The sequence below is a fragment of the Shewanella gaetbuli genome (assembly GCF_023284065.1).
Classification (GTDB): Bacteria; Pseudomonadota; Gammaproteobacteria; order Enterobacterales; family Shewanellaceae; genus Shewanella; species Shewanella gaetbuli.
The window spans coordinates 57,672-109,181 of the sequence record NZ_JAKIKP010000012.1 but is presented as its reverse complement, the minus strand read 5'-3'; the positions used below and the strand labels follow the sequence as shown (position 1 = coordinate 109,181).

Below are 51,510 nucleotides of genomic sequence, written 5' to 3'. Positions count from 1 at the left end.
TCGCCGTTGATTTGAGAGGTTATTTACCGTTCAAATCAAGCTGTCTGGCTTGCTGCATACACCTTGTGTTTGCTGCTGTGCCGTGTCAGTGGATGCGCATTATAGGGAGCTTAGATTTTTGCGCAACCCCTTTTTTGAAGTTTTTTGTATTTTTTAACGTGTTTGTCGACAAATTAACCTGACTAGCTAGTTTTTAGGCATTATACTGTCAAAAAACGCCATTTTTAAGGATATTTATGACTACAAACTTACGATCTTACCAAGGCATTCACCCTGAATTTGCTAATAATGTCTATGTAGATAGCAGCGCTGTGCTTGTTGGAGACATCAAATTAGATGAAGATGCGAGTATTTGGCCTTTGGTTGCTGCACGTGGTGATGTCAATATTATTAGAATAGGCAAGCGGTCAAATGTTCAAGACGGTTCTGTATTACATGTGACTCGAAAATCTGACAGTAACCCTGATGGTTTTCCATTACTTATTGGTGATGATGTCACAATCGGTCACAAAGCAATGCTTCATGGTTGCAGTGTTGGTAACAGAGTTTTAGTGGGTATGGGAGCTATTTTATTAGATGGTGCCATCGTTGAAGATGATGTCATTATTGGTGCTGGAAGTTTAGTCCCGCCTAATAAAGTGCTCAAGAGTGGTTATTTATATGTGGGAAGCCCATGTAAACAAGTGCGTGAGCTCACTGCCGCTGAAAAAGCTTTTTTGCCTAAGTCGTCTGAGAATTATGTAATATTGAAGAATGAATATTTAGTTGAAGTTCAGCAGGAAGTCAGTTACTAATCGTTTATGTGATAGTGTGTGTGGCATCGGTTTGCCACACACTTTATTTCTATCATTGTTTGGTAGTGCAATTATAACAATAACTCGTTATCTTCATGACACTGGTTCTTTATCGCTTTTTCCGCGATGTCTTCTATATCAAATCTAGCTCGTTCAAAAAGGGCTTCTGCATTCTCAGGGGTTACCGCTTCACCTGTTAATTGGTTTAATTTGTTAAAACTGAGGGAACAGTTAATTTTCATCCCTTGGCTAAGTGCATAAAAGCCTACAGTCTCATGACTTATAGTTAATTCATCACCAATAATCACACTTTGATTCATACTCTGCTCTCTATCAAACTTGATAAACCTACATGTGGTAACTTTTACCTTATACCATTTGTTGGCGTAAGGTTCGCATAATGGTTTCTGTTTGTGGGTACACTCCACGCCAAATACTGAAGCTTTTAGCCGCTTGCCCCACAAGCATGCCTAAACCATCGGCAACCTTATTTGCCCCGACTGATGATGCCCATTGATTAAATACCGTAACGTCTTTGCTATAGGTCATGTCATAACATGCTGTATGTTGACTGATTATCTCTTTTGGCAAACTGATGAGCCCACCCGCTAAGCCAGCCGAAGTTGAATTGATTACGATATCGAAAGGATGGTTTAACGCTTCAATAGCCTTTGCGGTGATATTGCCATAGGGTTTAAAAATAGAGGCAAGATTTTCAGCTTTACTATAGGTACGATTACAAATCACTAGCTCGGCGATTTGCGCTTGCAACAACGGTAATATACATCCCCTTGCCGCTCCGCCAGCACCAACCAGTAATACTCGCTTGCCTTTTATTGCACCCAGCTGTGTTTGCAGATCACTGACTAAACCGACACCGTCGGTATTGTCTCCTAGAATTTTACCCTCAGCAGTAAAGGATAAAGTGTTAACCGCACCGGCAAGTTGTGCTAATTCACTCAGCTCATCACACATTGCGAATGCTTGCTCTTTAAATGGTGCGGTAACATTGGCACCTTTTGCTCCTTGAGCAATAAAGGCTTGTAGAGTCTGTTTAAATTGATCAACCGGAGCCAGTATGCTTTGGTATTGCATGTTTTGCTGTGTTTGTTTAGCAAACTCACCGTGTATGTAAGGTGATTTACTTTGCGCAATCGGGTTTCCAAATACGGCATACTGCTCGGTCATCAATATTCTCTCTTTATTACTTTGTATACGCTCTAGGTAAATCTGAAGGCGTAGTATAACGTTGGCGCAGTTTATCATGACGACTTTCAGTGCTTTGTTGTTCGCCATTAATAAACATTGTCAACACTTGGCTGCTATATTCAAATGGATCACCAGACCAAATCACAATATCAGCGACTTTGCCTTTGGCAATTTGGCCACTATTGATATTGAAGGTTTCAGCGACGTTGACAGTCATTGCCTCTAATGCGGCATTATAATCCATACCATTTGCCACTGCGGTACCGGCACTATAACGTAAACTATAAACATTATGACTATCACCTAAACTCGATAAAATAACTTTTACCCCTGCAGCATCTAACTTAGCGGCATTTGTTAAGTGATTATGTAATGAGTCAAAATTTTCTGGCAAATTGCGCATTGCATCAATAATCACAGGAACTTCGGCTTTAGCAATTTCATCGGCAACGAGTACGGCATCTGCCGCGCCAACTAGCACTACATTCAAATCATACTGTTGCTTAAGTTTAAGTACGATAAGAATATCACTAGCGCGTTCAACCGCAACGACCAAGGGCTTTTTGTCTTGGAGTATTTGATTCAGAATTTTATCTGCAGCTTCTGGTTCATCTGCTTCTTTATCTTTACTGTCTTTGGTTAACGCTTTGTGGGCTTTTTCTAATTCATTCACAAGCTGCTGAGTATAAATCACTCGAGAACCTTCATGGTTGGCACCCAATTCAACCACCACAGCATTATTGGCTTGGGTGATGCTATCCCAATCACCTGATAAATCAGCAACAAAGGTTTGTCCTGCAAAAATATCCTCGCCACCCGCTGGCGTAACAACATTACGGGTAATGCCGCCTTTTCGAGTGTAGGCAATGCTACTTGCTTTAGGGTTGTAGCCATAGCTAGCGTCGAAAGTAATATCCGCTTTTTTATCTCTAGCGTCACTTGAATCAGCTACTGCACTGACTTCGACTAACCCAAGAATATTCATTGAGCTTATCAGACCCGGCGTGACTATTTTCCCTTGGGCGTCAATAACAGAGTCAACCTCAAATGAAGTGAGTTTATCTGTGGCTGCAACATTAGTAATAACACCATCATTGACAATAATTACCGCATTGTCGATGACGCCTTGTTCGGTTGAGGTATGCACTTTTGCATTGGTAATTGCGAACGACTCTGCGTTAGCAACACCTACAGTAGTAAACATTGCACTTGCCACTGATAAGGCGAGTAAAGATTGCGTTAATTTTTTCATCACTGGCACCTTATTGTTGTCCTAATAGAAAGTCACTTTGAGCTTGGTAGCGTTCATCATTAGCATCAAATACTTTTGCGCCGTCAATAAACACTTGCTCTGCTTTGGCATAAACGCTGAATGGGTTTTGATTCCACATCACTACATCTGCATTTTTGCCCACTTCTAATGAACCGGTTTTATCTGCAATGCCTAGTGATTTAGCCGCATTTGAAGTAATCCAACTTATAGCGTGCTCTTCTTTATAGTCAAAGCCATTAGCATTAGCACTGTGCATGATTTTGGCGCTTTCTTGGTTTAGGCGCTGTATGGTCACTGATGAGTCTGAATGCACTACCGCACAAGAGTTTTTAACGGAATCAACAATCGCAACATTTTCCAGCACCATGTCATAGGCTTCCATTTTGAAGCCCCACCAGTCTGGCCACATTGCGGCACAGTTACCATTTTCAGCAAGTTTATCGGCAATTTTGTAGGCTTCAATGGCGTGGTGGAATGTGCCTGAGTGATAATTAAACTCTTTGCCTAAATCGATCATCATCGCCATTTCTTCAGCTTTATAACAATGATTATGGATTAGGATTTCACCCTCTAACACCCCTTTTAATGTATCTAACATGAGGTCTCGTTTAGGCGCTTGAACATTTTTACCCGCATTATAGTCGGCTTCATATTTATCCCAGGCCCTTTTGTATTCTGTCGCCTCAATAAACGCTTGGCGATAGCCTGCCATATTCCCCATACGTGTCATTGGCAGTTGGTTTCGGCTACCGTATAAACCTTTAGGATTTTCGCCACACGCCATTTTTAAACCATAAGGCGCTTGAGGAAACTTCATCCCTTGCATAGTTTCTGATGGCACATTTTTAAGTGTGACACCGCGTCCACCGATCAAGTTAGCCGATCCGGGTAGAATTTGTAATGTGGTTATACCGCCTTCTCGGGCACGGTTAAAGCCGGGATCTTGTGGCCAAACACTGTGCTCAGACCAAACTTCGGCAGTATTAGGATTAGTCATTTCATTGCCATCTTCATGCGACTCTGCATGAGGGCTTGGGTACACGCCTAAATGAGAATGTACATCAATGATACCAGGTGTGAGCCACTTCCCTGTTGCGTCAACAACCGACGCACCATCTTCAGCAAGGTTTTGACCTACTGCAATAATTTTACCGTCTAGCATTACAACATCTGCATTCAAAAGCTTTTCACCCACTCCCGTGAGTACCGTAGCGTTTTTTAAAATTGTTTTTTGACGCGGCAACACTTGGTAAGTACTTGGATAAGGGTTTTTATTAATGGTGACTTTAGGGTCTTGCGCTTCAGCTTGAGTACAACCCATAAGGGTTGCAGTGACAGCTATCATCACCAAAGATGGCATCATCTTAGTCATTATTATTCTCCTGTTTATTTGTGGCCAATCTAACAACTTAACCCCAAAAACAAAACGAAAAAATTAACTAAATCGTTTCAAAACATTAACCACATTGTTAGCGCGACAATGATTAACGACAAACGTTTGCTAATACGTATAATGCAAGACGAAATTTGTGAGGGAAAGAAATGAACTGGTTTAAAAAGGTAGTACAAAAAATGAGCCCGACGAAAGACAGTCCCCCAAAGCAATCGAATGCTTATGACCTGATTGGTGGCGATAAAGTGATTAAAGCTATCGCACATGAATTTTACCAACAAATGCAAACAAGAGCGGATACTCAGCCTCTTCTGGCTTTACATCGTGCACCTATTGCAGATTCTGAAGTAAAATTATATGAGTTTCTTAGTGGTTGGTTAGGTGGGCCGCAGTTATATCAACAAAAATATGGTCACCCTGCATTAAGAGCAAGACACATGCCCTTTGCTATTGATGAGTCTATGCGAGACCAGTGGCTTTTGTGTATGCAAGCGGCCTTAGATAAGTGTGTAAAAAAGCCTGAACATCGACAAGCGATCATTCAGGCTCTTTCTACATTAGCGGACCATATGCGCAACCAATAAAGTGGCGTGAGAATAAATTATTTATTTAACCCTAACCAGTCTTGCGGTTTAAGATAATAATCATATAACTCAGCTTCTGGCGTGTCTTCTTCAGGAGTAAAACCATATTCCCATCGTACAAGTGGCGGCATAGACATTAAAATGGATTCTGTGCGGCCACCCGTTTGCAGACCAAATAATGTCCCACGGTCATAAACCAAGTTGAATTCCACATAACGACCACGTCGGTAAAGTTGAAATTGACGTTCTTCGTCTTGATATTCAAGCGCTTTATTTCGTTCAACAATGGGTTCATAGGCTTCTATAAACCCATTACCTACCGCTTGCATAAAGGCAAAACTTTGCTCAAAACCTGGCGCATTTAAATCATCAAAAAACAATCCACCCACACCACGGGTTTCATTACGATGAGGTAAAAAGAAATAATCATCACACCATTTTTTATATTTAGGGTAGACATCTGCACCGAAGGGGGCACAAATGTCATAGGCGGTTTGATGCCAGCTAATCACATCTTCTTCAAAAGGATAATAAGGTGTTAAATCAAATCCACCGCCAAACCACCAAACAGGGTCAGCCCCTTCTTTACGGGCAATAAAAAACCGTACATTTGCATGAGTTGTTGGAACATAAGGGTTATTGGGGTGAATCACTAACGAAACGCCCATAGCTTCAAAGCTGCGACCAGCAAGTTCAGGGCGATGCGCTGTGGCAGACGCAGGCATAGATGCACCCATCACATGTGAAAAGTTAACCCCTGCTTGTTCAAAAACGCTACCTTTTGTCAGTACCATACTGGTACCGCCACCGCCTTCTTCTCGGGTCCACGATTCAGCGTTAAATGTGGCTTTACCGTCTAACGCTTCTAAACGTCGGCAGATATTTTTTTGCAGAGATAATAAATAGCTTTTTACTTGATCAGCGTTAGGTAAACTCGCCTCTGAGCTTGTTTGCATAAAATTAGTTTCCATTGCGTAAGATTTGCCCTGTTCGTGCATCAATAATGGTCGACGGTTGGCGTTGCTCGCCTAACTCTCCTTGCACAAGTGCCGCTATTTTACCCTCAAAATCAGCTAAAATTTGCTGACCACTGAGTGCTGGAGGCTCACCCGCTAAATTTGCACTGGTTGATACTAACGGTTTATTTAGCGTGTCGCAAAGTGTTCGAATAACAGGATGGTCTGACACTCTTACTGCAATAGAATCAAACTGACCACACAGCATTTGTGACACATGCGGTTTAATCGGCATAACAAACGTGAATGGCCCAGGCCACTTTGAAAAGGCAAGCTCAAGTTGTTGCTCAGTTAGCTGTTGTTGATCAATATAATCGGTTAATTGTGCAAAATCACTCGCCACCAAAATTAAGCCTTTTTGCCAAGGACGTTGCTTAACCGCCAACAACTTTGTTATCGCTTCATCGTTGTCAGGATCACAACCCAGCCCATAAACGGCTTCAGTAGGGTAAGCAATAACTCCCCCATCATTAATAACATCAACAACCTCGTGTGGCTGCAATTGCAACATGATCTGTCCTTAAATTATATTGTTTTAGATAGGGCGTTTAAATTTGCAGGCTTTTTGAGGGCACTCAAGGCGTTGTCCTGCGGCGCCTTTACGCAATACTAGTATACCAAAACCACAGTCAGGGCAAGGCTCGTTGACCGGCTGATAATTAACAATGTATTTGCATTTTGGATAGTGATTACAGGCATAAAATGTTTTGCCATAACGGCTGGTTCTTGACTCTAACATGCCAGCTTTACAATGCGGACAAGTAATAGACTCTTGTTCATCGTTATGATCATGTTTTTCAATATGATGGCATTGGGGATAATTAGTACAGCCAATAAAAATACCAAACCGACCTGACTTAACAGCCAGTTCACCGCCACACTCAGGGCAAGCCGAGCCTTCGATGACTTGAGTTTCAATCGATTCATGCTGAACCAATGGCCTAGTATAATCACAAGTCGGATAATTATTGCAGCCGACAAAACTGCCATGTTTACTATGCTTGACCGACAGTTCGCAACCACACTTTGGACAAAGCTCAAACTCTTTCTCCAAAGCATGTTCATGGGCACTAAATAATTGCTGATCAATTTTCGACATAGGACTTCTAGTTTGCTTCCAACGTGGTAAGGGTAAATATTTTTGCTTAAAGCTTGCTGAAATTAGTTTACTTTATGTTCACAAGATCAAAAAAGGAGGCCACGCCTCCTTTCATTTACTCAATAATTTATGAATGTAACCGACCATCAGGTTGTTCAAAAATTAAATCTTCCATTTGCTCATATGCAGATTCATTTCCGGGCACATTAAATAGCACCATCAACACAACCCATTTTAAGTCTTCTAACACTAAACTGGGTTCGTCTAACTCCATCACTCGGTCAATAACCATTTCACGGGTTTCAACGCTGAGGACTTGAATTTGCTCTAAAAACAGTAAAAAGCCTCTTGATTGCACATCTAACTTAGCCATTTCTGCTTTAGTGTAAATACGAAAAGATTGCTGTGCATGATTACATAAATACGGTTGATCACTTTCTTGCAAATCGGCTAGATGCTCAAGCCATGACAATGCTTTAATAATGTCGACCTGATGAAAACCTGCACGAGTCAGTTCTTTGGTTAACTCATCTTCATCAACCAATAACTCAATTTCACTATGAACATAGTTCTCAAATAAATACATGAGGATATCAAACATGGCTAACTCCTCTTTAGTCTGACGTAACCACCGGGCACTACTGCAACCCACCCTTGTAACTCAAGTTCAAGCAATTGTACTAACACCAGATCTAGCGGTTCTCCACTGTGCTCAACGACTGCATCAATTGTTGTCGTTTCATACCCAACACTTTTTAACAGACTAGCTAACTGTGGAGAAAATGGCAAATTACTCATTTCACTTTGTTCAATATGGTGACGCTGATGTAATTGATCAAGGTGAAATTGAGATAAACTTGATAATTCTTCTATTATATCGGCAGCATCCTCAACAAGTTTGACTCCATTTTTAATTAAATCATGACAACCTTGATGGTATTGACCCACAATAGACCCTGGAACAGCAAACACTTCTCGGTTTTGTTCCATTGCTAAACGAGCCGTAATTAATGAACCGCTCTTACGCGCAGCCTCAACCACTAACGTCCCAATGCTTAGTCCACTGACAATACGATTACGTTTGGGAAAATGACTAGCAATAGGGCTCACCTGCGGCCATAGCTCACTGACAATACAACCATCATGTTGAATATCTATGTAAAGTTGTTTATGCCGCTTAGGATAAACCACATCAATACCACAGCCTAAAACCGCAATGGTGACACCTTGGCACTTCACCACAGCCTGGTGTGCTGCTCCATCGATGCCAGCAGCCAAACCGCTGGTTATTGAAAACCCTTTAAGGCTGAGGTCTTGAGCAATTTTAGCCGTGGTATTGGCACCATGAAGAGACATGTTTCTGCTGCCCACAATGGCAATTGAGGGTGGCAATAAAGCATTGATATTGCCTTTAATAAATAACACGGTCGGAGGGTCATAAATTTGCTGTAAAAGCGATGGGTAAAGCGGATCAAACAAACCAATAATATAATGATTATCGGCCTGTTCAAGCCATTTAAGTGCGCTATCGACTTTATTGAAGTCAATTGCGCCTATTTTGGAAGAAAGAGGTAAAGATTCAGGTTCATACTGCAACCTTTGCCTCAACTCCTCGACATCCATGTGAGCTAATAATTGTTTTACCCGAGCAGGTCCTAGCCCAGATACAGAGGAAACAACTAGCCAGTCGACCAGAGAATCAGTGATTACTCACCAAGTTCTATCAAAGAATCAGGTGTAATCAGTTTATCTTTCACCCGAACGGCACGATCACTTTGCATAATTAGCCCTAAGCTTGTTTTATCAAACACCTTAAATACCATTAAGTTTCCATGGTACACATCTGGTACTTTAAAGACTTTATCATCAGAAATATGCGCAACTAATTTGTCATATGTTGAGCGATCAACAGGTCTAACAGGCGTGCCTGAATTATCTAGAACAACTTCTTCACCATCACGATAAATAGCAAATACATGGCCGGGCTGTACCCCAGCAGCTAATCCCTTATCTAAATAAACGACTTCAAGTTTACCTGCTTCGCGATTTTGGCTTGCTGTTGCTAACACGTGTGCTGGTACATCTAGCTCCGCGGCAGTAGGTAAAAAGTAAGCTGACATTAATGCATCATCCTCAACAGGAACGACCGCATAACCTATTTTAGTTTCACGTAAGTTACTTAATAACTCTACTTTCGACACATCACCATTTGCGGTAACTCTGCCGCTGGCCGTTAAAATGACTTCTCGACCTAAATCTTCACCGGTTTCAGTATCTGAAAACTCGCGACCAGGTTGATAAATTGCCACCTTCTGCCCTACAGGCATATCCGCATTCACATACACAACATCACCTAAAATATGATGTTTAGATGGGCTTTCACCACTTAACACCATCGGTTGCTCATCAAGCCACTCTTGGGCAACAACACGGTTTTGCACTAGGTAAGGTTGAATAAGTGCTAAATCAATTGCCGGTATGGCACCATCTTTAGGTACAATACGTCCTTCAACACCCTTTTTGATATGCTGTTTTTTGACCAATCTAGGTTGGCCATCAATAAAGACTAATGTTAGACGGTCGCCAGGATAAATTAGATGAGGATTCGCAATTTGTGGGTTTACCCCCCACAATTTAGGCCAACGCCATGGATCTTTTAAAAAATAGCCAGATATATCCCAGAGTGTATCGCCTTTTTTAACAATATAAGTATCTGGATGCCCAGCTTTTAATGTTAATGTGTCAGCATTCAACCCGAAAATATTCAATGTTACAAATGCAAGTAATATTATCCGTTTCATGGTGTTGTCCATGTTTTAAAGCTCTTTAATTGAGCTTTTTACTGTTATTGGAAGTCCGTTAGGATTAAAATTATCCTATTTTTTATCGTCAGTATAGCTAACTAGCTAAAAATTGTCAGACTTGTTAAGAGTTTATATATGTCATTATTAAATGTTTTACGTTTCCCAGATGAGCGTTTGCGCACGGTAGCCAAGCCTGTAACCGACTTCGGCCCTGTTTTGCAAACACAAATTGATAACATGTTAGAAACAATGTACCACGAAAAAGGCATTGGTTTAGCAGCAACACAAGTAGATTTTCACCAACAATTAATTGTGATGGATCTACAAGATGATGTTGAGCGTCCTACCATTTTCATCAACCCACAAATTATTGCCGCTGAAGGCGACTTTGCAAATGAAGAAGGCTGTTTATCTGTGCCGGGTATCTACGCGAAGGTTGATCGTAAAGAACGTGTCACCCTAAAAGCGCTAGACCGCAATGGCGAAGAATTTACAGTTGAAGCCGATGAGCTTTTTGCTATCTGTATTCAACACGAAATGGACCACCTTCAAGGTAAATTATTCGTTGACTATTTATCTCCGCTGAAACGCCAACGCATTAAAACTAAACTTGAAAAAGAAGCCCGTTTAGCAGCAAAAGAAGCATAGGAATAAATTTGAAACCGTTAAATATTATATTTGCAGGCACACCTGACTTTGCCGCGCGCCATTTACAGGCATTAATCAATTCAGAACATAATGTATGTGCGGTATACACCCAACCAGACAGGCCAGCAGGTAGAGGGAAAAAGCTCACACCAAGCCCAGTAAAGCAACTAGCTCAAGAGCATAATATTACGGTACTTCAACCAGCTTCTTTACGTACTGAAGAAGCTCAACTAGAGTTAGCCTCGTTAAATGCAGACATAATGGTCGTTGTGGCTTATGGGTTAATTCTTCCTCAAGTCGTGTTAGACACCCCAAGGCTTGGTTGCATAAATGTACATGGTTCGATATTACCTCGTTGGCGAGGCGCCGCACCTATTCAACGAGCCTTATGGGCAGGTGATACTGAAACAGGTGTGACTATCATGCAAATGGATATCGGCTTAGACACTGGTGATATGCTACTCAAAACGTCGCTGAAAATTGAAGACACTGATACGTCAGCAACCCTTTATGAAAAACTCGCCATACAAGGGCCTGAGGCACTAATTGATGCTTTAGCACAATTAAGCGAAGGCACGTTAGCAGCCATCAAACAAGATGAGTCTGACGCTAACTACGCGCAAAAGCTGTCAAAAGAAGAAGCTAAGTTAGATTGGAACAAGCCTGCAAAACAATTATGGCAAGAAGTTCGTGCCTTTAACCCTTGGCCTGTTAGCTTTTTTGAGCACCAACAAAGCAGCATCAAGGTATGGAAAGTTAGCTACAATGATACGGTTACCGAAGCAAGTCCAGGCACTATCACTGAAGCTGATAAAAATGGCATTGTTGTTGCGACCGCACAAGGCTGCTTGGTGATTGAAACCATGCAATTGCCAAACAAAAAGCCGCTGCCTGTTGGCGATATTTTAAATTCTCGCGCCGACTGGTTTGCCGTTGGCACTCAACTTAGCCAAGAGGCAAACTAACATGAATGTGCGAGCACTAGCCGCTAAAGCCATTTTTGATGTGTTAGAAAAAGGCGTGTCACTGTCAGTAGCACTGCCAAACCAACAACAATCTTTAGAAAATAGTAAAGATAAAGCACTTTTAGCTGAGATTTGTTACGGCGTCATGCGCCAACTTCCTCAACTCGATAAATGTGTCAGTGATTGCTTAGCAAAACCTTTTAAAGGTAAGCAACGCATAGTGTATCAACTGCTATTAGTCGGTTGCTACCAACTATACTTTACCCGTATACCCGCCCATGCGGCGATTTCTGAAACAGCTGAAGCCTGCCGACAACTTAAGTTTGATGGTTTAGTCAAAGTGGTTAATGGTGTATTACGAAATATACAACGTAACAATGCCCCATTAAATACTGACTCAGATACCTTAAAATATAATACCCCAGCGTGGTTTATTAAGCGTATTCAACAAGCTTACCCAGACCACTGGCAAGACATTATTGAACAAAGCCATCAAAGACCGCCTATGTGGTTGCGAAATAATCAATTGTCGCAATCTCGCGCAGAGTACTTACAAGCCTTAACAGAGCAAGAGCTAGGCGCGAGTGCAGGCTCAAGCCCAGACGCTATATTGCTAGATAGCCCAAAAGATGTGAATGTATTGCCACACTTTGCAGATGGCGCAGCATCAGTTCAAGATGGCGCGGCACAATGGGCGGCAACATTATTAGCCCCGCAAAACGGTGAATTAATTTTAGATGCCTGCGCTGCACCGGGGGGTAAAACCTGTCATTTATTAGAAATTGCGCCAGAAATCGAGCTGGTTGCGGTAGATTTTGATGAAAGTCGTTTAGCCAGAGTACAACAGAATCTAGACAGATTGAATTTAAAAGCGCAAGTTATTCATGGAGATGCCGCAGACATCCCCGCTTGGTGGCAAGGCAAACAGTTTGATCGTATTTTATTAGATGCCCCTTGTTCAGCGACGGGTGTCATCAGACGTCACCCTGATATTAAGTGGCTGCGTAAAAACAAAGATATTGAAGAGCTAGCGCAACTTCAACAGCAAATATTTGATCATTGCTGGACATGGTTAAAGCCAGGCGGCACATTGTTATACGCCACTTGTTCAATTTTGCCTGAAGAAAACCGCCAGCAAGTGGAACATTTTTTAGCACGAACACCTGACGCTAAATTAGTCACCATTGAACAACAACCCAATGCGCATGACATTGGCTGGCAAATTTTGCCCGGCCAAGACAATATGGACGGATTTTACTACGCTCGTTTAGTAAAAGCAGTGTAAGGACAGTAACAAGTATATGAAAATTATCATCTTGGGCGCAGGACAAGTTGGCGGCACACTCGCAGAAAACTTAGTAGGCGAAAATAACGACATTACCTTGATTGATAATGACCGCAGCCGATTACGGATTCTACAAGATAAGTTTGATTTGCGGGTTGTCGTTGGCCACGGTGCGCATCCAAACGTGCTAAAAGAAGCCGGCGCAGAAGATGCTGACATGCTGATTGCCGTCACTAACAGTGATGAATGTAATATGGCTGCTTGCCAAATCGCCTATTCATTGTTTGGCACGCCCACCAAAATTGCTCGAATTCGTTCAGAGCCATACCTTGATTTAAGAGAAAAGCTGTTTATTGATTCAGAAGTAAAAGGCAGTGACGCGAAACCTCGCGGTGGCTTTATTATTGATGAATTGATTGCACCTGAACAATTAGTCACCGCATACATCCATCGATTGGTAGAGTATCCAGGCGCCTTACAAGTTTTAGAATTTGCTGACGGTAAATTAAGCTTAGTGGCTGTTAAAGCTTATTATGGTGGTCCACTTGTAGGCAATGCGTTAGCCACCTTGCGGGAGCATATGCCTAATATTGATACCAGAGTCGCGGCTATTTTCCGCCAAGGTAAAGCTATTATGCCTAGGGGAACAACCATTATTGAAGCCGATGATGAAGTATTTTTTGTCGCCGACAGCCGCCACATTCGTGCCGTCATGAGTGAAATGCAAAAGCTTGATAACTCTTACCGAAACATCATGATTGCCGGTGGCGGTAACATTGGTTTCGGTTTAGCTAAGCGTTTGCAAAAAAATCACTCTGTTAAGCTTATAGACCATCGCCAAGAACGAGCAGAAATGCTGTCAGAAAAACTTGATAAAACAACAGTATTTTGTGGCGACGCCTCTGATCAAGAATTGCTCAACGAAGAGCACATTGACCAAACAGATGTATTTATTGCCGTCACCAATGACGATGAAGCAAATATTATGGCGGCCTTGTTAGCGAAACGGTTAGGAGCCAAAAAGGTCATGGTGCTGATTCAACGCGAAGCCTATGTCGATATTGTTCAAGAAGCCAATATTGATATTGCAATTTCACCACAGCAAACCACTATTTCAGCGCTGTTAACTCATATTCGCCAAGGTGATATCTGCAATGTTTACTCATTGCGTCGTGGGGCGGCAGAGGCTATTGAGGCCATTGCTCATGGTGATTCGAACACTTCAAAAGTGGTGGGTAAACAAATTAGCGAAATAAAACTGCCACCAGGAACCACCATTGGTGCCATTGTTCGTCAAGATGAAGTGCTAATGGGGCATGATAGAACGGTTATAGAACAAGGAGATCATGTTATTTTATTCTTAGTAAACAAGAAGTTTATCGGTGATGTCGAAAAACTCTTTCAACCGAGCGCGTTTTTCTTTTAATTAACATGATTAACGTTAAGCAGCTTGTTTTTGTGATAGGTATTTTCCTGTCCATTTTAACTGGCTTCATGCTTATTCCGATGGTGTTTGCCTTTATTTATAACGAAGAAACCATCGGCGACTTCATCCTATCCGCACTCCTTACAGGCAGTATTGCCATTTTTTGTATTCAATCTGGCCGCTTACGCAATATCAGCTTAAATATCCGCGACATGTTTGTACTCACCAGTGCCACGTGGTTAGCGGTTAGCTTTTGTGCTGCCTTACCGTTCACGCTTTATCATGGTATTAGTTATACCGACGCCTTTTTTGAAACCATGTCGGGTATCACCACAACGGGGTCAACCGTGTTGTCAGGGCTTGATTCAATGGATCACAGCATTTTGATATGGCGTTCATTATTACAATGGCTTGGTGGTATTGGCTTTATTGTTATGGCTGTGGCGGTATTACCGTTTTTAAATGTTGGTGGTATGCGGTTATTTAGAACGGAATCATCTGATTGGAGTGAAAAATCCACCCCTAGAACTCAACATATGGCGAAGTATTTATTCTGGGTATATTGCGGCTTAACTTTATTATGTACCTTGTCGTACCGCCTTGCGGGAATGAATTGGTTTGAAGCAATTAACCATGCCATGACCACATTATCCACCGGCGGGTACTCAACTTCAGATAGCTCAATGGCGCACTTCTCAAATGCATCACACTGGGTAGGCGTGGTATTTATGCTGGCAGGTGGCTTACCTTTATTAATGTTTGTGCAATCCATTCAACAACGTAATATAAGTATTTGGAACGATCAGCAAGTAAAAGGTTTTCTACTATTCATATTTTCGGTGTCCTTTGCTATTGCAATATGGCTTTGGCTACACCAGTCAGTCTTGTTTATTGATGCATTGCGGCTAGCTAGTTTTAATGTTATTTCAGTGGTTACTACAACGGGATTCGGCTTAACAGATTATCAAGCATGGGGAGCGTTTGCGGGGACTGCATTTTTGTTTTTAATGTTAATCGGCAGCTGTTCAGGCTCAACATCTGGCGGTATAAAAATATTCCGATTTCAGATCTCTATGGCCATTATGCGCCAACAAATCAAACAGCAGTTTCATCCTAACGGTATTTTCAAAGAAACTTATAACGGCCATACCGTTAGAGAAGATATTGTCCGCTCATTGATTACTTTTTTTATGCTGTTTTTCATCGTTATTTTAACGTTATCGATGGCCTTAGTATTAACTGGCTTAGATACCGTCACCAGCTTTACCGGGGCAATTACAGCTGTGGCGAATGTAGGCCCCGGATTAGGACCCATTATTGGGCCAGCAGGTAACTTTGCCAGCATACCAGACTTGGCTAAATGGACTCTTGCAATTGGTATGCTACTTGGTCGATTAGAAATTCTCACCGTGGCGGTTTTGTTCCACCCTCAATTTTGGCGTTACTAAGCCTGCGTAGACTCTTGAGCGAGTGACAAAATGTGTTCGCCATAACACGCTACATCTTGCCAGTCAGTATAATCAATAATGGCTTTAGGATCGGTTGGTCCATCGGTCATTTTCATAATTAATCGAATCATCAAACTGTCGTACCAACGCCATGACGGATAATCGACTAAACCGGCAATAATTTTCACATCTTGTGGTTTCCAAGGTGACAACAATAAAAACTTTTGCAGGTATTTATTGTTTTCTGGCACTCTTTTTTCTGGTTTTCTAGCCACCACATTGACACAAAAGAAGCTGTTTGGAATGGCGGCTAGCTGTGCCTGATATTGCTCTACAAAACGAAAAACTGACTTATGATATGAGCCATATAACACACACGCGCCTAGTGCTACGGCATGATATTTTGACCATTCAAGATTGTTTTTTACATCATGAATATTCACCACATCACATTCTGCACCACTAGCCATGATTTGCTGAGCTATTGCACGACTAATTTGAGCAGTATGTCCGCCACGAGAATAGTACAGCACCAAAACTTTGGTCATAAGGCTTCCTTAAAAGAAATAAGAATGAGTGTGGCAAAATTTATCAAACGATACCGATGAAACGATCACAAATTAGAATTAGCTCATATAATTTATGGTCAAATTTGAGATCTAGATGTGGCAAGCGTATTATTCGAAAATAAATTTGAGGTTGAGGAAAGTCGAATGCAGCAAGATATTGATGTTACAACCATGCTAGAAAATGCAGAAACAGCTGCCAAATGGCTAAAGGCAATTGCAAACCCTTATAGATTAATGATTTTATGCTTATTACTTGAAAAAGAAATGAGTGTTACAGAGCTTAATGAAACCGTACCGTTAAGTCAGTCTGCATTATCACAGCACCTTGCGGTATTACGCACCGAAGATTTAGTGGCGACTCGCAAAAGCTCGCAGATTGTCTATTACACCTTAAAGAATGAACAGGTGACTGAAGTTATGTCTATTTTGCATCGCCGCTATTGCGCATAAGCCATTCTGTTCTAACTATGGCGTATGCTTGTTTAGCTCAACTGCTTTACAATGTTAGCGGCATACGCATCAACCTTATCCCAATCGGTAAACTCAAACGTTCCAGAGGTATCTGTTGGCCCTTTGGTTATCCACATTATTAATCGAATCATAAATTTGTCAAAAAAACCGTATTTAGGATAGTCAATTTTGCCTGCAAACACCCCTAATAGCTTAGGCTTCCATAAGGTAAGCTGTAAAAACTTAATCATATAAGGGTTAGTCTCTGGGGTGTTTTTTAACGGTTTTCTAGCAACAACATTCACCGTAAAAAAGCTATTAGGTTTTTGTTCAATTGCCGCTAAATGAGTCGCAATAAACTTAAATAATTCGGGCCGGTGCTTACCATATCGAATACTGGCACCTATTATCACCTGTTCACAATTAGCTATATCAGTTTGTGTCACTTGGTTTATTTCAATTAGCTTTACGCTTCTACCCGCTTGTAATAAATGCTGTTCTATTCGCTGACATATAGCCAAGGTTTGGCCATCAACAGTAGAATATATAATCAAGCTTTGCATTAGTTTTTCCAAAATGTTGGGGTAAACAATACCAATAAGGTAAAGACTTCTAAGCGACCAAATAGCATCGCAATAACCAATACCCATTTAGCGCCGTCGGTAATATCAGCATAATTACTTGCCACATCGCCTAAGCCTGGGCCAAGGTTGTTTAAGCTTGCGGCGGTAGCACTAAATGCTGTTATGGCATCCATTTCCAATGACATCAGAATCACCATACAAATGACAAAGACTAACGCATAAGCAGAAAAGAACCCCCAAACAGCATCGATAATTCTGTCTGGTAACGCGGTAGAGCCAATACGAATGGAATACATAGCCTTAGGATGTACAAGCCGTTTAAGCTCACGAGAGCCTTGCAAAATAAGTAACACGAAACGGATGACTTTCATTCCGCCACCAGTAGAGCCTGCACAGCCACCAATAAAGCTAGAAAATATTAGCAATATGGGTAAAAACAGTGGCCAAGAGTGAAAGCTTTCGGTGCCAAAACCCGCGGTTGTCGATATGGACACAACCTGAAAGAACGCATAATCCAACGTTTGCTCAGCAGAATCGTAAATACCTGATTGATAAAGAGTCAAAAAACAAATTAGCGTTAACACAATCTGTATTGCAATTAACGCTTTAAATTCAGCATCTTTAAAGTAAATTTTAAAGTTGATGCCTCTACGAGTAAACGCCGCAAAATGCAGACTAAAGTTAACCGCTGCAATTAACAAAAACACTGCACAAATAATATTAATGACTGGGCTGTCAAAGTAACCAATGCTGGCATCTTTAGTTGAAAACCCGCCAATGGCAATAGTTGAAAATGAATGGCAAATGGCATCAAACGCATCCATACCGGCTAGATAAAATGCCGAAGCACACGCGATGGTTAGCATAAGGTAGATATACCATAATGCTTTTGCTGTTTCGGCAATTCTAGGGGTCATTTTACTGTCTTTAACCGGCCCAGGCACCTCAGCCTTATATAGCTGCATACCACCAATACCTAATAATGGTAAAATGGCTACGGCGAGTACAATTATCCCCATACCTCCCATCCATTGGAGTAAATGACGATAAAACAACACCGCTTTGGGCAAGTCATCCAAACCTACAATCACCGTGGCTCCGGTGGTGGTTAACGCTGAAAAGGATTCAAAAAAGCTATCTGTCCAACTTAAATCAGGTGCTTTCGAAAAAATAAACGGCAAAGCCCCAATAGATCCCAGTACCGTCCAAAACAGCACCACAATCAAAAAGCCTTCACGAGTTCGTAAGTCACCTTTTTGTCTGCGGTTTGGATACCACAGTAAAAAACCTAAAAATAAGCTGACAAAAAATGCCTGAATAAACGCAGTACCACCGCCATCTTTATACAATACCGCCACTAACGCAGGAGGAAGCATAGTGATGGAAAAAAGCCCCATCAATAAACCGGTAATTCTTATAATTGTTTTATATTGCATTAGTGGCTTCTGTTTAACAAAATGTTATTAAAAGTCGAAAGTGTTAAGGTTGTTAGCATTTTGGCACAACTTCCGTTCAGCTCAAACTGTAAACTTTGCTTGAAGCATTCCTTGAGTCATTGTGGCAAGTTGTTGATTAAAGTCATCCAATGCATCTTTAGCCAGTTCAAATTGCAGCACAACACTTTCAGCAAAGTCTTTTGACAGTACAACGCCATCAAACTGGGCAATTAAATATTCAATATTAGCCAGTTGTGCATAGCTACAATCTAACTTGATTGGATAACGAATAAACTTAGTGGTTAAGCTAAGTTGACTCACACCTTGCTTAATACCAGAAGTATAGGCTCTAACTAACCCGCCTACGCCTAATTTTGTACCACCAAAATAACGCACTACAACGGCGCCTAACTCACCAACATTAGCCCCTTGTAATGTTGCTAACATTGGTCGCCCAGCACTTCCTGCTGGCTCACCATCATCACTTGAACCAATATTAACCATATCGTTGGGAGCTCCAGCAATAAAGGCATAACAATAATGGCTAGCACCAGGGTAGTCTCGCCTGATGTTAGTTAGTGCTAACTTCAAAGCTTCTTGACTGGGGCAATGAAATAGAAAAGAGATAAAACGGCTATGTTTTATCTCTTCTTCTATGATCAAATCCGCTTCAGGTATTTGATAACTCTCACTCAAGTCCTAATTCTCTTGTCATATTTTCATTACGATCAGCATGCACAATCACATTATCTTCAATGCGAATGCCACCGAATGGACGGAAAAAATCAACGGTTTGCCAATTAACCCACTGTTTAGCAGACACAGACAAATCATTCAGTAATGAGTCGATAATATATAGCCCAGGTTCAATGGTTAGCACTTGGTTGACAGCCAGTGGACGAGTACAACGTAAAAACGGATGTTGCTCTGGTGCCGGAATATGGGTTCCTCGTTCATCATGCGAGTAACCGCCCATATCATGTACCTGTAACCCTAACATATGCCCTAACCCGTGAGGGAAAAACGCTTTAGTAATTTCAGCCGTTAACGCTTCATCTGCACCAGAGTTAACCAAATCAAAATCTTGTAATATTTGGCCAATATATTCATGGGTTTTAATGTGTAAGTCAGGGTATTTTACCCCTGGCTTCATGGCATCAATAATCTTAAGTTGAGCTTGGTTAACCGCTTCAATAAGCTCAGAGAAGGGATTTTTTTCAAAGGCATACGTGCGGGTAATATCAGCAGCATAACCGTGGTAACTTGCCCCTGCATCAATCAAGAATGAGCGGCGTTGCTCTGGCTTAATATGTTCTTGAGACATATAGTGCAAAATGGCCGCATTTTCATTTAAGGCAATAATATTGCCATAGGGCATTTCATTTTCACCTTGGGAAATGGCTGCTAAATATTGTTGTTGTATTTCAAATTCACTCGCGCCGTTATAAAACGCATTTTTGGCCGCAATATGCCCTCTTACCGCAATTTGATTAGCACGGCGTAAACAAGCTAGTTCATATTGAGTTTTTTCAGCGCGGTGATAATGTAAATAATTCAATACACCGTCAGGGTTTCTAGCGGTAAACTCTAAAACATCAGCAACATCTAAATGCTCACCAATATAAGCCCAATCAGCGAGGTTTTCAGGTAAAAACTCGGCGATTTTATCTGCTTTAACTAATAACTGAATATTGAAATGTTCAGTCCAAAAGCTATCGGGGACATCGCTCACTTTATGCCAAAAATCCACAGGGCGATAAAAAACTAGCGTGGGCTTATCTATCCCGTTAGCAATAATCCAACAGTTTGGGTTATCAAGTAATGGCAACCAAGCTTTGAAGTGCGGGTTCACCTTAAATGGGTAATTCATATCATCTAAAAATTGACGATGAGGTTGCCCAGAATGAATCACCAATCCAGCTAAATTTTCACGTTGGGTAATTTCTGCTACTCGACGATTTAATTCTGTAATGTGCGCATGATAAAAGCTAGCCAGCTGATCCATTTTTGAGTTCCTATTTTTAGTTGGCGAACCTTAGCAGTTTATCACAAAGCAAAAAAATCAGCCTAGATTAGCAAAAAATTAAACGGTCGTTTAAATTGGGTGTTGTAATTTTTTTCATTTAGTCGCACACTGTTGTGCAACTGGTCAAATGATGGCCGACAATGCTGTAAAACAAGCTTGATAACTACACAGTAAAGATGTGGAAATCGCTTTAAGCAATAAGGAAGCAAGCAATGATCTACCAAAGCCCTACCATCCAGGTTGAGTTACTTGAAGACAATATTGCCAAGCTGTGCTTTAACGCACCGGGCTCGGTAAACAAGTTCGACAGAGAAACACTAGCCTCATTAGATGCTGCATTAGATAGCATAATGCAACAATCTGATATCAAAGCATTATTATTAACTTCAGCAAAAAGCACTTTCATTGTAGGTGCCGATATTACTGAGTTTTTATCATTATTTAAGCAAGATGACGCCACGTTATTAGCTTGGGTTGAACAGGCTAACTCGGTATTCAATAAGCTCGAAGACTTACCTTTCCCAACGGCATCAGCCATTAACGGATTCGCATTAGGCGGTGGTTGTGAAACCATTTTAGCCACCGACTTACGTATTGCTGATACCAACGCCAAAGTTGGCTTACCAGAAACGAAACTGGGGCTTATTCCTGGTTTTGGTGGCACAGTGCGTTTACCAAGAGTCATTGGCGCAGACAACGCGTTAGAGTGGATCACTACAGGTAAAGAGCAACGCCCAGATGCGGCACTTAAAGTCGGCGCAATTGATGCAGTTACCGCACCAGAAAACCTAGAGTCTGCGGCCATTCAAATGTTACATGATGCACTAGCCGGTAATATTGATTGGCAAGCACGTCGTAAACAAAAGCAGTCTCCACTGCAGTTAGCCAAACTTGAAGCCATGATGTCTTTCACCACGGCAAAAGGCATGGTGTTCTCTGTTGCAGGCAAGCATTACCCAGCCCCTATGGCAGCAGTAAATGTCGTTGAACAAGCTGCAACATTAGACAGAGCCGGTGCATTACAAGTAGAGGCGCAAGCCTTTATCAAGTTAGCGAAAACAGAAGTTGCTACTTCATTAATTGGTATATTCTTAAATGACCAATATGTTAAAGGTAAAGCAAAAAAAGCTGTTAAAGCCGCAAAAGACGTTAATAATGCCGCGGTATTAGGCGCAGGCATTATGGGCGGTGGTATCGCTTATCAAAGTGCAAGCAAAGGCACGCCAATTGTGATGAAAGATATTGCTCAGCCAGCATTAGAGCTCGGTCTAAATGAAGCCGCTAAACTATTATCAGCTCAAGTGGCTCGTGGCCGTTCAACGCCAGAAAAAATGGCTAAAGTGCTAAATAACATCACTCCATCACTTGATTACGCTGCAATTAAACACAGCGATGTGGTTGTAGAAGCCGTTGTTGAACATCCAAAAGTGAAAGCTACGGTTCTGGCCGAAGTTGAAGACTATGTAGCTGATGATGCAATTATTGCCTCTAACACATCAACCATCTCAATTAACTTACTGGCAAAAAGCTTGAAAAAGCCTGAGCGTTTCTGTGGTATGCATTTCTTTAACCCAGTGCATAAAATGCCATTAGTGGAAGTGATTCGTGGCGAGCAGTCTTCTGATGAAACCATTGCTTCAGTTGTGGCTTATGCTAGCAAAATGGGTAAAACCCCAATTGTTGTTAATGACTGCCCTGGTTTCTTCGTAAACCGTGTTTTATTCCCATACTTTGCTGGCTTTAATGGCTTATTAGCTGACGGTGCTGACTTTGCCGCTGTAGATAAAGTGATGGAAAAACAATTTGGCTGGCCAATGGGCCCTGCTTACTTACTTGATGTAGTTGGCTTAGATACAGGTCACCATGCACAAGCAGTAATGGCAGAAGGTTTCCCAGATCGTATGGGTAAAACAGACAAAGATGCCATTGACGTGATGTTTGAAAACAAACGTTTAGGCCAAAAGAATGCTAAAGGGTTTTATGCCTATTCTGTAGACCGTCGCGGTAAGCCTAAAAAAGATATCGACCCAACCAGTTATGAGCTTTTAAAAGCCACATTTGGTGAACTTAAATCTTTTGAAGCAGACGACATTATTGCTCGCTGTATGATCCCAATGATCATTGAAACAGTTCGCTGTTTAGAAGAAGGTATTGTTGCTTCACCAGCAGAAGCCGATATGGGCTTAGTTTACGGCTTAGGCTTCCCGCCATTCCGTGGTGGTGTTTTCCGCTACTTAGATACGATGGGTGTAGCAAACTTTGTTGCCCTTGCGGATAAATACGCCCACTTGGGTGGTTTATACCAAGTTACCGACGCCATGCGTGAACTTGCAGCCAACAACGGTAGTTACTACCAAGCCTAATTAGCGGGAAAGGAATTTAAACATGAAACAAGCTGTAATCGTAGACTGCATTCGTACCCCAATGGGCCGCTCAAAGGCTGGGGTTTTCAGAAATGTACGTGCAGAAACTTTATCTGCAGAATTAATGAAAGGATTGCTGTTACGCAACCCTCAACTTGATCCAAACACCATTGAAGACGTGATCTGGGGTTGTGTACAACAAACTTTAGAACAAGGCTTCAACATTGCTCGTAATGCCTCATTATTAGCTGGCATCCCAAAAACAGCTGGTGCGGTAACGGTTAACCGTTTATGTGGTTCATCAATGGATGCACTACATCAAGCTTCTCGCGCCATCATGACGGGTATGGGTGACACCTTCATTATTGGTGGTGTTGAGCATATGGGCCATGTCCCCATGAACCACGGGGTCGACTTCCACCCTGGTTTAGCTAACCGCGTAGCTAAGGCTTCTGGCATGATGGGCTTAACGGCTGAAATGCTAGGTAAACTTCACGGTATTACCCGTGAGCAGCAAGACGCTTTTGCGGTACGTTCACACCAACGCGCACACGCAGCCACAGTTGAAGGCCGTTTTGCCAAAGAAATTTGGGCAATGGAAGGTCATGATGCCAATGGTGCATTAATTAAAGTAGCCCATGATGAAGTGATTCGTCCTGAAACCTCTATGGAATCATTAGCGGGTTTACGCCCAGTATTTGACCCTGCCAATGGTACTGTTACTGCAGGTACTTCTTCTGCATTATCTGATGGTGCTTCGGCAATGTTGGTAATGGAAGAGTCAAAGGCACGTGAACTAGGTTTACCTATTCGCGCACGCATTCGCTCTATGGCAGTAGCTGGTTGTGATGCGGCAATTATGGGTTACGGCCCCGTTCCTGCAACTCAAAAAGCGCTTGCTCGAGCCGGTCTTACCGTTGCTGACTTAGATGTTATTGAGCTGAATGAAGCATTTGCAGCGCAATCATTACCTTGTGTTAAAGACTTAGGCCTACAAGATGTGGTTGATGAAAAAATTAACCTCAACGGTGGCGCAATTGCACTGGGTCATCCATTAGGTTGTTCAGGTGCCCGCATCTCGACAACGCTGATTAACTTGATGGAAGAAAAAGACGCAACTATCGGATTAGCGACAATGTGTATTGGTTTAGGCCAAGGTATCGCAACCGTATTTGAACGAGTGTAACCAACTGTAATAAAAGTAAATTTACCCTTTACCTTTATTAGTGAGTAACCATCAAAATATTAAAACCGAATAACCTAGGTTATTCGGTTTTTTATTTGTTATGTTTCACGTGAAACACCACCAATGAATGTATTTGCATAAACATCTAACTAGCTTATAACCTATGCGTTATGCATCACATTAGCCAGCGCTAAACTTGGCAAGGTTAACTTTGCAGAGTAACATTGCAGCATATTACGTTGTCAGTGAAATAGATATGTCAGACCAAACTCTTCCAGCAGAAATTTTTAATCAAGCTCAGTACCAATTAGACGCCCTTGGTTTACGTTGTCCAGAACCTGTAATGATGGTGCGTAAAACCGTGAGAAAAATGGCTGAAGGCGAAACATTATTAATTATTGCTGATGACCCTGCCACAACTCGCGATATTCCAAGCTTTTGTGAGTTCATGGATCACACCTTAATTGCCAGCGACACCACTAAAGCGCCATACCATTATTTACTCAAAAAAGGACAATAAAGTGGCCACAAAAATTGAGCTAATCGGAATAGCTTATAAGACGGTAAAGCGTGGCAAAATGAACCCTGTATTTTGTGCCAATGTTACCAAAGAGCGCGGTGTAGAAAATGATGTGTTTGGCCGTCCAGGAAAAAGACAAGTCACCGTGATGTCGACTGAGCAGTGGCAAACTGCCTGCAACATTATTGAAACTGAACTAGACTGGTTAGCACGCCGTGCAAACTTATTAATTAGTGGTTATGAATTTAGCGCCCAAGATGTAGGCAAAAAACTTCATATTGGTAATGATCTCATTTTAGAAATTACCGGTGAAACTGACCCATGTAAAAAAATGCAAGCCGCTCACCCCAAACTTGAACAAGCTTTACTGCCTCATTGGCGTGGTGGTATAACTTGTAAAGTAGTGCAAACTGGCTTAATTCAGAATGGCGATATGGTTCAACTGAAATAACTAAGCTACATTAGTCCATTTAATTGGCAGTCATTATCTGCACCCCACAACAACAATTGTTAACCAATCGTGCCAAACTGTTTCTTTTTGTCATTAATTGAAACAGAATTTTAGTGTCGTTATTAATCCATTTATGCGATAAAGGGTTCAGCTATATTGATTCGGTTTTGCTACCGCTTATAGCCAACCTTAACCAATCATGTTGATATAATGATAACTAAATGGATCTTGCATGCTTATTCAAAAATTCACTCCTCTATATACCGCTATAGCCTTATCACTAGGCGTGAGTACAGCATCATTTGCTGACGACCAAGACACAAAAAAATGGCAAGTTAATGCCCCACAAGACGCCCCACTAGAAAAAGTCGACATCAATGTTACCGAAGGTACATGGATGAACGTCAACGTCTCTCCTGATGGAAAAACCATTGTGTTTGACCTGCTTGGTGATATTTACCAAATGCCAATTTCAGGCGGTGAAGCAAAAGCCATCGCTAGTGGAATTGCTTGGCAAATGCAGCCTGTTTATAGCCCTGACGGTAAATACATTGCTTTTACCTCTGACGAAGATGGTGGCGATAATATTTGGGTGATGAACGCAGATGGCACTAACCCAAGACCGGTAACCACAGAAACCTTCCGCTTATTAAACAGCCCAGCGTGGAGTCCTGATTCACAATATCTAGTCGCCCGTAAACACTTTACTGCTAGCCGAAGCTTAGGTGCGGGTGAAGTATGGATGTATCACGTTGCTGGCGGTGAAGGTGTAAAACTGACTGAGCGCCCTAATGACCAAAAAGATTTAGGTGAGCCAGCTTACTCTCCCGATGGCCGATATATTTACTTTAGCCAAGATGCGACACCTGGCAAAACCTTCCATTACTCTAAAGATTCTGTAAAAGGCATCTACAAAATTAAGCGTTATGACACCCAAACAGGTGAGATAGAAGTGCTGATTGAAGGTACTGGTGGCGCAATTAGACCCACACCAAGCCCAGATGGAAAAAGCTTAGCGTACATAAAACGAGATGGCTTCCAATCAACATTGTATTTATTAGATTTAAAATCAGGCGAAAGCACCAAGTTATACGATAACCTTGATAGAGACATGCAAGAAACGTGGGCAATTCACGGTGTTTACCCAATGATGTCATGGACCCAAGATAATGAGGAAATTCTATTCTGGGCCAAAGGTAAAATTAACAAACTGAATGTTGCTAGCAAAAAAGTACAACAAATTCCTTTTTCTATTAAAACCCAATTAGATGTTCAACCTTCTGTTAGATTTACTCAAAATTTAAACCAAGATAAGTTTGACGTAAAAATGCTGCGCATGGCACAGGTTTCTCCTAACGGTGAAAAAGTCGTATTTGAAGCCTTAGGTAAACTTTGGATCCGCGATATTAAAGATGGTAAGCAAAAGCGTTTAACCCGTCTAGACAAGGATACTCACGAGCTATTTCCGCAATGGTCACGTGACGGCAAAAATATTGTCTTCACCACATGGAATGACCAAGACCAAGGAACCGTAAGTGTTATCAGTGCTAGAGGTGGAAAAGCTAAGGTATTAACCAACGAGCCAGGTAAATATGTAGAGCCTACATTCTCTCCAGATGGTGAGTATATTGTTTACCGAAAAGCGAAAGGTGGCAATGTGACACCGCGTACTTGGTCACAAGAGCCTGGTCTATATAAGATTGACCGTAAAGGAAAAAAAGCAACCAAGTTATCGGCATCGGGTTATCAGCCACAGTTTGGTGCCAGTAACGACCGTGTATTCTTTATGGATTATGGTGACAGCCCGCAGTTATCTTCAATTGGTATGAATGGCTTTGAAAAGCGCACTCACTACACTAGCGAACATGCCACCGAATTCAGAGTTTCACCAGACGGTGAACATTTAGCATTTGCAGAACGGTTTAGAGTTTATGTGACACCTTTTGCTAAGCACGGTGAAACAATCAAAATTGGCCCTAAGGCAAATAACTTACCAGTAACCCAATTGAGTACTCGTGCAGGTGAAAGCATTAGCTGGAATAATGACAGTAATGAGCTTTACTGGACTTTAGGCCCTGAGCTTTATCAAGCAGCTGTAAACACCCAATATAATGATGTTGAAGAAAAATCAAAGCCAGCAATTACTGATATAGGCTTTAAGCAAGATTCAGATGTTCCACGTGGAACAGTTGCTTTTGTTGGCGGTAAAGTGATTACATTAGAAAATGACCAAGTCATTGAAAATGGAGTTGTAATTGTTAAAGACAACAAAATTTTATCTGTTGGCGATGCTAATACATCAATCCCAGACGGTGCACAGGTTGTTGATATTACCGGTAAATCAATTATGCCTGGTCTATTTGACGCCCATGCTCATGGTGGACAAGCTGATGATGAAATCATTCCACAACAAAACTGGGAATTATATTCAGGCTTATCATTAGGCGTGACTTCAATTCATGACCCATCAAATGATACAACCGAGATCTTTTCAGCGTCTGAACAGCAAAAAGCAGGTAACATTGTTGGCCCACGAATTTTCTCAACAGGAACAATTTTGTATGGTGCCAATGCGCCAGGTTATACCTCTCACATTGATAGCTTAGATGATGCTAAATTCCATTTAGAACGCCTTAAAAAAGTGGGGGCGTTCAGTGTTAAAAGCTATAACCAACCGCGACGTAACCAACGCCAACAAGTAATAACCGCGGCAAGAGAGCTTGAAATGATGGTTGTGCCTGAAGGCGGATCTTTGCTTCAACACAACTTATCAATGATTGCAGATGGTCACACAACAGTTGAACATTCACTACCTGCTGGAGCTATTTATAACGATATTAAGCAGTTCTGGAGTCAAACTGAAGTGGGTTATACACCAACATTAGTGGTAGCTTACGGTGGTATTTCTGGCGAACATTACTGGTACGACAAAACAGATGTATGGGCTCACCCAAGACTGAGTATGTATGTACCTCATGATATTTTAGATGCTCGTTCAATGCGCAGAACCACTGCACCTGATGAACATTACAATCACTTCAATGTTGCCAGAGTGGCTAACGAGCTAAACGAAGTGGGGATTAATCCAAACATTGGTGCTCATGGTCAACGTGAAGGCTTAGCTGCACATTGGGAGATGTGGATGTTTGCCCAAGGTGGAATGAGTAATATGGATGTGTTGAAAACGGCAACCATCAACCCCGCTAAAACATTCGGGATGGATCATCAACTTGGTACCATTAAGCCTGGCAAACTAGCTGACTTAATTGTCATTGATGGAGACCCATTAACCGATATTCGTAGCACAGATAAAGTCACCTACACTATGGTAAATGGTAAACTTTATAATGCCGAAACCATGAACCAATTAAATGGTGATAAACGTAAACGTGAAAAGTTCTTTTTTGAACAAAAGTAACATCACATAACGCGTAACATAAAAAAGGGTGTTTCACGTGAAACACCCTTTTTTGTACAAAATACTTTTTTAAATAATTTATTCAAAAACGAAAACCTAAGATGTTTTATCGACCGCGCAAAAGCAATCAACCTGATGATCATCAACCATCCCCACCGCCTGCATAAATGCATAACAAATTGTCGGGCCGACAAAGTTAAACCCTAACTTTTTTAATGCTTTAGACATGGCCTCAGATTCAGGTGACACCGCTGGTAAATCCGCTAAAGATTTTGGAAAATTTATAATAGGCTTACCGCCAACAAAGTCCCATAAAAATTTAGAAAAATCATTGCCCTGCTCGACAAATGCCATATAGGCCTTTGCATTTCTAATGATTGAATTAACCTTTAACCGATTTCGAATAATACCTGGGTTTTGTAGCAATTCTTCCACTTTACTTTGGTCAAATGTGGCAATAATACTCGGTTCAAGATTAGCAAAAAGCTGCTCATAATTTTGCTGCTTCTTAAGTATCGTAATCCATGATAAACCGGCTTGTTGGCCGTCTAAACATAATTTGGCAAACAACTCTTTTGAGTCATAAACCGGTCGCCCCCAAACGTTATCATGATATTGCTGATACAAAGGGTCTTCACTTACCCAGCCACATCGGTTAATTTGCATGTTATGGTGTCCATTAACAAATTCAGTAATACGTTAAAAAATAACCTACATCTACCTTGCTCTACAAGGTATAATCAACTCCATTTTCTATTAATAGCCTGACAATAGTGACATGACGACGAAACACGACGTAAAGACATTTCAGGGTTTCATCCTAACCCTACAGGAATATTGGGCGCAGCAAGGTTGCGCAATTGTTCAACCATTAGACATGGAAGTGGGCGCAGGAACATTCCACCCGCAAACATTCTTACGCTCGTTAGGGCCAGAGCCCATGAGCAGCGCATATGTGCAGCCATCTCGCCGCCCTACTGACGGTCGTTATGGTGACAACCCTAACCGCTTACAACACTACTATCAATTTCAGGTGGTATTAAAACCTTCACCAGATAATATTCAAGAACTGTATTTGGGCTCTTTAGAAGCATTAGGTATTGATACCCAAGTTCATGATATTCGCTTTGTAGAAGACAACTGGGAATCACCAACCCTTGGGGCTTGGGGCTTAGGCTGGGAAGTATGGCTAAACGGTATGGAAGTAACTCAGTTTACTTACTTCCAGCAAGTTGGCGGTTTAGAGTGTAGCCCTGTAACAGGCGAAATTACTTACGGTTTAGAACGCCTAGCTATGTACATTCAAGAAGTTGATAGCGTATATGATCTTGTTTGGACAGATGGTCCAATGGGTAAAGTAACCTATGGTGACATTTTCCATCAAAATGAAGTTGAGCAATCAACTTATAACTTCGAACATGCTAATGTTGAAGTGTTATTTAAGCAATTTGATGATTGTGAAAAAGCTTGCCAGCATTTGTTAGCATTAGAAAAACCTTTACCCCTACCTGCATACGAACAAGTAATGAAAGCTTCTCACGCTTTTAACTTACTCGATGCTCGCCATGCCATTTCGGTTACCGAGCGTCAACGTTATATTTTACGTGTACGCACAATGGCCAAAGGTGTTGCAGAATCTTATTATCAAGCACGTGAAGCATTAGGCTTCCCTATGTGTAAGTAGAGGTATCCTAATGAATTTTGAAAACTTACTCATTGAAATTGGTACTGAAGAATTACCACCAAAATCACTTCGCACACTTGCTGAGTCATTTTTAGCTAACTTTGAAGCTGAGCTAAAAAAAGCTGACCTACCTTATACCAGTGCAACTTGGTATGCCGCACCTCGCCGCTTAGCGCTTAGTGTCAACCAATTAGCATTGGCTCAAGCAGACAAAGTGGTTGAGAAACGTGGTCCAGCGGTATCCTCTGCATTTGATGCTGACGGTAACCCAACTAAAGCCGCTTTAGGTTGGGCACGCGGTAACGGTATTACGGTTGATCAAGCTGAGCGCTTGAAAACTGATAAAGGTGAATGGCTAGTACACAATGCGAAAGTGGTTGGGGTTGCTACAGCAAGCCTGATTGCAGACATGACACAGCGTGCATTAGACAAACTGCCTATTCCAAAACCAATGCGTTGGGGTAGCAATAAAACTCAGTTTATTCGTCCGGTACATACAGTCACAATGTTATTAGGTGACCAAAGTATTGAAGGTGAAGTACTGGGTATTAAGTCAGCTCGCACTATTCGTGGTCATCGTTTTATGGGACAGTCAACGTTTGAGCTAGACCATGCAGACAACTACATTGCCAAGTTAAAAGAATTAGGCAAGGTAGTTGCAGATTACCAAGAGCGTAAAACATTAATCAAAGCTGACTCAGAGAAAGCCGCAGCAGAAATTGGCGGTGTCGCTGATATTGAAGATAGCTTATTAGAAGAAGTGACGTCTTTAGTGGAGTGGCCAATTGTATTGACCGCACACTTTGAAGAAAAGTTCTTAGATGTCCCTGCTGAAGCCTTGGTTTACACCATGAAAGGCGATCAAAAATACTTCCCAGTTTTTGATAAAAACGGTCAACTATTACCTAACTTTATTTTTGTTACCAATATTGAATCGAAAGATCCGCAACAAATTATCGCGGGTAACGAAAAAGTGGTTCGCCCTCGCCTTGCTGATGCTGAATTCTTTTTCAATACTGATAAAAAGCAAACGCTTGAGTCACGCTTAGCCAGTTTAGAAACAGTAGTATTCCAAAAGCAATTAGGGACATTAAAGCAACGTGTTGAGCGTATTTCTACCCTAGCGGGTTTTATTGCTAAGCAGCTAAATGCTGATGAAGCACAAGCTTCACGCGCAGGTTTATTATCTAAAGCCGACCTCATGACCAATATGGTGATGGAGTTTACCGATACCCAAGGCACTATGGGTATGCACTACGCGCGTTTAGATGGTGAAGCTGAAGCCGTAGCGGTGGCGATTGAGCAACAATATAAGCCTAAATTCTCTGGTGATACCGTACCTACAGCCGCTGTATCATGTGCATTGGCATTAGCTGAAAAGCTAGATACCTTAGTGGGTATTTTTGGTATTGGCCAAGCCCCTAAAGGCGCTGCTGATCCATTTGCATTACGTCGTGCCGCTATTGGTATTTTACGTATTATTGTGGAAAACAACTTACCTTTAGACTTAGTTGACTTAATTGCTCAAGCACAGGCACTACATGGTGAAAACCTGTCGAATGCCAATACTGCAGATGATGTACTTGAATTCTTTATGGGCCGTTTCCGCAGCTGGTATCAAGATAAAGGCATTGAAGTCGATGTGATTCTAGCTGTACTTGCACGTCGCCCTACGCGCCCAGCAGATTTTGATAGCAGAGTAAAAGCAGTATCGCACTTCCGTGCATTAGAAGCCTCTACCGCGCTTGCTGCTGCCAATAAGCGTGTTTCAAATATCTTGGCTAAAGTTGAAGGTGAACTTCCAGCCAATGTTGATTCAAGCCTATTAGTTGAAGCAGCCGAGAAAGCGTTAGCTGAAAAATTATCGCAATTGCAACCTCAATTAGCACCTTTATTTGCTAATGCCGATTACCAACAAGCCTTAACGCTTCTGGCTGACTTACGTGAAAGCGTTGATCAGTTCTTTGAAGATGTCATGGTGATGGCAGATGATGAAGCATTAAAGCAAAATCGTTTAGCTCTGCTCAATACCTTAAGAGATCAATTCTTGCATGTAGCCGATATTTCGTTATTACAGTAAGTTTTTATCTCAAGTAAAAAAAGCGCCTAAGGCGCTTTTTTTATGGCTAATGTTTTTTAAATTTAAAACTCAATTAACTTCATATGCAAAGCATCAAAATCTTGTCGGCTTAAATTAACTTGCACCAATAACTTGCTTAACACCGCTTCATCTAATTTTCCCGCCTGCAATAACATTGAACATTCACTGATAATGTTTGCTCGCCAAACAGAATGAGTGCTCGCAGATTGAGGAATAGCTTCTACATTGGCGAGTATGGATAAATCATCAGCAAAAGACTGAGGTATCTGCCAATACTTTGCCAGCAATGCACTTAAGGTAAGTGATTTTGATGTCATTAATTGGCTAAATAATAAGGAGTTAGGTTGTTCCCCTGGCTCTGCTTGATAAAAAGCATCTATCAACATTTTAAAAATAGCAATTTTACCAACATCATGTAGCAAGCCTAATAAAAAAACGCTGTCATTATCATCTGTCACTAACTCACTGGATAAAAAAGCCACTTGCATTGAGTGACGCCATATTTCTGCGCCAAACCGACGGAAATAAATGGGTTTAATAGTGATCATTTCTCTGAATAAACAAGCCGAAACTAAGCGCCTCAGTTGCTCGCGACCAAGTTGAACCAAAGCTTGAGGTAAACTGGTTACTGGCTTTTCTGAGCGTTTAAATGCTGTTGAATTACACAACTTTAATACCTCAACACTCAGCAGAGGATCTTGCTCTATCAGCTTAATGACCTGATTAAGTTCTATATTTTCATCAGCTAACTGACTGTCTAACTCAATGATTTTGCTAGGCAGTTTTAGTACATTGTCAGCGATATCCTTGGGGGAACTTAATGCCAGCTCTATATCACTCATCACCTTGCGTTCAAGGTTATTAGCAATGCCGGAGCCTTGAGATTGAATAGGGAAAAGTAAACCATAAAACATGGCTGATACGTCAACACACGATAATTGAGGCGTTTGAGATACAGTTTCTAAGGGAGTTAAAGCCGCTTTTTTTACATTATCTTCAAAGGTTTTTTTTGATGTAGGTGTTTCACCAGTAAACTTGGCTTGCTCTATTTTTTCTCTAACATTAAATAACTTTTTAAAAAATCTTCTGACCACAAAAAGTACTCTACCGTCATCGCCTAACTTTACCAATTGATGAGATAGGTAAAATTAAAAAGAGTTTGTCTTACAGACAAAGCTTGGAAACATCATCAATATTAACCATAGCAGTTTCCATAAAAAATGGGCGCTAAGTGCGCCCATTTTTTTACTCATTGACTTAAACGGTAAACTTATACATCTAAGTTGGCTACATTTAAGGCATTAGTTTCAATGAAGTCACGACGAGGCTCAACTTGATCACCCATCAAACAGGTAAAGAGTTGATCCGCAGCAACAGCATCCTCAATGGTGACACGTAACATGCGGCGCGACTCTGGATCCATTGTGGTTTCCCAAAGTTGTTCAGGGTTCATTTCACCCAATCCTTTGTAGCGTTGGATGTATAAACCACGTTTAGCTTCACTCATGGTCCAATCAAGCGCCTCTAAGAAAGTATCCACTTCCTTCATGCGCTCACCACGCTTAACATAACCACCTTCTTCAATCATACCGTCTAACGCAGCACCCAACTTGGCAATACGTTGATAATCTGTTGATGTAAAGAACTCGTAAGTAAATAAATAGTTGGTATCAATACCATGCTTACGAATCGTTATGTTAGGTGTATAGACTTTACGCTCAGGGTCTAAAACCACTTCTGATGAATAGATAACACCACTACTTTCTAACTCAACTAGGTCAGCTAAGAAAGCATCACACCAGCTTTTCATCGCTGCTTCGTCAGCAAGAATTTCTGCGGTGACTTCTGGGTGATATAGCATACGGTTAGTGATGTTCGTCGGGTAACGTTTCTCTAAACGACTGACAACTTTCTCAACATCACGATACTGATTCACTAAGCGCTCTAACGGCTCACCACTCATGCCTAACGCGCCTTGGCTTGGGTAAACATGAGTGCCATCTAATGCTTGGGTGGTTAAATATTCAGTTAAGGCAATTTCATCTTTTAAGTATTGCTCTTGCTTACCTTTTTTCACTTTATAAAGTGGTGGTTGCGCAATATAAACATAACCACGTTCTATAAGTTCAGGCATTTGACGGAAGAAGAAGGTCAACAGCAACGTACGGATGTGCGAGCCGTCGACGTCAGCATCGGTCATGATTACGATATTATGATAACGAGTTTTGTCTGGGTCATACTCATCACGACCAATACCACAACCTAAAGCTGTAATTAACGTGGCAACTTCTTGAGAAGATAACATCTTGTCGAAGCGTGCTTTTTCAACGTTTAAGATTTTACCTTTTAGTGGCAAAATAGCTTGGTTTTTGCGGTTACGTCCCTGCTTGGCACTACCGCCAGCAGAGTCCCCTTCCACTATGTATATTTCAGAAAGACCAGGGTCTTTTTCTTGGCAGTCTGCAAGTTTACCCGGTAAACCACCTAAATCTAATGCGCCTTTACGACGAGTCATTTCACGTGCTTTACGGGCAGCTTCACGGGCGCGTGCCGCATCAACAATTTTGCCAACAATCAGTTTGGCATCAACTGGGTTTTCCAATAGGTAGTCGTTTAACTTCTCACCCATGGTTTGCTCAACAGCGCCCTTCACTTCGCTTGAAACTAACTTATCTTTCGTTTGCGAGCTGAATTTTGGATCCGGTACTTTTACTGAAATAACCGCAGTTAAGCCTTCACGGGCATCATCACCTGTGGCGCTTGTTTTATTCTTTTTATTGAAGCCTTCACGCTCCATGTAGTTATTCAGATTACGAGTTAACGCACCACGGAAGCCCGCTAAGTGAGTTCCGCCATCGCGTTGAGGAATATTATTGGTGAAACAGAAAATGCTTTCTTGATAACCGTCATTCCACTGCATAGCCACTTCAACGGTAATCCCGTCTTCGCGTTCTTGAGTAAAGTGGAAAACATCTTTGTTAATAGGCGTTTTATTACGATTTAAGTAATCAACAAAAGCACTAATGCCGCCATCATATTTAAAGAATTCATCTTTATTTTCACGTTCGTCAACTAAACGGATACCAACACCTGAGTTTAGGAACGATAACTCACGAACACGTTTAGCTAAGATTTCAAAGTGGAATACCACATCAGAGAACGTCTCGCCACTTGGCCAAAAACGAATTTCAGTACCACTTTTAACTGCATCACCAATTTCTTTAATTGGTTCATCCGGCACACCGTGAGTATAAAACTGCTCGTAAATTTTACCTTCACGACGAATGGTTAACTGTAGTTTTTCAGATAATGCGTTAACGACCGAAACACCCACACCATGAAGACCGCCAGACACTTTATACGAGTTATCATCGAACTTACCACCGGCGTGAAGTACCGTCATAATAACTTCTGCTGCAGAAACACCTTCTTCAGGGTGAATGGCAACTGGAATACCACGACCGTCATCTCGAACAGATACTGAGCCATCTGAATGAATAGTGATGGTAATATCACTACAATGACCCGCTAATGCTTCATCGATAGAGTTATCGACGACTTCGAAAACCATATGGTGAAGACCAGTACCATCGTCGGTATCACCAATATACATACCAGGGCGCTTACGTACTGCATCAAGGCCTTTTAATACCTTAATACTCGAAGAATCGTAACTATTCTCTGACATATTTCTCTCTCGTTGTTATTCAATAAACGTTACTTGCCCATGTTCCACATGAAACATCCTGTCGGGAGGACAAGTTAACGAATCGACTATTGCTGAAGGTTCAATCGCGGTGACAAATATTTGTGCACCGGTTTCAGTTAACTGCTTCAACAATAGCTGCCTATGCTGTGCATCCAACTCTGACGGTAAATCGTCGACCAAATAAATACTGTTTTTATTTAGCTGTTGTTTGAGCAACTTTCCCTGTGCAATACGCAGTGCACAGACTAATAATTTTAATTGTCCACGGGATAATGCATCCTGCGCGGGCAAATTGCCCACTCGTAAACGTAAATCCGCTTTATGCGGGCCGCTTACCGTGTGTCCAGTGGATAAATCTCTAGGATATTGGTTTTCGAGTAATTGCGAAAATTCCGTTTTGCTATCCCATCCTCGGGTAAAAGAAACGTTAATATCAACCAGAGGTAAAAACTCTTTGATTATACCCTTTAGTAGCGCATTTAACGAGTCTACATAGTGATTTCGTATCTTTGTAACCTGTTCAGCATACCGCACCAATTCCTTATCCCAAAACTGTATTTGCGAATAGCTAGCTTGATTTCTAAGTAATTGGTTTCTTTGCTTTAAAATTCGTCGAGTATTAACCCAAGCTTGATAAAATTGTGGGTCAGAATGGAATGCGCCCCAATCAATAAACTGCCTGCGAGCTTTAGGACCTTCAAACAGTAATGAAAAACTTTCTGGGGTAATAACTTGAATAGGGATTGTCTCGGCTAAAACCGAAAGCTTTTTGACTTTTTCGCCGTTAATTTTAACTTCAATATCACCGTTGCGGTGTCGACGTAAACCAATTTTAGTTTGCTCATCGTCTTCTTCAAGCTGTGCAAATAACACTAAGTTATCGGCATCGGTATTGATGACTCGTTGCGATAAATGGCTGCGAAACGAGCGGCCCATACCCAGAAAAAAAATAGCTTCTAGAATGCTGGTTTTACCGCTGCCATTTTTACCGTAAATTAAATTCAATCCGCTACCTGCGTTAAGGTCTGCAGTAAGAATATTTCGAAATGAAGTAATTGATAGGCGACTTAGACTCATAAAACCTGCAAAGAGAATAAAATTAAGCGGTGAATCACTCACCGCTTAAATCTTTAGGTAAAGGATACCAATGGCTTATAAGCGCATAGGCATAACAACATACATAGAGTCTTCTTCAAGGTGGTTTTCTATTAACGCACTTGAATTACCGTCTATTAGTGTGATTCTAACTTCATCACTGGCAAGGTTATTAAGTACATCTAATAAATAACTGACATTAAAACCGATTTCTAAATTATCTGAGCTGTAATCAACGTCGATGATTTCTTCAGCTTCTTCTTGCTCAGGGTTATTTGCTGTAATTCTTAATAAACCAGGCTCAAGTTGAATCCGCACACCGCGAAACTTTTCATTAGATAAAATAGAGGCGCGAGTTAACGCTTGTTTTAGTTGATTCCGGCTGGCAATAACTACTTTATTGCCACCTTTAGGTAATACGCGGCGATAGTCAGGGAAGCGTCCATCGACTAATTTACTGGTAAATACTGCACTCGCTGTAATAGCTCGAATAGCATTATCACCAATACTAATACTGATATCTTGGTCTTCACTTTCTAATAAGCGTGACATTTCCACCACGCCTTTACGCGGCACAATAACTTGTTTTTCTGGCAAGGTTTGTTCAACCATGCGATGGCTTAACGCTAAACGATGGCCGTCTGTGGCAATTGAGCGCAAAGTATTACCTTCAGTTTCAAACAACAACCCATTGAGGTAATAGCGCACATCCTGATTAGCCATAGAAAACTGGGTTGAATCGATAATCGATTTCAACACACCTTGCTTCAAACTAAATTCAATATCAGCCTGAAACTCTTCTACGTTTGGATAATCTTCTGCTGGCAAAGTTGCTAACGAGAAACGGCTTCTGCCCGAACGCAGCAACCATTTGTTATCTTGGTGTTCAACGTGTAACTCTGATGAATCAGGTAAAGACTTAACGATATCTAACAGCTTTTTTGCTGGCACCGTGGTTTTTCCGACCACAACATCACCGTGAATAGCGGCTTGGCCAACAAGCTCCACTTCTAAATCAGTGCCTGTAAGCTTAAGTGAGTCTTCACTAACTTCTACAAGTAAATTGGCAAGGATGGGTAGGTTGTGTCTACGTTCAACAGCACCACAAACTAACTGTAATGGTTTTAGTAGTGCATCCCTATCTATTGAAAATTTCATTGTGTCTGATTTCCCTGAATTAAGAAGAGAGCGTTCTGATTAAGTTTGCATAGTCTTCTTTAATGTCATGACTTTCTTCACGTAGTTGCGCAATTTTACGACAAGCATGCAGTACGGTTGTATGATCACGACCACCAAATGCATCACCAATTTCAGGCAAGCTTTGGTTTGTTAGTTCTTTAGATAGTGCCATCGCCACTTGTCTAGGTCTAGCCACACTGCGCGAGCGACGCTTAGACAGCATATCAGCCATTTTTATTTTGTAATATTCAGCAACGGTTTTCTGAATATTATCTATAGTGACTAATTTTTCTTGCAGTGCCAAGAGATCTCTTAATGCTTCTCTTACAAAATCAATGGTTATAGGTCTACCAGTGAAATTAGCATTAGCTATAACGCGGTTTAGTGCGCCTTCAAGTTCACGAACGTTTGAACGTAAACGTTTAGCGATAAAGAAAGCGACTTCATCAGGGAGATTAATACCACTTTCTTGGGCTTTACGCATTAAAATAGCCACGCGAGTTTCGAGTTCTGGCGGCTCAATAGCGACGGTTAGTCCCCAACCAAAACGCGATTTTAATCTATCTTCAACACCGTCAATTTCTTTAGGATAACGGTCTGAAGTTAAAATTATTTGATGATTACCTTCTAATAATGCATTGAAGGTATGAAAGAACTCTTCTTGCGAGCGGTCTTTGTTAGCAAAAAATTGAATGTCATCGATGAATAACGCATCAACACTGCGATAATAGCGTTTAAATTCTTCAATGGCGTTATTTTGTAATGCCTTAACCATGTCCTGAACAAATCGCTCAGAATGCATATACACCACTTTAGCATCGGGATTATTTTTAATAATGCCATTACCCACAGCGTGTAAAAGGTGAGTTTTACCTAAGCCGGTTCCGCCGTATAAAAATAATGGGTTATAAGCACCGCCAGGATTCTCTGAAACTTGCAGTGCCGCCGCTTTACCTAATTGGTTTGATTTACCTTCAACAAAGTTATCAAACTGATAAGTAGGGTTAATATTACTGCGATGATTAGCGTTAGCGACAGGCTCTGCTTGAGTATTAAAACTGGTGCCTACTCGCGCCTTAGTTTGTTGGCTGGCAGGTTTGGTATAAACAGGTGCAGTGACAACAGGGGTTTGACGTGCAGAAGGGCGCGATCCAATATCAAAGCGCAACTTAGGAGCATTGCTGCCCATTTGCTCTGTGAAAAATTGGTTGATGATATTAATGTACTTGTCGCGAACCCAATCCAATACAAATCGGTTAGGTGCATAAAGCACTAACGTATCACCATCCATTTCAGCTTGTAACGGACGGATCCACATACTGAACTGCTGAGCGGATAATTCGTCTTGCAGTCTGCCGATACATTGTTGCCAAAGTGAAACCGCCACTTATATCTTCCCCAAATTTAGCTTAACAAAAGGAGATATATTCTATAGCGAGATCACTTGGATCGCTATCGTTAATATTAATTTTATCCCCAACGCGATCATTGTATGTGGATATCTTCGATCATTGAAGATCAAACTCGATCTAAATTTCATTAATTTGGTGAAAATCTCGCTTTATTAACTGATCCAGAATGATCTATAATACGCGACCTTTGATCTGCTTTACATTGATAAGATCTACAATATATTGTGTTGGTACACAGAGTTATCCACACTCTATTGTGATTTTTAACCGTTTACAGCAAAGGAACATTGGCAGAAATTTATCATATAACGACATTGGCTGTTGACGCCCAGAGTTAAAGTGATTACAATTCGGCCTCTTTTTTGCCCTTACCTCTAATGTTGGAGCTAAGGAAAATTCACTAACAAAGACGGATTGCCATCATGAGTAAACGTACTTTTCAACCTAGCAACCTGAAGCGCAAGCGTTCTCACGGCTTCCGCGCTCGTATGGCCACTGTAGGCGGCCGTAAGGTGCTTGCACGTCGTCGTGCGAAAGGTCGCGCTCGTTTATCTGCTTAATAAGTAGAAAACTAGGTGACTAGCTATACCTTTACGCGGGAGTTACGTTTGTTAACTCCCGCGCAATTTAAATCTGTATTCTCCAATCCTATCAAAGCATCTTCTGCTGAAATAACCCTGCTCGCCATTCCAAATTCTGAGCAACATCCTCGTATTGGTTTAACTGTAGCCAAACGCCATATTAAGTTTGCTAATAAACGTAATAGAGTAAAACGAGTGATAAGGGACAGTTTTCGTTTACATCAACACGACTTACCAGCGTTAGATATCGTTGTATTGGTCAGAGGTGGCGTGATGGAAATGGATAATGCAGAACTAAAAAAACTGATAGAAAAATTATGGCGCAAACTCAATCGCCGTTACAATGGCTAGCAACCACGTTCATTCGTGGCTATCAAATTATTATTAGCCCGATGATTGGGCCACGCTGCCGATTCAATCCAACATGCTCAAATTATGCTATGGAAGCAATAAAAACGCACGGAACAGCGAAAGGTAGTTGGTTTGCAATCAAACGCATATTAAAATGTCACCCTTTACATCCCGGCGGAAGTGACCCCGTCCCACCCAAAAATGACAGGTGTAATAAATAGGCTATGGAATCTCAACGCAATATATTGCTAATCGGTTTACTTTTTGTCAGCTTCTTAATGTGGCAACAATGGCAAACAGATAAAGCGCCCCAACCTGTTGCAACTGAATCTTCAGTTACAGCATCGACGGCAGCAAACTCTCATTCATCAGATGTTCCTGATGCTGATGCTTCTCTACCTGAAGCAATAACCGCATCAAAAGAACTCATCACAGTTACCACTGACCAATTAGTATTAAAAATTGATCCAGTGGGTGGCGACATTGTTTATTCTGCGTTGGTTGAACATCGACTAGAAATAGACCAAGAAGAGTCTTTTGTATTGCTTGAGCAATCACCAGAACTCTACTACATCGCACAAAGTGGCTTAATCGGTAGAAATGGTATCGACAGTAGCAGTAAAGGTCGTGCTCACTTTTCAGTAGAGTCGCAAGAATTTACGCTAGCAGATGGTCAAGACACACTTGAAGTGCCCTTAACTTATGTGGCTGATAACGGTGTAACTTATACCAAAGTATTCGTTCTTCATCGTGGTATGTTCAATATTGATGTTGATTACCGTATCAATAATACCTCGGCTGAGCAGCTTCAAGTACAAATGTACGGCCAAATTAAGCACAGCATAAAAGAAAGTGAAGGCAGCATGATGATGCCTACATATCGTGGTGCTGCGTTTTCAACTGCTGATACTCGTTACGAAAAATACAGCTTTGAAGACATGGCAAGCAAAAACCTAGACAAGAAAACTCTAGGTGGTTGGGCTGCAATGTTACAACACTATTTTGTATCTGCATGGGTTCCACCGGCCAATGACCAAAATACTATTTTCTCAAGTATCAGCGCGGGTGGTTTAGCGAATATTGGTTTCCGTGGTGCGCTTTATGATATTGCACCAGGCACTCAACAAACCATTTCTTCGCAGTTTTATGTTGGCCCTAAAGATCAAGAAGCCCTTTCTAACATTTCTGAGTCATTAAACTTAGTTGTTGATTATGGTTTCTTATGGTGGCTAGCTATCCCAATCCATTGGTTATTGATGTTCTATCAATCATTTGTGGGTAACTGGGGTGTGGCAATTATTTTAATTACCTTAACCGTACGTGGATTGTTATACCCGCTAACCAAAGCGCAGTATACCTCTATGGCTAAAATGCGTAATTTACAGCCTAAGCTTGCTGACATGAAAGAGCGTTTTGGTGATGACCGTCAGAAGATGGGTCAGGCCATGATGGAGCTATACAAGAAAGAAAAAGTTAACCCTATGGGCGGCTGTTTACCTATCTTGTTACAAATGCCAATTTTCATCGCACTATACTGGGTATTACTAGAAAGTTATGAACTGCGTCATGCACCATTCATGTTATGGATTGACGATTTATCAGTTCAAGATCCTTTCTATGTATTACCATTATTAATGGGTGTGTCTATGTGGTTAATGCAAAAAATGCAGCCAATGGCACCAACCATGGATCCAATGCAAGTGAAAATGATGCAGTGGATGCCGGTAATCTTTACCGTATTCTTCCTATGGTTCCCAGCAGGTCTAGTACTTTACTGGTTAGTCGGTAACTTAGTAGCCATTACCCAGCAAAAGATTATTTATGCCGGTCTTGAGAAAAAAGGCTTAAAATAAGCCTAAGCTCAATTGATAAGTAAAACAAAAGGCGGCTTAATTGGCCGCCTTTTTCCTTTGATGATTTAACAGGACTTAACCGTGACAACAGATACTATTGTGGCACAGGCTACCGCTCCAGGTCGTGGCGGTGTAGGCATCATTCGTGTTTCAGGAGACTTAGCCTCAGATGTAGCAAAAACCATTATTGGTCATGTACCTAAAACTCGATATGCCGAATACTGTGACTTCAAAGGCAATGAAGGTCAGGTTATTGATCAAGGCATTGCGTTATTTTTTAAAGGCCCCAACTCCTTTACCGGTGAAGATGTATTAGAGCTTCAAGGACACGGTGGCCAAATAGTACTTGATATGCTGATTAAGCGTGTTATGGATGTTAAAGGCATTAGAATTGCTAAGCCTGGTGAGTTCAGTGAACAAGCCTTTATGAATGACAAGTTGGATTTAACCCAAGCAGAAGCCATTGCCGACCTTATTGATGCCACCAGTGAACAAGCCGCAAAAAGTGCTCTACAATCTTTACAAGGTGAGTTTTCCAATGAAGTTCATGAACTGGTAGACCAAGTCACCAACCTTAGATTATATGTTGAAGCCGCAATTGATTTTCCTGATGAGGAAGTCGACTTTTTATCTGACGGTAAAATTGCCAACGCACTTTATAACATCATCAGCAAGCTTGACACGGTACAGGCCAGTGCCAAACAAGGCGCTATTATTCGTGAAGGGATGAAAGTGGTTATTGCCGGTCGCCCAAATGCCGGTAAATCCAGTTTATTGAATGCATTAGCAGGTAAAGAGTCTGCCATTGTCACTGAAATTGCTGGTACAACCCGTGATGTACTGCGTGAACATATTCATTTAGATGGTATGCCGCTGCACATTATTGATACCGCAGGTTTACGAGATACCGTTGATACGGTTGAACAAATTGGTATTGAGCGCGCATGGAGCGAAATTGAAACTGCTGACCGAGTGTTATTTATGGTTGATGGCACCACCACAAATGCGGTTGATCCACATGAAATTTGGCCTGACTTTATTGACCGTTTACCCCCCAACTTAGGGGTTACCGTCATAAGAAATAAAGCCGATTTAACAGGTGAATCCTTGGCTATGTCGGCAGAACAAGGCTATGACGTTTACCGAATTTCAGCTAAAACGGGCTTAGGCGTAGAAGAATTAAAGCAGCATCTTAAATCATTGATGGGTTATCAAAGTAACTTAGAGGGTGGCTTTATCGCTCGCCGTCGCCATTTGGAAGCACTAGAACTAGCGGCAAGTCACCTACAGTTAGGTAAAGAGCAGTTAGAAGTTTTTCAAGCTGGTGAGCTATTGGCAGAAGAGTTACGTATGTGCCAAATGGCACTATCTGAAATTACCGGCAAATTTACCTCCGATGATTTACTGGGTAAAATTTTTAGCTCTTTCTGTATTGGTAAATAACATTATTAGTCATACAAAAAAGCCCTGAATATTCAGGGCTTTAATTTTACATCAATCACAAACTAAGGTGTGGTTTGATAATTAAATTGCACTATTCCCCACTCATATAATGATTTAGGGAAGCCATACTTGGTCACACCATATGTGACATCAGGCAAGGTATAAAAGCCCCCATTATCATCGGCCAAAAATTCTCGCTGACCTCGACGATAATATATAAGCGGCTCAACTAATTCATAAGCGGTATTATCTTGTAAAGCACTATCATTTATCACACTAAACCGGGTCATTCTTACAGAGCGTCCGGTGGTACAATATCCCGCAGCATCATAATCAATCGCTTTTACTGCATCAGGGCTATTAGTATCCAAATCAGATAAACAACCATCAAAGCGTGCTACATGAACAAGTATCGCCTTTCTTTGGTTAATATCATCAATACCAACGGGTTTAACATCAAGATATACCACCTTACCTTTACCATACTGTTGAAGTTGGCTATCAGTGGGTTCATTAACGGCTCTATAAGCCATTAAACCAAACTCACTTTCTTCAAGTTTTTCATATTGTGGGGCACTTAAAGTACTGACAATGACCGTTTGCTCCTGTGTAATAACATGATTAGCATCAATGTCAGCTGCATCAGCAAAATCTACTGTAACCGTAACAAACTGCTCAGGCATTGCTAAGTAATTTTGCGATTCGTCCTCTTTAACATTCAGGCTAATAGGCGTATTTTTTCTATAGTTTTTCAAAGTAACCGTACCATTGGCCTTGTCTAAGTCATAAAAACCAATAGGGTTTGCGCCCGCAAGCTCATAACTACGTATACCGATGGCGGTACCAAAGTCCAATGTAATTGTTTTAAAAGGGCTAAAGGTTTCTGTTTGAACCAACGTTGGCAAACCAGGGTGTTTAGCTTTATCAATTACGCCATCAACAATTACCGTTTTGGTTTTATAATTTCGTGAACCATAAGTCACCTCAACTTGATAAGTTCCTGCGTTTTTAATACGCAATAAACCACTATTAATATCTGGCATAGCCACCGTTTGAGAGGCTTGATTTATCAATCTAAATTGCGCATCAACAGGGGCAGAAAATAATGGAATAATTGCCGCATCGGGAGAAAAAGTTGTTTTAAAATAATCAACGGATACTGGGTTATCTGCTTGTTCAATATTAACCGTAAAACTAACCTCACCTGGCGCATATTGACTATTGCCCGAGTCCTTAACCTTAACACGTGTTGTGCCTGTATTTTGGATACGCATTTCACCAGTTTGGGTATTGAGGCTAACCACATCTGTTGCTGCCCCAGCTAAAAACTCATAAGTCACCGTGCCTACATCACCTTCTACAACAGGCCCTTTAATCAGTGGGTTATTTGCAGCCCATGTCATAGAAACTGAATCAGATGAAAGCTTTAAACGATTGGCCGCTGTTGTAATGTCGACATAAACAACTTGCTCAGCCCCGGCAAGATAATTGTCATTTTCTGCACGACGTAATGTTAATTGCGTTTTACCCGCCTTATGCACTTGTAAAATGCCATCATTAAGTAAACTAGCCACATCTTGTTGGCTGTTTTTAATCACATCAAGCTGGCTTATATGAGTTAGCCCAAGGTCTTTCAATAAATTAATTTGTAAGTTTGGCGCATAAACACGCCCATAGCTTAATGCCGGTAAGTTTTCGCCAGCCGCTTTTGCAACATCTAGTGTTAAGCTAAATTGGGTCGGTAAATATAACTCGCCACCATCATCTTCAAATTTAAGTTTATATAGCCCCGCTTTATCGACGAGTAAATTATTTGCCTCAACACGTAAGCCCGCAGGCAACGCATCAACTGCCGTTAATTGCCCTTTTTGACCAGCAAACTGTAAAGGTAAACTCAGGGCGGGTTTATAACTCAAAGAAGATGCTGTATCTGCGATTCCTAAATGTGGTGCAGGGGTAACTTCTATCGAAAATTGGGTGGAAGATGCAGGATAATTTCGAGTACTTTTTTCACTTGCTTCAACGACAACGGTACCAACTGATTTCATTTTAAATGCATCACCAGCTTGCACGAGTTCTACAACATCACCTCCTGTCACAACTTGATATTCCACATCACCATAGTGATGGCTTACCGTAGGATAAATATAAGAATCTGTTGAGTAATGAGTCACTATTTCATCCACTGTTAACGATTCTCTTTTCCCCTGTTTAATGACAACTGCAAACGTTGCTGTTTGTTGTTTTTGATCATATGCATCACTATAAGTTGCCGTTGCTTCAACTTCAATTTGACCCACATTTTTAATGGTGAGGTTTCCCTGCTGAGGGTTAAATATTTCCGCAACTTGGTCATCAGGTAAGCTGTTTATTATTTTATAAGTGATGCTTTCGACATCAACATTATCTAACCTTGTCGGTTCTAACGTTAACCCTTCTCTATATAATGCCTCTAAAGGGGCAAACTGTAATTTATCAGCTTCAACCGAATGAATAACAACTTTTACATTAATTTGTTGAGGTAAATAATTATCATCCCCTGCGTCAGTAACTTCAACAATCGCTTCCCCTACAGCACCTAAAGCCGTTACCTTGCCATCACTATTTATATCAATTAATGATTCATGTCCTGTTTTAACACGATAGGTTAATGGGCCTTTTTGCCCGCGAACAACTAATTGATGAGCTGTAGTATCCAATGCTGCTAGATTGAGCTCATTGGCAACTAATGATGTATTTTCAGCTTTTTCTACATTGATGGTGAATGAAGCCTGCGATGATTGATATATTTCACTGGTATCAGTGGCACGAATAGTGGTTAAGCCTGTGCGTAAAATTTGTATTTGACCTGCATCATTTAATTTAACAACATTAGCTGGGGATGAATCTAATATTTGATAGGTAATTTTACCTTTAGTGTTAGTCAGTTTTATGCTTGGTATTGCATTAGCAATATACGTAACCACAACATCTTCAACTTTTAACTGAGGTCTGGGCTCTTTCTCTACAACAGGTGGCTTACTGGGCTGGTCACTTCCACCGCCACCACAACCTACCATCGTTAAAATGGTGACGATTATTATTGCCAATAAATTGATATTTCTCATATGAGTTAGCCTACTGCTACAAACGAATTTAACCCATACTAATTTCAAAAAATTTATCTACATAATTAATACTAATTATTAAAAATTATTATTTACCATCAAAAATAAAGTTGATACAAGCTACTGATAAAAAACAACAAGTATAAAAAATAAATAAAACCGTACTAAAAAATAGAAAACTTATAATTAATTATTATCCTTCATTGACTATAACTTTTAATCCACTAACTTTTCAGCTAATAATTTAATTAACAAACTAATTTTTGGCGATAAATGTCTATTGTATGAGTAAATAGCCCATATTCCTTCAGGAGCAGGCTGAAATGAAGGTAATAGCTCTTGTAAGCCCCCTTCTTTAATGGCGGTATTCACGTAATAATCAGGCAATTGCACTATACCTAAACCCGAAATAGCCGCATTTAGCAGGGTAATTCCACTACTGCATTGTAATCGGCCATTGACTCTTATTAAGGTTTCACGGCCATTATGCTCAAAATGCCAATGGTTTTTAGTGCCGACTAAACAATGATGTTGGCTTAAATCAGCAAGAGTTTGTGGAGCGCCCTGCAGCTGAATGTATTTGGGTGATGCACAAACGAACTGTCGACGACTTGCTAACCGTTTAGCCACTAGACTTGAATCAGCTAAGTGCCCTAACCTAATCGCTAAATCATAGCTTCCATCAACCAAATCCAACTGTTTATTCGTTAACTCACAAATCACTTCAACTTGTGGGTATTTCTCCATAAACTCCAACACAATTGGCATAATAAATTGCTCACCGTAAGTCACTGGGGCTGTCATTCTAATAAGCCCTTGTGGGGTGTTTTGCAAAGATGAAATTGACCTTTCAGCTTCTTCAAGATTGTCTAACACTTGCTGACAATGACGAAAATAAATAGCTCCCTCTTCGGTTAACGATACTTTTCGGGTAGTGCGATAAAATAATTTAGTTTGTAAACGATTTTCAAGCAAGCCAACTTGACGGCTTACTTGCGCAGTAGAAATTCCCAATTGATTAGCCGCATGGGTAAAACTGGCATGTTTGGCCACTGCAACAAATTCAACAATACCATTCCAAGGAAACATTATTACTCTCTGGTAAAAGTGATTTACATTTAAACTGATTATCTATCACCAGAAAATATATACAATGAATTTATCTTCTACACTGAATGAACTCAGTTCTGCATAAATCTATTTAAGGACAAACACGATGTCAGCACAATTTATCAAATCTAAAGCCGCTGTAGCTTGGGGCCCTGGACAACCACTTTCTGTTGAAGAAGTTGATGTTATGTACCCCAAAGCCGGTGAAGTCATGGTAAAAATAATCGCTTCTGGCGTATGTCATACTGACGCATTTACATTATCAGGCGATGATCCTGAAGGTGTTTTTCCTGCCATTTTAGGTCATGAAGGTGGCGGTATTGTCGAAATGGTTGGTGAAGGTGTAACCAGTGTTCAAGTTGGCGACCATGTCATTCCTTTATACACAGCAGAGTGTGGTAAATGTAAGTTCTGTACTTCAGGAAAAACCAATCTTTGTAGTGCCGTTCGCGAAACTCAAGGTAAAGGCTTAATGCCTGATGGCACGACTCGATTTTATAAAGATGGTCAGCCTATTTTCCATTACATGGGTTGTTCAACCTTTTCTGAATATACTGTATTACCTGAAATATCATTGGCTAAAGTCAATAAACAAGCACCACTAGAAGAGGTTTGTTTATTAGGTTGCGGCGTGACCACTGGTATGGGTGCAGTACTCAATACCGCAAAAGTACAACAAGGTGATACGGTTGCAATATTTGGCTTAGGCGGTATTGGATTATCAGCCATTATTGGCGCAACAATGGCGGGGGCAAGTCGCATCATTGGTATTGATATCAATGAGTCAAAATTTGAATTAGCCACAAAATTAGGTGCAACAGATTGTATTAATCCTAAAAACTATTCTAAACCTATTCAGGAAGTGATCGTTGAAATGACCGATGGTGGCGTAGACTTTTCTTTTGAATGTATTGGTAACGTCAATGTTATGCGTAGCGCATTAGAATGCTGCCATAAAGGCTGGGGCGAATCTGTCATAATTGGTGTTGCAGGTGCTGGCCAAGAAATCTCTACACGTCCATTCCAATTAGTTACAGGTAGAGTCTGGAAAGGCAGTGCATTTGGTGGTGTTAAAGGACGCAGTGAATTACCCGGTATTGTTGAGCAGTATTTAAATGGTGAATTTAAACTGGATCATTTTATTACTCATACTATGGGGCTTGAAGGAATAAATGAAGCATTTGAGCTAATGCATAACGGGGAAAGTATTCGCTCAGTTATCCATTTCGACAAATAAGCAATTTATAGTTAACACTTTTAAAATATCAGGTGTCTAACTTTCTGGTTAGACACCTAACCAAAAGAAATTAACCATGACATTAGAAAATATCAGCAATACTAAAGTTTTTGGTGGTTGGTTAAAGCAATTTAATCATCAATCAACTAGCACACAATGCAAAATGCGTTTTGCAGTTTATTTACCACCACAAGCTGAAGTACATAAAGTGCCAGTGCTTTATTGGCTGTCAGGTTTAACCTGTACCGATGAAAATGTAATGCAAAAATCAGGCATACAAAGGGTGGCCGCTGAGCTCGGTATTGCTATTGTTGCGCCAGATACAAGCCCAAGAGGCGATAATGTAGCTGATGATGAGCACGGTGCATATGATTTTGGCATTGGAGCAGGTTTTTATCTTAATGCAACCCAAGCCCCATTTGATAACCATTATAAAATGTACGATTACGTAGTTGATGAATTACCAGCATTGATTGAAGCCAACTTTCCAGTGACATCACAAAAAAGTATTAGTGGCCATTCAATGGGCGGGCACGGTGCCATCACTATAGGTCTTAAAAATCCGCAAGCTTATCAATCAATTTCGGCATTTAGTCCAATTTGTAACCCAATGAACTGTCCTTGGGGTCAAAAAGCTTTCGTTGGATATTTAGGGGATAATCAGCAAGATTGGCTTGAATACGACAGTAGTGAATTAATGAAAGTGACTCAAGGCAATACCCCAATGCTGGTGGATCAAGGTAGTGAAGATAATTTTTTAGCTGAGCAACTTAAGCCACAAAGTTTGATTGATGCAGCACAAAGTCGTCAATACCCTTTAACACTGCGAATGCAACAAGGATATGATCACAGTTACTTCTTTATCAGTAGCTTTATTGAAGAGCATTTAAAATTTCACGCAAAGTACTTAATTAAAAGCTGATGCCTAAAGCACAATAATAATGACCGTATTGTGCCAACAAAAAGGAGTAAGCCTTAAAGGTTTACTCCTTTTTATTGTTTTAACAACTATAAAATTATCAGTGATTATTTGCCAATTTAGCGAAGTAAAGCTTTGAGGCTAGTCTAACTTTAGGTGCTAATAAAATAGCCGACACCATAGTAGGAATGGCCATTAGAGCATAAGCAGCATCAATAATATTGACGATTTCTTGTAAGCTTGCAGTAGCAGCAAACAAAATAGCGCATAAAAAGAAGTATTGATAAAAACGCAGTTTTTTACGACCAAACAAAAATGCAAAGCACTGACCTCCATAAAAAGCTTGGGTAAAAATGGTACTGATACTGAAAAAAACCACACATAAAATCAATAAGTAAGGTCCAACACCTGGCATAGTTATTTCAAAAGCTTGCGCAGACAAATTAACCCCTTGTGCTTCACCTCCTTGCCACACTCCAGAAATTAAAATAATCATCGCCGTAGCAGTACAAACAATTAATGTATCAATAGCAGGGCCTAACATCGCCACCAAACCTTCTTTTACTGGCTCGTTAGTTTTAGCACTTCCATGGGCCATCACCTCGGTTCCTATGCCTGCCTCATTGGAAAATGCAGCACGTCTAATGCCAATTAACATGGTACCTAAAATCCCACCACCCACAGAGTTCAATGAAAATGCTTCGGTAATAATTAATGAAAAATAATAAGGAATTTCAGTAACATGAGTAGCAATAACATAAAAGGCACACCCCATGTAAATC

At 41.0% G+C, this 51,510-nt stretch carries 46 protein-coding genes (1 of these 46 cut by a window edge); 22 read left to right on the top strand and 24 right to left on the bottom strand.

All coding sequences use genetic code 11. The features are described from left to right. The first annotated feature begins 236 nt into the window (after positions 1-236). A complete protein-coding gene (locus tag L2672_RS14465; RefSeq protein ID WP_248996550.1) occupies positions 237-794 on the top strand; it encodes a gamma carbonic anhydrase family protein in 558 nt (185 codons plus the stop codon). A gap of 71 nt (positions 795-865) precedes the next feature. On the opposite strand, the gene L2672_RS14460 is transcribed toward L2672_RS14465, so the two are convergent. The 4 genes from L2672_RS14460 to L2672_RS14445 are packed head-to-tail and all read right to left on the bottom strand — an operon-like array spanning position 866 to position 4,648. After that, positions 866-1,114: a DUF1488 family protein gene (locus tag L2672_RS14460; protein WP_248996549.1), complete on the bottom strand. Its 249-nt coding sequence runs from the start codon at positions 1,112-1,114 to the stop codon at positions 866-868. A gap of 49 nt (positions 1,115-1,163) precedes the next feature. Continuing rightward, positions 1,164-1,982: a shikimate dehydrogenase gene (gene aroE, locus L2672_RS14455; RefSeq protein ID WP_248996548.1), complete on the bottom strand. Its 819-nt coding sequence runs from the start codon at positions 1,980-1,982 to the stop codon at positions 1,164-1,166. A gap of 16 nt (positions 1,983-1,998) precedes the next feature. Then, complete coding sequence (locus L2672_RS14450; RefSeq protein ID WP_248996547.1) at positions 1,999-3,255, bottom strand: amidohydrolase family protein; 1,257 nt, start codon at positions 3,253-3,255, stop codon at positions 1,999-2,001. Between the two features lie 10 nt (positions 3,256-3,265). After that, a complete protein-coding gene (locus L2672_RS14445) occupies positions 3,266-4,648 on the bottom strand; it encodes an amidohydrolase (RefSeq protein WP_248996546.1) in 1,383 nt (460 codons plus the stop codon). A gap of 170 nt (positions 4,649-4,818) precedes the next feature. Here L2672_RS14445 and L2672_RS14440 point away from each other — a divergent pair, with 170 nt between their 5' ends. Next, positions 4,819-5,253, top strand: coding sequence for a group II truncated hemoglobin (locus L2672_RS14440; protein WP_248996545.1), 435 nt, complete (start codon positions 4,819-4,821; stop codon positions 5,251-5,253). Between the two features lie 17 nt (positions 5,254-5,270). On the opposite strand, the gene hemF is transcribed toward L2672_RS14440, so the two are convergent. From hemF to L2672_RS14410, 6 genes are all read right to left on the bottom strand, one after another. Then, positions 5,271-6,209 (bottom strand): oxygen-dependent coproporphyrinogen oxidase, encoded by a 939-nt coding sequence (gene hemF, locus L2672_RS14435; protein WP_248996544.1) that lies wholly within the window; start codon positions 6,207-6,209, stop codon positions 5,271-5,273. A gap of 4 nt (positions 6,210-6,213) precedes the next feature. Continuing rightward, on the bottom strand, positions 6,214-6,780 hold the full coding sequence (gene tsaC / locus L2672_RS14430) for an L-threonylcarbamoyladenylate synthase type 1 TsaC (RefSeq protein WP_248996543.1): 567 nt from the start codon (positions 6,778-6,780) through the stop codon (positions 6,214-6,216). Positions 6,781-6,804: 24 nt separating this feature from the next. Next, on the bottom strand, positions 6,805-7,368 hold the full coding sequence (locus L2672_RS14425) for a DNA topoisomerase family protein (RefSeq protein ID WP_248996542.1): 564 nt from the start codon (positions 7,366-7,368) through the stop codon (positions 6,805-6,807). A gap of 127 nt (positions 7,369-7,495) precedes the next feature. Next, positions 7,496-7,969, bottom strand: coding sequence for a DUF494 family protein (locus tag L2672_RS14420; protein WP_248996541.1), 474 nt, complete (start codon positions 7,967-7,969; stop codon positions 7,496-7,498). Between the two features lie 2 nt (positions 7,970-7,971). After that, positions 7,972-8,964: a DNA-processing protein DprA gene (gene dprA, locus L2672_RS14415; RefSeq protein ID WP_458601777.1), complete on the bottom strand. Its 993-nt coding sequence runs from the start codon at positions 8,962-8,964 to the stop codon at positions 7,972-7,974. A 110-nt stretch (positions 8,965-9,074) separates the two neighbouring features. Then, a complete protein-coding gene (locus L2672_RS14410; protein ID WP_248996539.1) occupies positions 9,075-10,181 on the bottom strand; it encodes a LysM peptidoglycan-binding domain-containing protein in 1,107 nt (368 codons plus the stop codon). A gap of 126 nt (positions 10,182-10,307) precedes the next feature. Between L2672_RS14410 and def the strand changes: the two genes are divergently transcribed. The 5 genes from def to L2672_RS14385 are packed head-to-tail and all read left to right on the top strand — an operon-like array spanning position 10,308 to position 15,944. Further along, a complete protein-coding gene (def, locus tag L2672_RS14405; protein ID WP_248996538.1) occupies positions 10,308-10,820 on the top strand; it encodes a peptide deformylase in 513 nt (170 codons plus the stop codon). A gap of 8 nt (positions 10,821-10,828) precedes the next feature. After that, positions 10,829-11,785: a methionyl-tRNA formyltransferase gene (gene fmt / locus L2672_RS14400; protein WP_248996537.1), complete on the top strand. Its 957-nt coding sequence runs from the start codon at positions 10,829-10,831 to the stop codon at positions 11,783-11,785. Position 11,786: 1 nt separating this feature from the next. After that, positions 11,787-13,070, top strand: a complete 1,284-nt coding sequence (rsmB, locus tag L2672_RS14395; RefSeq protein ID WP_248996536.1) for a 16S rRNA (cytosine(967)-C(5))-methyltransferase RsmB — start codon at positions 11,787-11,789, stop codon at positions 13,068-13,070. A gap of 16 nt (positions 13,071-13,086) precedes the next feature. Then, positions 13,087-14,496 carry a Trk system potassium transporter TrkA gene (trkA, locus tag L2672_RS14390; protein WP_248996535.1) on the top strand — a complete coding sequence of 470 codons (1,410 nt, stop codon included), beginning with the start codon at positions 13,087-13,089 and terminating at the stop codon, positions 14,494-14,496. A gap of 5 nt (positions 14,497-14,501) precedes the next feature. After that, complete coding sequence (locus tag L2672_RS14385; RefSeq protein ID WP_248996534.1) at positions 14,502-15,944, top strand: TrkH family potassium uptake protein; 1,443 nt, start codon at positions 14,502-14,504, stop codon at positions 15,942-15,944. Here L2672_RS14385 and hemG (L2672_RS14380) read toward each other — a convergent pair. Then, the gene (gene hemG, locus L2672_RS14380; RefSeq protein WP_248996533.1) at positions 15,941-16,492 is read right to left on the bottom strand and encodes a menaquinone-dependent protoporphyrinogen IX dehydrogenase; all 552 of its coding nucleotides are present in this window, start codon (positions 16,490-16,492) and stop codon (positions 15,941-15,943) included. The genes L2672_RS14385 and hemG (L2672_RS14380) overlap by 4 nt on opposite strands. Positions 16,493-16,657: 165 nt before the next feature. Here hemG (L2672_RS14380) and L2672_RS14375 point away from each other — a divergent pair, with 165 nt between their 5' ends. Then, positions 16,658-16,963 carry an ArsR/SmtB family transcription factor gene (locus tag L2672_RS14375; RefSeq protein WP_248996532.1) on the top strand — a complete coding sequence of 102 codons (306 nt, stop codon included), beginning with the start codon at positions 16,658-16,660 and terminating at the stop codon, positions 16,961-16,963. A 32-nt stretch (positions 16,964-16,995) separates the two neighbouring features. Here L2672_RS14375 and hemG (L2672_RS14370) read toward each other — a convergent pair whose 3' ends face one another. From hemG (L2672_RS14370) to pepQ, 4 genes are all read right to left on the bottom strand, one after another. Then, positions 16,996-17,526, bottom strand: coding sequence for a menaquinone-dependent protoporphyrinogen IX dehydrogenase (gene hemG / locus L2672_RS14370; protein WP_248996531.1), 531 nt, complete (start codon positions 17,524-17,526; stop codon positions 16,996-16,998). Beyond that, positions 17,526-18,983 carry a TrkH family potassium uptake protein gene (locus L2672_RS14365; protein WP_248996530.1) on the bottom strand — a complete coding sequence of 486 codons (1,458 nt, stop codon included), beginning with the start codon at positions 18,981-18,983 and terminating at the stop codon, positions 17,526-17,528. Before L2672_RS14365 ends, hemG (L2672_RS14370) begins: the two co-directional genes overlap by 1 nt. Positions 18,984-19,064: 81 nt before the next feature. Then, on the bottom strand, positions 19,065-19,679 hold the full coding sequence (locus tag L2672_RS14360) for a YigZ family protein (RefSeq protein ID WP_248996529.1): 615 nt from the start codon (positions 19,677-19,679) through the stop codon (positions 19,065-19,067). Beyond that, positions 19,672-20,988, bottom strand: coding sequence for a Xaa-Pro dipeptidase (pepQ, locus tag L2672_RS14355; protein WP_248996528.1), 1,317 nt, complete (start codon positions 20,986-20,988; stop codon positions 19,672-19,674). The genes L2672_RS14360 and pepQ overlap by 8 nt, the downstream gene beginning before the upstream one ends. A 233-nt stretch (positions 20,989-21,221) precedes the next feature. Between pepQ and fadB the strand changes: the two genes are divergently transcribed. From fadB to L2672_RS14330, 5 genes are all read left to right on the top strand, one after another. Beyond that, positions 21,222-23,372, top strand: a complete 2,151-nt coding sequence (fadB, locus tag L2672_RS14350) for a fatty acid oxidation complex subunit alpha FadB (RefSeq protein WP_248996527.1) — start codon at positions 21,222-21,224, stop codon at positions 23,370-23,372. A gap of 22 nt (positions 23,373-23,394) precedes the next feature. Continuing rightward, on the top strand, positions 23,395-24,558 hold the full coding sequence (gene fadA, locus L2672_RS14345; protein ID WP_248996526.1) for an acetyl-CoA C-acyltransferase FadA: 1,164 nt from the start codon (positions 23,395-23,397) through the stop codon (positions 24,556-24,558). A 256-nt stretch (positions 24,559-24,814) separates the two neighbouring features. Then, the gene (gene tusA, locus L2672_RS14340) at positions 24,815-25,078 is read left to right on the top strand and encodes a sulfurtransferase TusA (RefSeq protein ID WP_248996525.1); all 264 of its coding nucleotides are present in this window, start codon (positions 24,815-24,817) and stop codon (positions 25,076-25,078) included. Between the two features lie 58 nt (positions 25,079-25,136). Then, the gene (locus L2672_RS14335; RefSeq protein ID WP_248996553.1) at positions 25,137-25,529 is read left to right on the top strand and encodes an MOSC domain-containing protein; all 393 of its coding nucleotides are present in this window, start codon (positions 25,137-25,139) and stop codon (positions 25,527-25,529) included. Between the two features lie 232 nt (positions 25,530-25,761). After that, positions 25,762-28,947 (top strand): amidohydrolase family protein, encoded by a 3,186-nt coding sequence (locus tag L2672_RS14330; protein ID WP_248996524.1) that lies wholly within the window; start codon positions 25,762-25,764, stop codon positions 28,945-28,947. A gap of 96 nt (positions 28,948-29,043) precedes the next feature. Here L2672_RS14330 and L2672_RS14325 read toward each other — a convergent pair whose 3' ends face one another. Next, positions 29,044-29,613 carry a DNA-3-methyladenine glycosylase I gene (locus L2672_RS14325; protein WP_248996523.1) on the bottom strand — a complete coding sequence of 190 codons (570 nt, stop codon included), beginning with the start codon at positions 29,611-29,613 and terminating at the stop codon, positions 29,044-29,046. 112 nt (positions 29,614-29,725) lie between these two features. Here L2672_RS14325 and glyQ point away from each other — a divergent pair, with 112 nt between their 5' ends. Both glyQ and glyS read left to right on the top strand, forming a co-directional pair. Further along, positions 29,726-30,631: a glycine--tRNA ligase subunit alpha gene (gene glyQ / locus L2672_RS14320; RefSeq protein ID WP_248996522.1), complete on the top strand. Its 906-nt coding sequence runs from the start codon at positions 29,726-29,728 to the stop codon at positions 30,629-30,631. Positions 30,632-30,641: 10 nt separating this feature from the next. Continuing rightward, entirely contained in the window at positions 30,642-32,711 is a 2,070-nt protein-coding gene (gene glyS / locus L2672_RS14315; protein WP_248996521.1) for a glycine--tRNA ligase subunit beta, read from the top strand. A gap of 62 nt (positions 32,712-32,773) precedes the next feature. Here glyS and L2672_RS14310 read toward each other — a convergent pair whose 3' ends face one another. From L2672_RS14310 to dnaA, 5 genes are all read right to left on the bottom strand, one after another. Continuing rightward, positions 32,774-33,826 (bottom strand): HDOD domain-containing protein, encoded by a 1,053-nt coding sequence (locus L2672_RS14310; RefSeq protein ID WP_248996520.1) that lies wholly within the window; start codon positions 33,824-33,826, stop codon positions 32,774-32,776. Positions 33,827-34,002: 176 nt separating this feature from the next. Then, positions 34,003-36,420: a DNA topoisomerase (ATP-hydrolyzing) subunit B gene (gene gyrB, locus L2672_RS14305; RefSeq protein ID WP_248996519.1), complete on the bottom strand. Its 2,418-nt coding sequence runs from the start codon at positions 36,418-36,420 to the stop codon at positions 34,003-34,005. A gap of 15 nt (positions 36,421-36,435) precedes the next feature. Next, positions 36,436-37,518 (bottom strand): DNA replication/repair protein RecF, encoded by a 1,083-nt coding sequence (gene recF, locus L2672_RS14300; RefSeq protein WP_248996518.1) that lies wholly within the window; start codon positions 37,516-37,518, stop codon positions 36,436-36,438. A gap of 75 nt (positions 37,519-37,593) precedes the next feature. Beyond that, on the bottom strand, positions 37,594-38,694 hold the full coding sequence (gene dnaN, locus L2672_RS14295) for a DNA polymerase III subunit beta (RefSeq protein ID WP_248996517.1): 1,101 nt from the start codon (positions 38,692-38,694) through the stop codon (positions 37,594-37,596). 19 nt (positions 38,695-38,713) lie between these two features. Next, positions 38,714-40,102, bottom strand: coding sequence for a chromosomal replication initiator protein DnaA (dnaA, locus tag L2672_RS14290; RefSeq protein ID WP_248996516.1), 1,389 nt, complete (start codon positions 40,100-40,102; stop codon positions 38,714-38,716). A gap of 447 nt (positions 40,103-40,549) precedes the next feature. Between dnaA and rpmH the strand changes: the two genes are divergently transcribed. The 5 genes from rpmH to mnmE all read left to right on the top strand — a co-directional run bounded on the left by rpmH (position 40,550) and on the right by mnmE (position 44,355). Then, positions 40,550-40,687 (top strand): 50S ribosomal protein L34, encoded by a 138-nt coding sequence (gene rpmH, locus L2672_RS14285; protein WP_006083827.1) that lies wholly within the window; start codon positions 40,550-40,552, stop codon positions 40,685-40,687. A gap of 15 nt (positions 40,688-40,702) precedes the next feature. After that, positions 40,703-41,059, top strand: a complete 357-nt coding sequence (gene rnpA / locus L2672_RS14280; RefSeq protein WP_248996515.1) for a ribonuclease P protein component — start codon at positions 40,703-40,705, stop codon at positions 41,057-41,059. After that, positions 41,026-41,280 (top strand): membrane protein insertion efficiency factor YidD, encoded by a 255-nt coding sequence (gene yidD, locus L2672_RS14275; RefSeq protein ID WP_248996514.1) that lies wholly within the window; start codon positions 41,026-41,028, stop codon positions 41,278-41,280. The genes rnpA and yidD overlap by 34 nt, the downstream gene beginning before the upstream one ends. A 3-nt stretch (positions 41,281-41,283) precedes the next feature. Then, entirely contained in the window at positions 41,284-42,912 is a 1,629-nt protein-coding gene (gene yidC / locus L2672_RS14270; RefSeq protein ID WP_248996513.1) for a membrane protein insertase YidC, read from the top strand. Between the two features lie 81 nt (positions 42,913-42,993). Next, on the top strand, positions 42,994-44,355 hold the full coding sequence (gene mnmE, locus L2672_RS14265) for a tRNA uridine-5-carboxymethylaminomethyl(34) synthesis GTPase MnmE (protein ID WP_248996512.1): 1,362 nt from the start codon (positions 42,994-42,996) through the stop codon (positions 44,353-44,355). Positions 44,356-44,417: 62 nt separating this feature from the next. On the opposite strand, the gene L2672_RS14260 is transcribed toward mnmE, so the two are convergent. After that, positions 44,418-47,462, bottom strand: a complete 3,045-nt coding sequence (locus L2672_RS14260) for a hypothetical protein (protein ID WP_248996511.1) — start codon at positions 47,460-47,462, stop codon at positions 44,418-44,420. Positions 47,463-47,678: 216 nt separating this feature from the next. Next, positions 47,679-48,551: a LysR substrate-binding domain-containing protein gene (locus tag L2672_RS14255; RefSeq protein WP_248996510.1), complete on the bottom strand. Its 873-nt coding sequence runs from the start codon at positions 48,549-48,551 to the stop codon at positions 47,679-47,681. Between the two features lie 127 nt (positions 48,552-48,678). Between L2672_RS14255 and L2672_RS14250 the strand changes: the two genes are divergently transcribed. Both L2672_RS14250 and fghA read left to right on the top strand, forming a co-directional pair. After that, positions 48,679-49,809 carry an S-(hydroxymethyl)glutathione dehydrogenase/class III alcohol dehydrogenase gene (locus L2672_RS14250; protein WP_248996509.1) on the top strand — a complete coding sequence of 377 codons (1,131 nt, stop codon included), beginning with the start codon at positions 48,679-48,681 and terminating at the stop codon, positions 49,807-49,809. Positions 49,810-49,885: 76 nt separating this feature from the next. Next, complete coding sequence (fghA, locus tag L2672_RS14245; RefSeq protein ID WP_248996508.1) at positions 49,886-50,731, top strand: S-formylglutathione hydrolase; 846 nt, start codon at positions 49,886-49,888, stop codon at positions 50,729-50,731. 97 nt (positions 50,732-50,828) lie between these two features. On the opposite strand, the gene L2672_RS14240 is transcribed toward fghA, so the two are convergent. Next, positions 50,829-51,510, bottom strand: the 3' end of a protein-coding gene (locus L2672_RS14240; RefSeq protein ID WP_248996507.1) for an alanine/glycine:cation symporter family protein. The gene runs 686 nt beyond the window's last position; 682 of the gene's 1,368 nt are visible here — the last part of the coding sequence; its start codon lies beyond the right edge, outside the window; its stop codon occupies positions 50,829-50,831.

Excerpts from the sequence above, each read along its gene's own strand:
- L2672_RS14465 (WP_248996550.1), top strand. The coding sequence starts at position 237 with ATGACTACAAACTTACGATCTTACCAAGGCATTCACCCTGAATTTGCT.
- L2672_RS14460 (WP_248996549.1), bottom strand. The coding sequence starts at position 1,114 with ATGAATCAAAGTGTGATTATTGGTGATGAATTAACTATAAGTCATGAG.
- aroE (WP_248996548.1), bottom strand. The coding sequence starts at position 1,982 with ATGACCGAGCAGTATGCCGTATTTGGAAACCCGATTGCGCAAAGTAAA.
- L2672_RS14450 (WP_248996547.1), bottom strand. The coding sequence starts at position 3,255 with ATGAAAAAATTAACGCAATCTTTACTCGCCTTATCAGTGGCAAGTGCA.
- L2672_RS14445 (WP_248996546.1), bottom strand. The coding sequence starts at position 4,648 with ATGACTAAGATGATGCCATCTTTGGTGATGATAGCTGTCACTGCAACC.
- L2672_RS14440 (WP_248996545.1), top strand. The coding sequence starts at position 4,819 with ATGAACTGGTTTAAAAAGGTAGTACAAAAAATGAGCCCGACGAAAGAC.
- hemF (WP_248996544.1), bottom strand. The coding sequence starts at position 6,209 with ATGCAAACAAGCTCAGAGGCGAGTTTACCTAACGCTGATCAAGTAAAA.
- tsaC (WP_248996543.1), bottom strand. The coding sequence starts at position 6,780 with ATGTTGCAATTGCAGCCACACGAGGTTGTTGATGTTATTAATGATGGG.
- L2672_RS14425 (WP_248996542.1), bottom strand. The coding sequence starts at position 7,368 with ATGTCGAAAATTGATCAGCAATTATTTAGTGCCCATGAACATGCTTTG.
- L2672_RS14420 (WP_248996541.1), bottom strand. The coding sequence starts at position 7,969 with ATGTTTGATATCCTCATGTATTTATTTGAGAACTATGTTCATAGTGAA.
- L2672_RS14410 (WP_248996539.1), bottom strand. The coding sequence starts at position 10,181 with ATGGACAACACCATGAAACGGATAATATTACTTGCATTTGTAACATTG.
- def (WP_248996538.1), top strand. The coding sequence starts at position 10,308 with ATGTCATTATTAAATGTTTTACGTTTCCCAGATGAGCGTTTGCGCACG.
- rsmB (WP_248996536.1), top strand. The coding sequence starts at position 11,787 with ATGAATGTGCGAGCACTAGCCGCTAAAGCCATTTTTGATGTGTTAGAA.
- trkA (WP_248996535.1), top strand. The coding sequence starts at position 13,087 with ATGAAAATTATCATCTTGGGCGCAGGACAAGTTGGCGGCACACTCGCA.
- L2672_RS14385 (WP_248996534.1), top strand. The coding sequence starts at position 14,502 with ATGATTAACGTTAAGCAGCTTGTTTTTGTGATAGGTATTTTCCTGTCC.
- hemG (WP_248996533.1), bottom strand. The coding sequence starts at position 16,492 with ATGACCAAAGTTTTGGTGCTGTACTATTCTCGTGGCGGACATACTGCT.
- L2672_RS14375 (WP_248996532.1), top strand. The coding sequence starts at position 16,658 with ATGCAGCAAGATATTGATGTTACAACCATGCTAGAAAATGCAGAAACA.
- hemG (WP_248996531.1), bottom strand. The coding sequence starts at position 17,526 with ATGCAAAGCTTGATTATATATTCTACTGTTGATGGCCAAACCTTGGCT.
- L2672_RS14365 (WP_248996530.1), bottom strand. The coding sequence starts at position 18,983 with ATGCAATATAAAACAATTATAAGAATTACCGGTTTATTGATGGGGCTT.
- pepQ (WP_248996528.1), bottom strand. The coding sequence starts at position 20,988 with ATGGATCAGCTGGCTAGCTTTTATCATGCGCACATTACAGAATTAAAT.
- fadB (WP_248996527.1), top strand. The coding sequence starts at position 21,222 with ATGATCTACCAAAGCCCTACCATCCAGGTTGAGTTACTTGAAGACAAT.
- fadA (WP_248996526.1), top strand. The coding sequence starts at position 23,395 with ATGAAACAAGCTGTAATCGTAGACTGCATTCGTACCCCAATGGGCCGC.
- tusA (WP_248996525.1), top strand. The coding sequence starts at position 24,815 with ATGTCAGACCAAACTCTTCCAGCAGAAATTTTTAATCAAGCTCAGTAC.
- L2672_RS14335 (WP_248996553.1), top strand. The coding sequence starts at position 25,137 with ATGAACCCTGTATTTTGTGCCAATGTTACCAAAGAGCGCGGTGTAGAA.
- L2672_RS14330 (WP_248996524.1), top strand. The coding sequence starts at position 25,762 with ATGCTTATTCAAAAATTCACTCCTCTATATACCGCTATAGCCTTATCA.
- L2672_RS14325 (WP_248996523.1), bottom strand. The coding sequence starts at position 29,613 with ATGCAAATTAACCGATGTGGCTGGGTAAGTGAAGACCCTTTGTATCAG.
- glyQ (WP_248996522.1), top strand. The coding sequence starts at position 29,726 with ATGACGACGAAACACGACGTAAAGACATTTCAGGGTTTCATCCTAACC.
- glyS (WP_248996521.1), top strand. The coding sequence starts at position 30,642 with ATGAATTTTGAAAACTTACTCATTGAAATTGGTACTGAAGAATTACCA.
- gyrB (WP_248996519.1), bottom strand. The coding sequence starts at position 36,420 with ATGTCAGAGAATAGTTACGATTCTTCGAGTATTAAGGTATTAAAAGGC.
- recF (WP_248996518.1), bottom strand. The coding sequence starts at position 37,518 with ATGAGTCTAAGTCGCCTATCAATTACTTCATTTCGAAATATTCTTACT.
- dnaN (WP_248996517.1), bottom strand. The coding sequence starts at position 38,694 with ATGAAATTTTCAATAGATAGGGATGCACTACTAAAACCATTACAGTTA.
- rpmH (WP_006083827.1), top strand. The coding sequence starts at position 40,550 with ATGAGTAAACGTACTTTTCAACCTAGCAACCTGAAGCGCAAGCGTTCT.
- yidD (WP_248996514.1), top strand. The coding sequence starts at position 41,026 with ATGGCGCAAACTCAATCGCCGTTACAATGGCTAGCAACCACGTTCATT.
- yidC (WP_248996513.1), top strand. The coding sequence starts at position 41,284 with ATGGAATCTCAACGCAATATATTGCTAATCGGTTTACTTTTTGTCAGC.
- L2672_RS14260 (WP_248996511.1), bottom strand. The coding sequence starts at position 47,462 with ATGAGAAATATCAATTTATTGGCAATAATAATCGTCACCATTTTAACG.
- L2672_RS14255 (WP_248996510.1), bottom strand. The coding sequence starts at position 48,551 with ATGTTTCCTTGGAATGGTATTGTTGAATTTGTTGCAGTGGCCAAACAT.
- L2672_RS14250 (WP_248996509.1), top strand. The coding sequence starts at position 48,679 with ATGTCAGCACAATTTATCAAATCTAAAGCCGCTGTAGCTTGGGGCCCT.
- fghA (WP_248996508.1), top strand. The coding sequence starts at position 49,886 with ATGACATTAGAAAATATCAGCAATACTAAAGTTTTTGGTGGTTGGTTA.